60 protein-coding genes, 1 tRNA gene and 1 pseudogene (1 of these 62 only partly in view) are annotated in these 57,006 nt (G+C 47.3%); 18 read left to right on the plus strand and 44 right to left on the minus strand.

Features of this window, described 5'->3' with window-relative positions; translation table 11 throughout:
• Positions 1–350: 350 nt before the first annotated feature.
• Positions 351–605, plus strand: coding sequence for a type II toxin-antitoxin system Phd/YefM family antitoxin (locus ABLA85_RS04075; protein ID WP_187650731.1), 255 nt, complete (start codon positions 351–353; stop codon positions 603–605).
• Positions 605–1,030 (plus strand): type II toxin-antitoxin system VapC family toxin, encoded by a 426-nt coding sequence (locus tag ABLA85_RS04080; protein ID WP_367961883.1) that lies wholly within the window; start codon positions 605–607, stop codon positions 1,028–1,030. The genes ABLA85_RS04075 and ABLA85_RS04080 overlap by 1 nt, the downstream gene beginning before the upstream one ends.
• Before the next feature lie 30 nt (positions 1,031–1,060).
• Here the strand turns inward: ABLA85_RS04080 and ABLA85_RS04085 are convergent, their stop codons facing one another.
• The 31 genes and pseudogenes from ABLA85_RS04085 to ABLA85_RS04235 all read right to left on the minus strand — a co-directional run bounded on the left by ABLA85_RS04085 (position 1,061) and on the right by ABLA85_RS04235 (position 25,928).
• Positions 1,061–3,694 carry a host specificity protein J gene (locus ABLA85_RS04085; protein ID WP_367961618.1) on the minus strand — a complete coding sequence of 878 codons (2,634 nt, stop codon included), beginning with the start codon at positions 3,692–3,694 and terminating at the stop codon, positions 1,061–1,063.
• Between the two features lie 17 nt (positions 3,695–3,711).
• A complete protein-coding gene (locus ABLA85_RS04090; RefSeq protein ID WP_367961621.1) occupies positions 3,712–4,287 on the minus strand; it encodes a tail assembly protein in 576 nt (191 codons plus the stop codon).
• Positions 4,284–5,030 carry a C40 family peptidase gene (locus ABLA85_RS04095; protein WP_367961623.1) on the minus strand — a complete coding sequence of 249 codons (747 nt, stop codon included), beginning with the start codon at positions 5,028–5,030 and terminating at the stop codon, positions 4,284–4,286. Before ABLA85_RS04095 ends, ABLA85_RS04090 begins: the two co-directional genes overlap by 4 nt.
• 2 nt (positions 5,031–5,032) lie before the next feature.
• Entirely contained in the window at positions 5,033–5,770 is a 738-nt protein-coding gene (locus ABLA85_RS04100) for a phage minor tail protein L (RefSeq protein ID WP_367961624.1), read from the minus strand.
• Between the two features lie 11 nt (positions 5,771–5,781).
• Positions 5,782–6,114: a phage tail protein gene (locus ABLA85_RS04105; protein WP_367961885.1), complete on the minus strand. Its 333-nt coding sequence runs from the start codon at positions 6,112–6,114 to the stop codon at positions 5,782–5,784.
• Positions 6,114–9,455: a phage tail tape measure protein gene (locus tag ABLA85_RS04110; RefSeq protein WP_367961626.1), complete on the minus strand. Its 3,342-nt coding sequence runs from the start codon at positions 9,453–9,455 to the stop codon at positions 6,114–6,116. The genes ABLA85_RS04105 and ABLA85_RS04110 overlap by 1 nt, the downstream gene beginning before the upstream one ends.
• A gap of 227 nt (positions 9,456–9,682) precedes the next feature.
• A complete protein-coding gene (locus ABLA85_RS04115; protein ID WP_367961627.1) occupies positions 9,683–10,030 on the minus strand; it encodes a phage tail protein in 348 nt (115 codons plus the stop codon).
• On the minus strand, positions 10,027–10,491 hold the full coding sequence (locus ABLA85_RS04120; RefSeq protein ID WP_047685480.1) for a major tail shaft subunit: 465 nt from the start codon (positions 10,489–10,491) through the stop codon (positions 10,027–10,029). Before ABLA85_RS04120 ends, ABLA85_RS04115 begins: the two co-directional genes overlap by 4 nt.
• Positions 10,492–10,507: 16 nt before the next feature.
• Positions 10,508–10,912 carry an HK97-gp10 family putative phage morphogenesis protein gene (locus ABLA85_RS04125; RefSeq protein ID WP_367961629.1) on the minus strand — a complete coding sequence of 135 codons (405 nt, stop codon included), beginning with the start codon at positions 10,910–10,912 and terminating at the stop codon, positions 10,508–10,510.
• The gene (locus ABLA85_RS04130; RefSeq protein WP_367961631.1) at positions 10,909–11,298 is read right to left on the minus strand and encodes a hypothetical protein; all 390 of its coding nucleotides are present in this window, start codon (positions 11,296–11,298) and stop codon (positions 10,909–10,911) included. The genes ABLA85_RS04125 and ABLA85_RS04130 overlap by 4 nt, the downstream gene beginning before the upstream one ends.
• Positions 11,291–11,611 carry a phage head closure protein gene (locus ABLA85_RS04135; protein WP_367961633.1) on the minus strand — a complete coding sequence of 107 codons (321 nt, stop codon included), beginning with the start codon at positions 11,609–11,611 and terminating at the stop codon, positions 11,291–11,293. Before ABLA85_RS04135 ends, ABLA85_RS04130 begins: the two co-directional genes overlap by 8 nt.
• Positions 11,612–11,621: 10 nt before the next feature.
• Entirely contained in the window at positions 11,622–11,924 is a 303-nt protein-coding gene (locus tag ABLA85_RS04140) for a head-tail connector protein (RefSeq protein ID WP_367961635.1), read from the minus strand.
• A gap of 15 nt (positions 11,925–11,939) precedes the next feature.
• Positions 11,940–13,151, minus strand: coding sequence for a phage major capsid protein (locus ABLA85_RS04145; protein WP_367961637.1), 1,212 nt, complete (start codon positions 13,149–13,151; stop codon positions 11,940–11,942).
• 12 nt (positions 13,152–13,163) lie between these two features.
• Positions 13,164–13,814, minus strand: coding sequence for an HK97 family phage prohead protease (locus ABLA85_RS04150; protein ID WP_367961886.1), 651 nt, complete (start codon positions 13,812–13,814; stop codon positions 13,164–13,166).
• Positions 13,792–15,033: a phage portal protein gene (locus tag ABLA85_RS04155; RefSeq protein WP_367961640.1), complete on the minus strand. Its 1,242-nt coding sequence runs from the start codon at positions 15,031–15,033 to the stop codon at positions 13,792–13,794. Before ABLA85_RS04155 ends, ABLA85_RS04150 begins: the two co-directional genes overlap by 23 nt.
• Positions 15,033–15,209, minus strand: a complete 177-nt coding sequence (locus tag ABLA85_RS04160) for a hypothetical protein (protein ID WP_367961641.1) — start codon at positions 15,207–15,209, stop codon at positions 15,033–15,035. The genes ABLA85_RS04155 and ABLA85_RS04160 overlap by 1 nt, the downstream gene beginning before the upstream one ends.
• Positions 15,210–15,218: 9 nt before the next feature.
• The gene (locus tag ABLA85_RS04165; protein WP_367961643.1) at positions 15,219–16,949 is read right to left on the minus strand and encodes a terminase large subunit; all 1,731 of its coding nucleotides are present in this window, start codon (positions 16,947–16,949) and stop codon (positions 15,219–15,221) included.
• Complete coding sequence (locus ABLA85_RS04170; RefSeq protein ID WP_367961644.1) at positions 16,946–17,440, minus strand: phage terminase small subunit P27 family; 495 nt, start codon at positions 17,438–17,440, stop codon at positions 16,946–16,948. Before ABLA85_RS04170 ends, ABLA85_RS04165 begins: the two co-directional genes overlap by 4 nt.
• Before the next feature lie 183 nt (positions 17,441–17,623).
• Positions 17,624–17,980, minus strand: a complete 357-nt coding sequence (locus ABLA85_RS04175; RefSeq protein WP_367961645.1) for an HNH endonuclease — start codon at positions 17,978–17,980, stop codon at positions 17,624–17,626.
• A 38-nt stretch (positions 17,981–18,018) separates the two neighbouring features.
• The gene (locus tag ABLA85_RS04180; RefSeq protein WP_367961647.1) at positions 18,019–18,456 is read right to left on the minus strand and encodes a hypothetical protein; all 438 of its coding nucleotides are present in this window, start codon (positions 18,454–18,456) and stop codon (positions 18,019–18,021) included.
• Between the two features lie 84 nt (positions 18,457–18,540).
• Entirely contained in the window at positions 18,541–19,029 is a 489-nt protein-coding gene (locus tag ABLA85_RS04185) for a lysis protein (RefSeq protein WP_367961648.1), read from the minus strand.
• Entirely contained in the window at positions 19,026–19,460 is a 435-nt protein-coding gene (locus ABLA85_RS04190) for a lysozyme (RefSeq protein WP_367961650.1), read from the minus strand. Before ABLA85_RS04190 ends, ABLA85_RS04185 begins: the two co-directional genes overlap by 4 nt.
• Positions 19,444–19,782 (minus strand): phage holin, lambda family, encoded by a 339-nt coding sequence (locus ABLA85_RS04195; protein ID WP_367961651.1) that lies wholly within the window; start codon positions 19,780–19,782, stop codon positions 19,444–19,446. Before ABLA85_RS04195 ends, ABLA85_RS04190 begins: the two co-directional genes overlap by 17 nt.
• Before the next feature lie 259 nt (positions 19,783–20,041).
• Positions 20,042–20,824: an MW1434 family type I TA system toxin gene (locus ABLA85_RS04200; protein ID WP_367961653.1), complete on the minus strand. Its 783-nt coding sequence runs from the start codon at positions 20,822–20,824 to the stop codon at positions 20,042–20,044.
• 148 nt (positions 20,825–20,972) lie between these two features.
• Positions 20,973–21,997, minus strand: a pseudogene (locus ABLA85_RS04205) (site-specific DNA-methyltransferase).
• Between the two features lie 93 nt (positions 21,998–22,090).
• Positions 22,091–22,300: a hypothetical protein gene (locus tag ABLA85_RS04210; RefSeq protein WP_367961655.1), complete on the minus strand. Its 210-nt coding sequence runs from the start codon at positions 22,298–22,300 to the stop codon at positions 22,091–22,093.
• A gap of 183 nt (positions 22,301–22,483) precedes the next feature.
• Positions 22,484–22,894, minus strand: coding sequence for an antiterminator Q family protein (locus tag ABLA85_RS04215; RefSeq protein WP_367961657.1), 411 nt, complete (start codon positions 22,892–22,894; stop codon positions 22,484–22,486).
• Between the two features lie 15 nt (positions 22,895–22,909).
• A complete protein-coding gene (locus ABLA85_RS04220) occupies positions 22,910–24,271 on the minus strand; it encodes a replicative DNA helicase (protein WP_367961658.1) in 1,362 nt (453 codons plus the stop codon).
• A complete protein-coding gene (locus ABLA85_RS04225; RefSeq protein WP_367961660.1) occupies positions 24,268–24,852 on the minus strand; it encodes an ATP-binding protein in 585 nt (194 codons plus the stop codon). Before ABLA85_RS04225 ends, ABLA85_RS04220 begins: the two co-directional genes overlap by 4 nt.
• Before the next feature lie 15 nt (positions 24,853–24,867).
• On the minus strand, positions 24,868–25,650 hold the full coding sequence (locus ABLA85_RS04230; protein ID WP_367961662.1) for a helix-turn-helix domain-containing protein: 783 nt from the start codon (positions 25,648–25,650) through the stop codon (positions 24,868–24,870).
• Between the two features lie 41 nt (positions 25,651–25,691).
• Positions 25,692–25,928 carry a transcriptional regulator gene (locus ABLA85_RS04235; RefSeq protein ID WP_367961664.1) on the minus strand — a complete coding sequence of 79 codons (237 nt, stop codon included), beginning with the start codon at positions 25,926–25,928 and terminating at the stop codon, positions 25,692–25,694.
• Positions 25,929–26,073: 145 nt separating this feature from the next.
• On the opposite strand from ABLA85_RS04235, the gene ABLA85_RS04240 reads away from it, so the two are divergent.
• The 4 genes from ABLA85_RS04240 to ABLA85_RS04255 all read left to right on the plus strand — a co-directional run bounded on the left by ABLA85_RS04240 (position 26,074) and on the right by ABLA85_RS04255 (position 29,909).
• A complete protein-coding gene (locus tag ABLA85_RS04240; RefSeq protein ID WP_367961667.1) occupies positions 26,074–26,679 on the plus strand; it encodes a helix-turn-helix domain-containing protein in 606 nt (201 codons plus the stop codon).
• A gap of 287 nt (positions 26,680–26,966) precedes the next feature.
• Entirely contained in the window at positions 26,967–27,353 is a 387-nt protein-coding gene (locus ABLA85_RS04245; RefSeq protein WP_367961668.1) for a hypothetical protein, read from the plus strand.
• A 323-nt stretch (positions 27,354–27,676) separates the two neighbouring features.
• Positions 27,677–27,856, plus strand: coding sequence for an AlpA family phage regulatory protein (locus ABLA85_RS04250; protein ID WP_254850483.1), 180 nt, complete (start codon positions 27,677–27,679; stop codon positions 27,854–27,856).
• 514 nt (positions 27,857–28,370) lie between these two features.
• Complete coding sequence (locus ABLA85_RS04255) at positions 28,371–29,909, plus strand: HNH endonuclease (protein ID WP_367961671.1); 1,539 nt, start codon at positions 28,371–28,373, stop codon at positions 29,907–29,909.
• Between the two features lie 258 nt (positions 29,910–30,167).
• Here the strand turns inward: ABLA85_RS04255 and ABLA85_RS04260 are convergent, their stop codons facing one another.
• The 3 genes from ABLA85_RS04260 to ABLA85_RS04270 are packed head-to-tail and all read right to left on the minus strand — an operon-like array spanning position 30,168 to position 31,561.
• Positions 30,168–30,434 (minus strand): helix-turn-helix domain-containing protein, encoded by a 267-nt coding sequence (locus tag ABLA85_RS04260; protein WP_367961672.1) that lies wholly within the window; start codon positions 30,432–30,434, stop codon positions 30,168–30,170.
• A gap of 21 nt (positions 30,435–30,455) precedes the next feature.
• Positions 30,456–30,674, minus strand: a complete 219-nt coding sequence (locus ABLA85_RS04265; protein ID WP_367961674.1) for a hypothetical protein — start codon at positions 30,672–30,674, stop codon at positions 30,456–30,458.
• Positions 30,675–30,691: 17 nt separating this feature from the next.
• Complete coding sequence (locus ABLA85_RS04270) at positions 30,692–31,561, minus strand: integrase domain-containing protein (RefSeq protein ID WP_367961675.1); 870 nt, start codon at positions 31,559–31,561, stop codon at positions 30,692–30,694.
• A 238-nt stretch (positions 31,562–31,799) separates the two neighbouring features.
• Here ABLA85_RS04270 and ABLA85_RS04275 point away from each other — a divergent pair, with 238 nt between their 5' ends.
• A complete protein-coding gene (locus ABLA85_RS04275) occupies positions 31,800–32,036 on the plus strand; it encodes a hypothetical protein (protein WP_367961676.1) in 237 nt (78 codons plus the stop codon).
• Positions 32,037–32,625: 589 nt separating this feature from the next.
• On the opposite strand, the gene ABLA85_RS04280 is transcribed toward ABLA85_RS04275, so the two are convergent.
• The 7 genes from ABLA85_RS04280 to ABLA85_RS04310 form a co-directional block, all read right to left on the minus strand.
• Entirely contained in the window at positions 32,626–33,240 is a 615-nt protein-coding gene (locus ABLA85_RS04280) for a DUF1963 domain-containing protein (protein WP_367961677.1), read from the minus strand.
• Positions 33,241–33,252: 12 nt separating this feature from the next.
• Positions 33,253–37,563 (minus strand): RHS repeat-associated core domain-containing protein, encoded by a 4,311-nt coding sequence (locus ABLA85_RS04285; RefSeq protein WP_367961679.1) that lies wholly within the window; start codon positions 37,561–37,563, stop codon positions 33,253–33,255.
• A gap of 12 nt (positions 37,564–37,575) precedes the next feature.
• Positions 37,576–38,001 (minus strand): DcrB-related protein, encoded by a 426-nt coding sequence (locus tag ABLA85_RS04290; protein ID WP_367961681.1) that lies wholly within the window; start codon positions 37,999–38,001, stop codon positions 37,576–37,578.
• Positions 38,002–38,588: 587 nt separating this feature from the next.
• On the minus strand, positions 38,589–41,024 hold the full coding sequence (locus tag ABLA85_RS04295; protein ID WP_367961888.1) for a toprim domain-containing protein: 2,436 nt from the start codon (positions 41,022–41,024) through the stop codon (positions 38,589–38,591).
• A 107-nt stretch (positions 41,025–41,131) separates the two neighbouring features.
• Positions 41,132–41,338 carry a helix-turn-helix transcriptional regulator gene (locus ABLA85_RS04300; RefSeq protein ID WP_367961683.1) on the minus strand — a complete coding sequence of 69 codons (207 nt, stop codon included), beginning with the start codon at positions 41,336–41,338 and terminating at the stop codon, positions 41,132–41,134.
• Between the two features lie 216 nt (positions 41,339–41,554).
• Positions 41,555–42,769, minus strand: a complete 1,215-nt coding sequence (locus ABLA85_RS04305; RefSeq protein ID WP_367961685.1) for a tyrosine-type recombinase/integrase — start codon at positions 42,767–42,769, stop codon at positions 41,555–41,557.
• A gap of 163 nt (positions 42,770–42,932) precedes the next feature.
• Positions 42,933–43,009 (minus strand) — tRNA-Arg (locus ABLA85_RS04310).
• A gap of 181 nt (positions 43,010–43,190) precedes the next feature.
• On the opposite strand from ABLA85_RS04310, the gene folD reads away from it, so the two are divergent.
• From folD to sra, 3 genes are all read left to right on the plus strand, one after another.
• A complete protein-coding gene (gene folD / locus ABLA85_RS04315; RefSeq protein WP_047682571.1) occupies positions 43,191–44,066 on the plus strand; it encodes a bifunctional methylenetetrahydrofolate dehydrogenase/methenyltetrahydrofolate cyclohydrolase FolD in 876 nt (291 codons plus the stop codon).
• Positions 44,066–44,278 (plus strand): ribosome-associated protein YbcJ, encoded by a 213-nt coding sequence (ybcJ, locus tag ABLA85_RS04320; protein WP_367961688.1) that lies wholly within the window; start codon positions 44,066–44,068, stop codon positions 44,276–44,278. The genes folD and ybcJ overlap by 1 nt, the downstream gene beginning before the upstream one ends.
• A 246-nt stretch (positions 44,279–44,524) precedes the next feature.
• Positions 44,525–44,761, plus strand: coding sequence for a stationary-phase-induced ribosome-associated protein (gene sra, locus ABLA85_RS04325; protein WP_367961690.1), 237 nt, complete (start codon positions 44,525–44,527; stop codon positions 44,759–44,761).
• Between the two features lie 141 nt (positions 44,762–44,902).
• Here sra and cysS read toward each other — a convergent pair whose 3' ends face one another.
• A complete protein-coding gene (gene cysS / locus ABLA85_RS04330; RefSeq protein ID WP_367961692.1) occupies positions 44,903–46,285 on the minus strand; it encodes a cysteine--tRNA ligase in 1,383 nt (460 codons plus the stop codon).
• 282 nt (positions 46,286–46,567) lie between these two features.
• Here cysS and ppiB point away from each other — a divergent pair, with 282 nt between their 5' ends.
• The 7 genes from ppiB to ABLA85_RS04365 all read left to right on the plus strand — a co-directional run bounded on the left by ppiB (position 46,568) and on the right by ABLA85_RS04365 (position 53,211).
• Positions 46,568–47,062: a peptidylprolyl isomerase B gene (ppiB, locus tag ABLA85_RS04335; RefSeq protein ID WP_323863497.1), complete on the plus strand. Its 495-nt coding sequence runs from the start codon at positions 46,568–46,570 to the stop codon at positions 47,060–47,062.
• A gap of 41 nt (positions 47,063–47,103) precedes the next feature.
• The gene (lpxH, locus tag ABLA85_RS04340) at positions 47,104–47,826 is read left to right on the plus strand and encodes a UDP-2,3-diacylglucosamine diphosphatase (RefSeq protein WP_367961693.1); all 723 of its coding nucleotides are present in this window, start codon (positions 47,104–47,106) and stop codon (positions 47,824–47,826) included.
• Positions 47,827–48,033: 207 nt separating this feature from the next.
• Complete coding sequence (purE, locus tag ABLA85_RS04345) at positions 48,034–48,534, plus strand: 5-(carboxyamino)imidazole ribonucleotide mutase (protein ID WP_367961890.1); 501 nt, start codon at positions 48,034–48,036, stop codon at positions 48,532–48,534.
• Entirely contained in the window at positions 48,531–49,598 is a 1,068-nt protein-coding gene (gene purK / locus ABLA85_RS04350; RefSeq protein WP_367961694.1) for a 5-(carboxyamino)imidazole ribonucleotide synthase, read from the plus strand. Before purE ends, purK begins: the two co-directional genes overlap by 4 nt.
• Before the next feature lie 358 nt (positions 49,599–49,956).
• Positions 49,957–50,769 carry an outer membrane protein OmpK gene (locus ABLA85_RS04355; protein ID WP_367961695.1) on the plus strand — a complete coding sequence of 271 codons (813 nt, stop codon included), beginning with the start codon at positions 49,957–49,959 and terminating at the stop codon, positions 50,767–50,769.
• A 53-nt stretch (positions 50,770–50,822) separates the two neighbouring features.
• Complete coding sequence (locus tag ABLA85_RS04360) at positions 50,823–52,061, plus strand: CynX/NimT family MFS transporter (RefSeq protein WP_367961697.1); 1,239 nt, start codon at positions 50,823–50,825, stop codon at positions 52,059–52,061.
• 94 nt (positions 52,062–52,155) lie between these two features.
• Positions 52,156–53,211, plus strand: coding sequence for an LLM class flavin-dependent oxidoreductase (locus ABLA85_RS04365; RefSeq protein WP_367961700.1), 1,056 nt, complete (start codon positions 52,156–52,158; stop codon positions 53,209–53,211).
• Between the two features lie 95 nt (positions 53,212–53,306).
• Here the strand turns inward: ABLA85_RS04365 and ybbP are convergent, their stop codons facing one another.
• Positions 53,307–55,739 (minus strand): putative ABC transporter permease subunit YbbP, encoded by a 2,433-nt coding sequence (ybbP, locus tag ABLA85_RS04370; RefSeq protein WP_367961702.1) that lies wholly within the window; start codon positions 55,737–55,739, stop codon positions 53,307–53,309.
• A complete protein-coding gene (gene ybbA / locus ABLA85_RS04375; protein ID WP_367961703.1) occupies positions 55,736–56,422 on the minus strand; it encodes a putative ABC transporter ATP-binding protein YbbA in 687 nt (228 codons plus the stop codon). The genes ybbP and ybbA overlap by 4 nt, the downstream gene beginning before the upstream one ends.
• Between ybbA and tesA the strand changes: the two genes are divergently transcribed.
• Positions 56,393–57,006 carry the 5' portion of a multifunctional acyl-CoA thioesterase I/protease I/lysophospholipase L1 gene (gene tesA / locus ABLA85_RS04380; protein WP_367961706.1) on the plus strand. It continues 19 nt past the right edge of the window, so 614 of the gene's 633 nt are visible here — the first part of the coding sequence; its start codon is at positions 56,393–56,395; its stop codon lies beyond the right edge, outside the window. The two genes, ybbA and tesA, sit on opposite strands and share 30 nt — an antisense overlap.

A 57,006-nucleotide genomic window follows, 5' to 3' on the forward strand; every position in this document is an offset into this window, starting at 1 on the left:
AATTAAGGGACACAACCTAGTTTTTGTGGTTAGCGGTTTTATCGTGTTACTAGCACGTTAAAGCCGCGTCGAAATTTTCACCGCCACTCTATCCCCCACCCAAATAACATGCCACTGACAAAAATGGCCTTTGCAAAGCGGCTCGCAAAATAACGACAGCGAATGTATTCCATTGCTATTGATTATCGGCTTGGAATAACAGACGTATACCCAGTATCCAGAGAGAAATAAACCTAACAGGCATGTTACCCGCTGTCATTTAGAACAATGGAAAAGTGAACACAATTTGCACTATTATTCACCTTGTAGTAATGTACCTACTATAGCGAATTAAAGTAGGAGGTGCTGCCATGACCATCACAACCCTCTCCAGCCGGGAACTGAACCAGGACGTTACCCGCGCGAAGAAAGCAACCAAGAACGGCCCCGTATTCATCACCGATCGCGGCAAGCCGGCTCATGTGCTGTTGAGCATCGAGGAATACCGGCTGCTGACCAAGCAGCATCGCAACATTGCCGATGCACTGGCGATGCCGGGCGTTGCGGATATTGAGTTTGAGCCGCCACGCGTGACTATCGGTATCCGTCCGGCTGATTTTTCATGATGTACGTACTCGATACCAACGTGGTGTCCGAACTACGAAAAATTCGGGCTGGAAAGGCGGATCCAAATGTGGCGGCATGGGCTGAAAATGTCGATGCCGCCGACCTCTTTGTATCCGCCATCACCATCATGGAGTTAGAGCTTGGCATTTTATTGATTGAGCGTAAGGACGCCGCACAAGGGGTCATACTGCGGGCATGGCTGGAGCAACATGTTTTGCCGGAGTTCTCCGAACGAACCTTGCCCGTCGATACAGCCGTAGCACAACGCTGCGCCCGGTTGCACGTACCCGACAGATGCAGCGATCGTGATGCGCTGATTGCGGCGACGGCACTTGTGCATGGTATGACGGTCGTCACGCGTAACGTAGCTGATTTTCAGTCTACAGGGGTAACAATCCTCAATCCGTGGGAATCGAATCCATAATAATGAGAGTCGAAAACTGTCGTTATCGAGTTACTGTATGCGTCGCTTAAGCTCCTTCAGCATGTCATGCAGTTTCTCAATGGCCTGCGCGTTTTCCGCAATAGACTGCTTGTGACGCACGTCGGCTCGGGCCTGCTCATTGAGTTGCTCTTGTAAACGCCGCCCGGTTTCTGCGTCCAGAAAATGATCCTGACTGGCCTCCACTATCCAGCCGATATCATTGGACGCAGCACCGCTGACCAGTGGCGTCCACGCAGAAGCGTTACCCGATTTGTCCACCAGCCGTGCCCGAAAGTAGAGTTTCTCCCCCGCTGCCAGCCCCTGCAACGTGTAGGTGCGTTGCGGATAGGCAATATCGGCAAACTGCAGCGTATCGTCATCCTCGCCGCTTTTGTTGTAGCAAATTTCCGTTTTCAGCAGAATAACCGTCGGGTTGGCAAAGTCCCAGTCCAGCCGGAGACCAAAAAGCAGCGGCGTAGTTCGGAGGGACTGCGGCTCTAATGGCGGCATGTTGTACCTTTCCAGCAGAGTATCCCGGGTGCTCACCCAGATACTGGATATCGCGGCGGCATTCGCCGCCCTGACTCGCGCCTGATAACATCCGTCATCGACGTTCGGTATCTCAAGACGCCGGGCGGTCGTCTGGGGAGCCGTTATCCAGTTGCCATTGTCTTTGCGCCATTCGACGTCATAGGCCACGGCACTGTCGGCGGCATCCCATGTGATCTGTAATGTAGCGGTGATAATGCCCTGATTGATCGCCGTATCACTGTCGATACGGACATGCTTCGGTGCCGGCTGAACACGGGGCGGAAAGGTGCTAACGGGACGTTCGTCAATACGGGTGTTCCTGTCAATAAGTGCATACTTGTCTGGGTTATGCTCAACTGCCGTAATGTCAAACGAGACACCGTCTTCCCCCGCTTTGATCCCCATCACCCGGAAGGGGTGCTCCACGTTATAGCTGGATTCAATGGACCAGACGGCCCCCGCCTCCGGAAGATCGGAATAAGCATAGCCACCGCTACTCACGGAAACGTCCTGTCCATTGATCGCGGTAATGAGATCCTTTCCTGTTTTACCGGAAGGCAGGTTGACGACCAGCCAGTCCCCCGTTTTTGCCGATGGCACCCGATCCAACGTGAGCATATATCGCCTCGGCACAGCCTGAATACGCCCACTTCTCCCGGCTCCTGACAGCAGATTATCCGCTATGCCGATAAGGTAACCCGGCAGGGGAATACGCCCCTCCAGCCCGACAGTAAAAGTGACGGTTCGGTCATGTTCATTGGTGTGCAGCACCCATTTGCCACGCCGGATAGCTTCACTCTGACTCGTACAACCGATAGCCGTGATGTCGGCCTGCCGGATACCATAGCGGCGTATCAGGTGGTGTTCAAATACCGGTTCAATCGCATCCTGATAGCCGTTCTGCGGATCGGACCAACTCACCATGGCGGTGGAGTAATGGGTTTTCTCGCTGGCACTGGCATAGGTGAATTTGCCGTCACGCACATTGGCACCCGTAAAGAGATAATCCCTGTCACGGGGCATATCCGCCAGCACATTCATGCTGTTATTGGCCCAGAACGTCATCCCCCGGAAGATCCCCGCAATGTCACGCAACACCGCCCAGGCATCTTCCTGTGACTGGATATAGACATTGCAGGTGAATCGCGGCTCTCCACCGCCTTCACCATCCGGCACCGTCTGATCGCAATATTGTGCGATGCTATACAGATCCCATTTTGCCTGCGTCAGGTTCTCCGTTTTCACCCGAGTGCCAATACTGAACCGGTCATTGATCATCAGGTCATACAGCACCCAAGCCGGGTTGTCGCTCCATGCCCATTGGAAGGTGCCATCCCAGCTACCGTAATAACGGCGACGTGCCGGGTCATAATTGGCGGGCACACGGATGATGCGCATCTTGGGTTCACAGGTGATTTGCGGGATGTTGCGAAACTGTTTGGCATCAAACTGAACAAATAACAGGGCCGTTTCGGGATAACTCAATTTGGCGTCGATCACCTCGGTAATGGCTTCCACCACCATCGCATCGGCGATCCGGTTGCTGGTCTGTTTTGGCGTCAGCCGCCGAAGGCGCACCTGCCAGCCCGAATGAGCGGCAGGTAAATCCACCCGATGGGAACGTTCGTATTTCGTGGTGGTTTTGCCATCAACGGCGGTTTTCAGGATTTCCTTAAAAGCCCCGCCATCGGTGGCGAGGTCAATGGCATATTCAATGCGATAGCCCACCGTGTCGCCATTGTCTTTTTGCTGTTGCAACTGGGGCCACGATAACCGCAGGCGAACTGCTGATAACTGAATATTGGTGACCGTCGTCACCCACGTACTGACCAGTTCAGCACTGACGGTGCGGGCATTTTCGACCGCTGGCATACCGGGGATATACGCCTGATGGGGTGTGCCGGGACGAAATTCCCATTTGACCCCTTCAAAATTGGGCGTACCGTCAGCGCCGATAAGCGGCGTGTTATCCAGAAAAATACGCCGGCCATCCAGCTCGCCCGCAAATTCCCCTTCACCGAGGGCAAGGAGAATTTTGGTGTAGGAAGTCGATTGCAGGGAATCCGGTGCTTCCACCGGGGTACGCGGCTGCTGTCTGCCACCTTTGTTCCCTTGTATGGGCTGCTTTTCCATCTTTCATCCTCTGCCTGCTATTGTTGGTCTTCCGCATAGATACCCGCTGAAATAATGGCCCCGCCAATACGGCGTCGGCCATAACCGATGGGTACCGGATTGCCCTGTGCAACGGTATTCACCGGTCCCCCGAACGCATAGGACGGTTTGTTATCGGGATCTTCGCGCCGGGCCAGCCCGCCCGGCATCGGCGAGAGCATTTGCACCACGCCCCCCAGCATCATACCCACCCCGGACATCACCATTGGTGCACCAAACGGCGTCGCCCACAAAAATGCCCCGGCCACCACCATCACCGCGCCCAGAATGGTCTGGAAAACACCGGCATTTTTGCTGCCGATAATCATCGGGGCAATCCGGATAGCGTCCTGCCCGGAAAACCCCAGCTCTTCCCGGCTGAGATTGCGTTTTCCGTTAAATACGGCAAAAGTCAGTCCCTGTTCTTTGGCGGTCAGCAGGAAGCGTTCAAATCCTTTAATCAGCACGGATAATGCCCGGATGGCTTCCTGCGGAGTAGAAACCGCCAGTTGATGCACTCGCCCGAAGCGGGTACCGAGTACACCGTAAAGCCGCACGGTTCGTAATGTGTTCATGATGTGACTTCCCTCAACAAAAAATCCGCCGACGCGGATGAGTGACGTAAGGTGATGATGGTGCGTTCCTGCCAGTAGCCATGATAGGGCTCTCGCTTACTGAGCTGACCGTACAAATGGTGTAACATCAGGCCGTCACCCAGATAAATCCCGGCATGATTGGGTTCACTGGCCTGCACCTGCATAATGATCACATCCCCTGTTTGTAATTCCCCCCGACACGCAATAAATCCAGCTTCAGCATACTGTTTCATATACAGATTTTCGCCCCGATCCCACCAGCCATCCGTGCGTTCAAAATCCGGCAGTTCAAGCATTCGCTCCAGTTGGTACCAATCACGCACGATGGCATAACAATCCCAGATACCGTGCACGAACGGGCGACCGATTAAGGGCTTAATGCCTGCCAGGGGCATCAGAGTACGGCTATCGCCTTCCGGCCACGAAACAATCACCCACGGGAGTTGTGACAGGTCACACTGGGCGATATCGAGCTGGCTCGGTTGTGTCGTCGCGTCGGGGTGGCTATGAACAATGGCAACAATCGCCCCTTGGTCTTCGGCAGCCGCATAATCCGCTGGATGAATAAGGAACTGCACTGTAGGTGACGACGCGGTATTGCGACAGGGCACATAACGCTGCCGTCGGCCCTGTTGAATAACCAGCCCGCAACCTTCATTCGGATAAGCCGCTTGGGCGTGTGCCATGATGGCGCGGGTCGTGGTTTTTCGCAGTATTGTCATGGTTACCGCCTTAATAATGCCGAGCCGGGAAAGCCGCCAAACGGTAATTGTGCTGTATCACCAAAGCGTTTTTTACAGTCGCTCATTAATCCTCCACAGGCATCCAGGGCCGGATCATCGGTCGGTTTGCCCCGTTCAGTAAAATAACGGGGATCGGTATAGCCACACGGTGACTGGCGATACTGCCCACGGATGCACCATGTACACAGGCTGTGAATTTGCCGGGTCGGGATTTTAATCCCCTGTAAATCGGCGGGAGAAGAGAGCGAAAACTGGATAGTTTCGTTATCTTCCTGAGTTTTGCTGTCGATGTAGAAAACATCGATTTTTTCCTGCGTCGGGTCAGCTTGCGGGTTGCCATCCGGGAAATTACGGGCATCCAGATAATGGGCAAAAGTCAGGCGGATTGTGACCCGCGCCTGCACCATGTTTTGATACGCCAGACACAAGGCACTGAGCGTACCGTCCAGATTGGCCACATTAAGGGTCGGTGTGACCGCCCGGCCATCGCCGGTCACTTCCAGCCCTTCGATGCTGACGGGCCACGGTTTGTATTCGATACCCTGCCACCAGAGGGATTTCACCGGGACATGCCCGCTATGTTCCAGTTCGGCCTCGGAATACGGGATCGGGTGATGATGAAAGAACAAGATTGGCCCACCAAATGCCGAGCCATCGACAGTAAATAAGACAATTTTACTCCCCGGCTCAAGCCGCTGAAGTGTGGTATTGATAGTCATAATGAAATCGCTTACGGATGATAAATACGGGTGAAGGTCACGGAGAGGGTGAAATAAGCGCCATAGGCCTGAACAGTGAATTTTCCCGCCTGATACAGCCCCAGTTCCGATAACGGATTACGCCATTTAAATGAGCGCCAGCCCTGATGCTCACGCAGAAAAGCGATAATCGGCTGGATGTCAGACCGTACTCCGACAAAAGACAACGGCCAACTTTCGCGCTGCGTGTTGATCCCATCGCCTGACATTTGTTTATAGCCATCACCGAACTGGACAGCGCGTACAATCGGCTCAAACTCGCCACTCGCCCCCACTCTGGCCGGAAAATTAAAGGTTTTTATCATCATCGGCCTCCTTTAATCGCCGCACTGAGTTCCCCTCCCTGGCTGAGACTTTTATGCAGTAAAAATTTGAAACGCTGATCGACGTATTTCGCGATATCCTGCCCCGCAGATTCTGCACCACTCGAGGTTTTCGTGTCGTGAGTGCCCTCAGAGTGGATCACGATATGAACGGAGTTAAAGGTTTGGTTACCCGTACTGCCGGTGGCCTGAACGCCCAGCTTACCGTCAGTCCCCCGTTTTAAGGGTAAAATCGCTTCCGGTCCGGCTTCCCCCATCACCCCGCCCCCTTTGGCAAACGCAAACAGGGTCGGTTGGCTGACCACCTGCCCACTGTATTGGCTTAAATCTGCCGATTGATAAACACCTCCTTTGGCATTAGATAAGGGGATTGGGCTTTTCCAGACATCCGGCGTGATGGTGGTACCCGAACCAATTGAAGACATTCCACCACCGGCTGAGGACAATGCACTGGCGCCCATGTTACCCATCGCGCCACCGAAAAAACCGGAGATTGCTTTGGTGAGCAGTGCCTGTACTGCAATGCGAATTAAATCCTGAATGATGGATTGCGCCAATGATGCGGATAATTCCCGCATCGATTCCGAAAAGGATTTTGTCCCCGTCAACATGCCGGTTAAGGCGTTACCCGTACGTTGCTCAACCACATCCAGCAGGTTCATCTGCATTTTCTGGAAATCCCCCTGTGAGGCGTATAAATCCTTGGCGGCAGCCAATTGCGCCTCTTTGGCACGATGAGCCGCAGCGGTCATTAACTGTTCATGACGTTCTTTACTGATAAGCCCATTGCGGTAGTAACTGTCATAGAGCGCTTGTTGCTCAGTCAGCTGATTTTGCAGTTGCACAACCGGATCCACCTCGCCGGCCATCTCTAAACGCGGAGCCGAAATTTGTTTTGCCTGTTCCGCTAATGTGTCTTTCACCGACGTTTGATACAACATTTTACTGGCGCACAGGTATTCCTGTTCAGTCAATAACCGTTCGCTGTACAGCGCTTTCAGTTCTGCACTGGCGTCTTTTTCCTGCCGGCGCAATGCGGCAGCTGGGGAATATTTTTCTGCCAGTTCCAGCCGCTGTTTTTGGTGATTTTCAGCATTGAGGATGTTTAAGCGCTGAAGCTCACTGTCCGAAGCGATACCCGATTTGCCAACATCATGGATCTTACCCCGCATCTCTTTTTCGCTGAGCCGGATACGCTCCAGGCTGGTGGCATGGGTCTGCTCAATTTCCTTGCGTAACTGCTGGTAAAGGGTAAGTGATTGTTTGCCCTGTTTCTCCTCGTTCGTAAGATCCTGACCTGTCCATGGACTCTCCGTGCCGTAACCTGTGGGGTTTGGCGGCTCAGGCGGGGGCTGGTCAAAGAGACCGGCGGCCGAGGTTGCCTGTAGGTTTTTCTTTCTGGCGGTTTTCTTTTCTATTCCTTTGAGAATATCTTCTCGTCGACTGAGTAAGACCCGGCCTTGCTTTTCAACTTCTTTGGGGTCTTCATAAAGAAAACGTAAGAACCCTTTTTGGCGATTTTCTAAGTGCTTGATACGGGTTTGAGAATACCGTTCCAGTTGGCTATCAATCTGCCTGAGTTCTGCTTTCAGATGGTTGATATCATCGTCAGTCTTATCCAGCTCGACTTCCACCTTAATGCTGGAAAGCCGTTGCAGTTCAGCCACAGTTTCAACGGTTTCATCCTTTAAGTGCCTTAATCCCTCTCTGGCTTGGACGCTGGCGTTATATAACCCATACAGAGCAGAACCCGCCAGCATGGCTGTACCAAATGGCCCACCCATCATGGCAAGCGCGCCACGGGCAAATCCTCCAGCGGCAGATAATGCCCGATAGGAATAAGACAGCCGACGGTTAGCTGCTTCAAGTTGTCCTGTTGCCTGTGTTTGCAATTTAAGGGCTTCGGTTTCCTGCCGGATCAGGGTGCTTTTTTCTTTCGCATAATTGATGGAAAGGCCGTGCAAACGATTGGTTCTTTCCAGATATTGAATGTGCCTGCCCTGAACTTCTGTTGAACGCAGCGTGGCATTGGTCTGTTCAAGGGTGCGTTTGGCGGTTTCAGCCTGCTGTTTTGCCGCATCTCGAGCCGTTTTTTCGGTGGATCGCCATGCTGTCATATTTTCACGCAATCCCGCGGTCAGCTTGGTGGCGACCACCGGAATGAACGTATGCAATGCCACACTGGCCACCCAATTAAAATTCTCGGACAGCGCATTAATCGCCGTGGTTGCTCCCTGCACGCCAGTACGTAATGGACCATCGGCACTTTGCCCGATTTTCACCGCCATCCCTTCAAAGGCGCGGGTCAGTACATCCAAATCGGCACCAAGGTTATTCGCCCGGGCGCTGGCTTGCTCATAGGCGACCTGCGTCCCGGTCAGGGCTTGGGTCAGTGCTTCCAGTTTTTCCCGCCCGGTGACCAGATTCGACGCGGCACTGACATTCGCCCGACCGAACAGTTTGACTGCCTGTGCGGTAGACAGGTTCTGACGGGTCAGGTATCCCAAGGCTGACGACAAACCCACCACCGATGGTTTCAGTTTTTTATCGGTGGAACGCTCCAATGCCAGTATCACATTACGGATCGCAATGCCTGCTTCGCCGCCTTTGATGCCGCGCTCCGCCAGTATCTGGATCGCCGCGCCCAGTTCTTCAAAACTGATCCCGGCTTGTGCGGCGACCGTCCCGCCATTTTTAATGGCCTGAGCCGTCTCGTTAATTTCGGAAGCACCGTATTTCGCGCCGGCTGCCAGTACATTAATAAAGCGATCGGCTTGTGCGGCACTGGCACCGAACTGGTTGAGTGATAACGCCAGTGCACGGGTGGCCTCCGGCAAATCAATCCCGGATGCCTGCGCCAGTATGACCGCTTTCTCAGTGGCTTGGGTGAGTTGCTCGGTGCTTTTGAGCAACTCCGGTTTGGCCGAGGCCATCAGTTTCAGCGCCTGTGCAATGCCGGTCGCCCCGAACTCAGTGGTACGCCCCAGCCGTTGGGCGTTTTCATCCAGTTTCTTGAGTTGTTCGCCCGTTGCGCCGGTAATGGCGGACAGGTCAGACAGCGCCTGCCCGTATTTGCGGGTATGAGCCATCACGGTATTCAGTGAAAAACCCGTGCCTGCCAGTAACGCCAGTTGTCCGGAAACCGATTTGATGTGTGACGCCAGTGAACTGTACGCCTTTTTGGCCTTTTTCGTGTCCGATACAGTTTTATCGGTGAAGCGTTCAGACTCCCGCCCGGCATAGCGGTAAGCGTCCCTCATCTGGGATTTGAACGACGTCGCATTGACCAGCAAGCCCACCGTCAGGGTAGATAAATTCGCCATAACTTAACCTAATAATTTCATCACCGCATCACACTGCGCCTGCACCGTATCACGGGGAACGGAGACTGGGTCAGTAGAGAGATTGTCCGGCTGTTTACGGTTTTTCAATCGGTAATAGGCCTGCCACTCGTTGAGTGTCGAGGCCGGTAAAGACAGGATGCGATAAGGGTCAATTTCTCCGAGTTGCTCCGCCAGTGTAAAAGCAAAGTGCAGCCACGGCGAGCGGGTTAGTTTTTTTCGGCCTCCTCCAGCGTACCAATGGAATGGCGCTTCACGGTCTGGATCGCGTCAATCAGGGTGGCGTTATCATGGATAGCCATCAATTCATCTGCCGTGGGCAGCTCATTCGCCGGGATCGGTTTACCTTTGTCATCCACCAGACAATCCAACACCATCTGGATATTCAGGCGGGAGGCTTCACGCCCATCTCCCGCTTCACTGAATTTTTCGGCTTTTTCTTCCACATCTAAGAGTTCCAGCGCGGTCATTCGGCGCAGATTAACGTTAATGCCAAACAGTTCAACCGCTTTAATCTGCGGGCGCGGGGTGAGTAAAGCCGCTTTCAATGCGTTCATTGGGTAACTCCTGTTTTCTTGTCCGCGATACCCCAGACAAGGTTGTTTTGTTTGCCTTTGACGGTGATTTGAATCACTTCACTCGCCGGCGCGTTAATGTCGTTCATTTCCCAGCCGGACAGCGCCAGTATCATCGTGGCGGTACGTTGATTCGGCAGAGCAAGATAAAACTGCACCGTTTCGTGCTGTTCCGCCGCATTCAGGAAAGAGACAAAATCTGCGTTCGTCGGGTCATCGATAAAGCCGAGGGATTTTTCCGGGCCTTCCGGCATATCAGAGATAAACTGTTTATTCGTATCCACCAAGGTGGTGCAATCAACAAAACTGCCCGTCAGTCCCGTGGCCCCCAGTGCTTTGCAATTGATGAGGGGTTTCATCTGCGCCACGCTGTCGCCGGGTTTGCCGAACTTGACCAAGGTCCCTGCCGGCAAGACGGCATATTCCGGTGAGGAGGTTGCCATAAAATTAACTCCTGTCTTATTGGCTGTAATCGGCCAGTGCATCACGAATTTCCTGTGTGAGCACCTTGATAACAGCGGTTTTGTTGTAATCCAGCGCCGGACGGATAAACGGTCTCGCTACCTGTTTGACCGTCCCCATTTCCTGCGCCAGGGCTTTTATTCGGTGGGCTTTCGCCGGGCCAACCGTGATCATCACGCCGCCCGAATATTTCGTCGATTTTGTCGTGCGAATGTGAATATTGTCCCGCAAATGCGCGGTGTGACTGTGCTTGTCGTAACCGGCATGGGCCTGCATATCTTCCTGTACAATCTGCATCGCCTTTTTACCGGCTTTTCGCATGATGTCGGTCTGAAGAGCGGTATCCAGTGCCTGCAATTGACGCCCCAGCGCGGCCCATCCCGTTGTGTGTGCCGTGATCATGCCGGCTTCTCCGTGTAAGTGATGATAAAGTCCCGTGTGATACGGTAACGCTTGCGATTTTCGGTCAACTCTTCTACTTCCTGCTGCAACATCCCGCGTGAAACGGTTTGCACCGGATAACGGCCGAGCAGGCCATGCTGCACGGCTTCCCACGCAGAACGGATTTTCGCTTCCAGTCGCAGCGCTTGGGTGTAATCGTTCAGCACCATAATGCTGATTTGGAAACGGGCTTCAATTAATGGCGAGGCCACCAGCCCGACAATCAAGCGGGGATCGCTGATACGCTGGTAGGTCACGCCCTCTAATACCGTTGACGGCAAGATCAGCGGGTAAACCGGCAGGCCTGTTAACCGTTCTAAATCAGCTTTCAATTCAAGTTCAATCATGACGTACATCTGCCTCTGTGGTTATTATCGTGCGGTCAGCACGATTACGGTCAACAGCACGCACCGTGAACCGCCTTTCCTGATGTTCAATCAGCCAGCCCGGTTGGATATCACTCCGGGGTCTGACGGTAAATTGCTGTACCTCGATCACCTGCTGTTGCCCGGCAGTACGGATCTTTCGGTTGGATACCGCTTCGGCTTTTGCCCAGACAGTGACGACATCACTGTGGCTGAACGTTTCTGAACCCAGTTCGTCCCGATGGATAACCGGGCGAAATAACCGGATGCGATGACGCAGTTCTCCTGCTTTCATCGGTATTCCCCTATAACGGAATAAAACGATAGGGCTCTAGCAAAACCTGAAAGCCCAGCGGCAATGACTGGGCCTCCCGGTTGTCGTACCAGAACCCCACCGTCAGCATAATCGCCAGTGTCACATCGTCGGTGACGAGCAGGCCGTCAGGATCATCCTCCGGCACTGAATCCTCATACAGATGGCGATTCAGGTAACTTTCTGCTCGTTTGATGGCGGCGCGGGAATAGGTGTTTAATAAATCATCTTCGCTATGGTTATCACTGTCGAGTCGGCACTGCTGCCGGAGCAGCTCAAGGGGAGGAAAAGGCATAGGAACTCCTGATAATTAGGCCTTACCTTCTGCGGCTTTCAACAGTTTCACCGCGTTGCTGTCCACCAGCAGAGAACCGACCCGTTTGGTGGTGTAGAAGTGAATAAACGGCTTGTGCGTGTACGGGTCACGTAACATGCGCACCCCGAGACGATCCAAAATGGTATAGCAGCGTTTGAAGTTACCGAACGCTACCGGCACCGCACCGGCGCCCAAATCCGCAAACTGTTCGTTTTCCGCAATACCGTAGCCCAGCAGTGCAGAGGGTTGCCCCAGTTGCAGACCCGGCTGCCACAGGTAATTGCCCTGACTGTCTTTTAAGGTGCGTACCTGAAACAGCAGGTTGTTATTCATCATGAACTTCGCGCCGGTGCGGTACGGTTTACGCAGGGTATAGATCAGCTGCATAATTTCATCGGCGGTGACCTCGGTCGGCTTTTTCAGCAACAGATGCTGTAGTGTGCCCCATTTACGGGCTTTGTCTTCCTGTCCATCACTGCCGTAGGCCAGTAAGCCTTTCGGTTTGTTTTTGCCGTCTCCGTGGGTAAAGGCGCTTTCTTCCTGCCCGGCAAATTCCTGTGTCAGTTCCGACGAGATAAAGGCGTCCACATTGAAAAAGGCATCATCCAGCATGGTCTGGGTCGCGGCAGGGTTGCCGTAGATTTCACCCCAGGTCGGTTCGATGGGGGCCAGCTTCGGCGTTTGAGTTCCCGGACGTTCATCGGTTTCGCCTACCCAGCCACTATTAACGCCCCCCTGATTGATCAATCGTTTAAAGTTCGGGTTGCCAACCGAGATCACATGACACTCGGCACGCATCACCACCTCCTCTTTCAGGGCAGTGATGATATTGCGATCCAACTCCTCCGGCACGGCATAGCCGCCATCCGGATCGACCGTGGTCTGCATCGCTTTTTGCTCCAACTCTGCCAGCCCGTCTTCCTTACCCTTGCGGATAAACTGGGAAAATGCCGCTTTATGCTCACTGACAGCCGGTGAACTGCTGCCACCCGCCGGGCGTTTCAGCGCCGTCAGCTCGGCTTCCAGCGCGGATTTCAGACTGTCCAGCTCAGACAATTTGCCGTTCAGGGTATCCACCTGCTCGGACAACTTACCTTTCTGAGCCTCGATGGCCTCAATACGCTGATCGTTCTTCTGTCTGAACTCGTCGAAACGCTGCTGAATTTCCTGCGCAACCTGTTGTACGTCTTTCACTTCAATCGGCATAAAACACTCCGGTTAGTTAAAATGTAATGATTTCAGGGCAGCCAATGCCGACACAGTTTCGGCGTCACGCACAGACAAGGCTCCGTAGCCCTCTGCCATAAACGCGTTGGCCTGAGTATGGGAGAGTCCAACATCGCGCAGAACCCGTTCAATACGGCAGGGATTAGGGATAGCCCCCCGGGCAAAGGCCGATTTGACGTTGCTCACCCGGGCATCCTCGTTGGCGGGAAAGGTCACCAGACTGACTTCCCATAAATCGAGCTCTTTCAGTAAAAAAGCCTGTTTTGTCCGGTCATATTCCCCGTCTTTCAGGGTGTAGCCGATGGACAGGCCGGAGAGTGAACCCGCTTTCATATGGGCATGCGCCCGTTTTGCCAGCGGATCAGCCTCAATCAGCAATCGCCCTTTGAGATACAGCCCGGTCTCGTCTTCTTTCATGTCGGTATAAATCCCGATGGGTTCATCCATGCGGTGCTGCCAGAGCAACGCAGGCAGGCCGCCTTTTTCACCCCAGTGTTTCAGCGTCTTGGCAAACGCACCGGGTAACACAATGTCGTCGGCACTGTCTTTGAGTCCGAACACCGAGCCATAGCCCTCAAACTCGCCGGCATCGCTGACCGACTTGATTTTCAGGGGCATATCAAGCCGTTGTTTGGTGATCATCGGCATGAGGTTTTTCCTCCGTTTGGGATTGTTTGGTCGCATTCTCCGGGTTGGTCGTCATATTCATCGGCGTCAGATAAATATCACCGCCCTCGCGAGGATTCAGTTCTTCCAGCTCCCGGCATTCATTCGGCGCATAAATGCCCCAGTTAATACCGGTGGCGTAGGCTTCAAAGCGGGATTTCATATCGCCACGCAACAGAGCACCAGTATTGAATTTGGCGTAGAATCGCCCCTGTTTAGCAGTGTTGACCAGCCCGGCATTGATACGCTGTTCAATGCGGGTGAGGTAAGGCACCAGCGAGTAATTAATAAACCCGATCCCCAGATTCTCGATGTTGTTAAAGGTGGCACGGTCGGTGTTCTGCACCATATGCAACGGCACCCGGAAGATGCGGCAGATTTCCTCCAGCTGAAATTTGCGGGTTTCCAGAAACTGCGCATCTTCGGCAGACAGACTGATTTGATGCCATTTCAGCCCCATTTCTAAAATCATCGGCTTATGGGCGTTGACCAGTCCCTGATGGCGCGCTTCAAAATCCGTTTTCAGACGTTGATAGGCCTCGTCTTTCAATGCCTGATCCGTTTGCAGGACACCACTGGTGACAGCGCCGTTACCGAACAACCGGGAACCGTGCTCTTCGGTGGCCAGCCCCAGCCCAATCGCTTGCCGCGCATAGGTGATCGGGCTTAATCCAGTCAGACCATCCAGTGTAAAAATGCGCACATGCCAGAGTTCATCCTGCGTCAGCCTCCGGTTCTCGCCGTTCGGGAACGTTACCTGATAGTCCGGCTGCCAGTCCTTGTTCAGTTTGGCGACCACACAGCCCGGATCGAGGGGTAACAATTCCACCACGTCCCCGAGCACTTTCACTTTGTAGGCATAGAAATTCCCGCGCAGACACAGGCAGGCAATCAGCAGCTCCCAGAACTCCTGCGGCGTCATATAGTTGTTGGGTTTCACCGATAGCAACTTATACAATCGTTCACGGGTTGCCCGTTGATTGCCGCGCTCCAGTTGCTCATACAACGCACAGGGCAACATGCCGACCGATTCCGCCAACACCCGCACACAACTGAACACCGCAGTGAGCTGCATCGCAAGTTGTGGGCTGACCCGCCGCCCGCTGCAGGTGTCATAGGACAGTCCAATCAGTTCACTTAAATCACGGGACGTCAGGGATCCGGTGGATTTACGAAATAATCCGGGAAAAAACATCAGGCCTCCTTATCCGATGTCTGACTCAACATACGTGAGACCCAATACGACCAGCCAAGACACAGGCTGCCCGCCACCATAAACCCGGCAGCCGGTAACAGCAGCCCGGCGCCGTAAGACAGCAGAGTACCACCTGCCAGCCCAACCAGCAGGGCAGTCATCATTAGTAATTTCATAAAAAAATCTCAGAGTGAACGAACACCGTGGAAGATCAAGTGATCGGAGAGGCTGGGAGCTTCGTGCAAAATCGCCCGCCCCATCGCCATAATCAGTGCGACTGCGCCGTCAATTTTGCTGTCTTTATGCTCTTTAATCGGGCGCACAATGTCATCATTGCCACCCATCGTTTTCCCCACCACATTGCCGATACACCAGGACATAATGAGGTTACCGTCATGATGAAAACGCCCGGATTGGATCGCCGCTTCCAGCTCTTTCATCGGATCGCTCATATGGGTGAAATTCTGGCTAATGATGATCGGGTTAATCCCCTCATCCGCCAGTGCATGCGATAAACCAGTGGCGCCAAAGGGGTCAATCGGGGCTTCATTAACCGGGTTCAGGTGACAGGCCAGTTTGGCCTCTTCAAGAATGTAGCGGTAATCAACCTCTGCCCCCTCAGTCACGATCAGCAGATCCATTTCTACCCATTTCTGGAAACGCTCAGCACTGCGGCGATTTTCGTTCTGCTCCACGCTGTAAACCGTGTCATACGGCACCCAAAAACGTGGGGCAATACTGTAGAAATGCCGTTTGCCGTCAATCTCACGGACAAAGAGCCGCGCCATGCTGTTCATGTCCAGCTTGCGGGCCAGGTCAAAGGCCAGAAAACAGGGCTGACCCTCGAACTGCGCCAGCGTCAGTGAGGTGTCTTCGCACTGTTTCCAGTTCACCATATTGAAATACGCCTCCCGCGCCGACACCCAGATATTGAGGTGCTTGGTCTTGAATACGCTGGCTAAACGTGGATTATTCAAGGCGCGTTGTTGCTGGCTCAACAGGAAATCGGCATAGACTGAGACACCCATATTGGGGTTGGCTTTGCGTAACACTGCCGGTGAGGTCCAGTCATCGCCTTCGTCCACGGTATAGACTACGCCGAACAACTCTTCGTTAGGTACATTGCCGGACAGCATATCAATCACTTCGCGCCGCTTGTCATAACACGGCCCTTCAATGTTGTAACCTGCCGTGGTGATCGCCCACATCAACGGCTGACGTCGTGCGCCCATTCCTGTCAGCATCGTGGTATACAAATCGTCGCTATCATGCTCATGGTATTCATCCACAATCGCACAACTGGGTGACTGACCGTCTCCGGGATTGCCGATCAGCGGCTCAAACCGGGCACCATCTGCCGGGCGATTCATATTGGCAGCATTCACTTCAATGCCGAACGCCTCGGTCAACAGCGGCGTGCGCTTGCACATCAATCGCGCAGGTCGAAACACTTCCCACGCCTGCTTCTCCGTGGTCGCGCCGGAATAGACTTCCGCACCGAATTCGTCATCGCAGGTAAAACAATAGAGAGCCACCCCGGCAGAAATCGCAGACTTGCCATTTTTACGGGGAATTTCGGTATACACTTCCCGAAAGCGGCGTAACCGACTGCCTTTATGCACCCAGCCAAAGGCCGAGCAGACAATAAATAACTGCCACGGCTCCAGTGTGATCGGCATCCGTTTAAAGGCCCATTCACCTTTGGTGTGCGGCAATAGTTGAATAAATTTCGCCGCCTGCTCCGCTAGATCCTTATCAAACCGGTATTTGAACAGCTTGCTCTTTTCCTGAGCCAGATTATCCAGATGTCGCTGACAGGCTTCCCTGACATAACGACCAGCTTCAATTTTATTGCGCACCACATCACGAGCGTACTGATTCGCCGCATTGACATTCAGGTAGGATTTGCGGCTCATGATGCAATCATCCTCATAAACGGATTGTCCGTTTTGGCCTGACCCGCGGCCCCAATCAGGCGTTGACGGCTGCTCGGATCGAGTCCCAACATTGAGCCGGTGGTATCCATTTCAGACTGTTGCTCTTTTTTGGCGGTCAGCTCCGGATTTTTAATCGGGCCGCCGGTTGCACCGGTCACGGTATTGCCCTGCCGGGCGATATTGATCACCGCATTGCGCCAGAACTGATACGCCACACACCAGCGTTCCAGCACCGCGAGGTCGGTCACGCACAGTAACCCTTGAGCGCATAACTCCTTGCTGGTCAGTGCCCACATCACCTCTGCCAGCGGCATTTCACATTCGGTAAACCAGTCCGGCGGTGAAACGCTGGTCAATGGAGTAAAAGCCGGTTCATCCCGATTCAGCTTGCGCTTGCCCGGATTACCAGCCAGTGCTTTGCGTGCCGTCGGCTTGGGGCGACGACCGGATTTACCCGCCGTTCCCGCCATACGCAGCACCTCCCGTAGTCAGAAAAACCGTCCAAAATAGCGAACAAAATCACCCGATTTAAATTTCATTTTTCGCGGGTATAAAAAAAGACCCAAGGCGGCGGTCCTTAAGGGCGAGAGTGGCAGGGATTTGATCCGCCCCTCCCCTGTAACGATGACATCTGCAATGGTGACAATTGAAAATTAATATCTTCGCAATCGCTCCACCGCGGTTTTCTGCCGATGGCAGGCATCACACAACAATTGCAGGTTACTTAACGCATTGGTGCCACCGTGGGCTTTCGGTTGGATATGGTCAACGGTAGTACCCGTAACGCCTCGCCCCTGACGTAAGCAGTGCTGGCACAGAGAGTTATCCCGTTGTTTAACTCGTGTCTTTGGCTTATCCCATTGACTGCCATAGCCGCGTTGGTGTCGGCTCTTGCCCTGCTGGTGATACTGCCAGCCCATGTGCAGGTGGTCAGGACAGTAGCCGCTGCGATCGGTGGTGGTCTTGGGGCAACCTGACTTGCGACAGGCACGGGGGATGCGGGGTGGCATGTCCTGACCTCCATAAAGCAAAAACCACCCGAAGGTGGTTAGTTTCCTAATTTTAAGATATTACCCATTAATTCTGTAGTAACCTTTATCTGATTTTCCACTGAGGTAGATTCATCCATATAACTTTCATGATTGAACTTAAAACATTGAGTATATTCATTGTACTTGTTGACTACGTTACTTGCTTTTTTTCTAAGTAACAAAGCTGTTTTTAATGATAAAAACTGCGGTATTAGAAGATCATAATTTTCTTTTAATTGTGTCCACGTGCTATCATTTTCTTCTTTATCTTTGATATCTTCTAAGTTCATAAGATATTTAGACAATGTTGTAATTATCTGAGTCTTTTCACTTTCTATAATCTGCTTTTTCCAAATAGATGCATTGTACAAAGCAACCATTGTGGCGAAAAAAGTTGCTAATCCAGCAAACCACGTTCCGATCATTGCCCAAAAACTAATACAATTTGCATCCATAAATCACCTCATCATTAAGTTATTGTGAGGGCTATTATCCTTAATAAAAATTTCATATTTCAATAAGTTCTACGTTATTAATTTTTACTCACCCAAAATAGAATGTATTGTTTTTCCATTGTTTCCTCTGCATTCAATTTTGATATAGTCTTGCAAATATTTCGTCTGCCGCTCGTTCTCAGACATCATTCGGAGGAGATCGTAATAATCTTGTTGAGCTGATTCGGTAAGTTGTGGGGAGCCTGCATCGACCACGCTGTCGGAGGCAGTGGTTTCTGACACGGGACAGGTGGCTTGGATGCACAGCTTGCGACGGCCAGCGGCAACATCAGCCCGAAGAGTGTCGATTTCAGTCTTGGCATGAGCGAGTTCCTGAGTGTGTTTACTATCCAGCTCATGCAGCATTTCAATATGCGTATTCTGGTAGCTAATGGTGTCAGTCAGTTGCTGGATTTCAGTTATCTGGTCACTGTTGATGCCGAGCTGTTTCTTATAGCCAGAGCGGTATAAGAAGGCTACGACTGAAGCGATAATCAATGCAATAACAACGCCAGAGGTGAAATTGAGCTTCATGATAAAAACATCTGGCGTTCAGATGTCCTGCGATTATCCAGCCCACGCATAACCTTGCCTGCCGCTTTATTCCATCGGGAAAACTCTGCCGCTGCGCCGGTGTAATCACCTTGATTGAGTTTCTTCAATAGCGTAGAACCCGAAAAGTTACCGCTGCCACAATTGAAGATAAACGAACATAAGGCATCGAACTGGCTTTGATTCAGCGGAACTTTAACCCATTGTCTTAATATGGTGTAAACAGGTTGGAGATCATCATGCAGGAATATTTCAGCTTGCTGTTCTGTAATCACATCTCCCTTTTTAATCCCTTTTGTATGACCGTAACCAATGGTCCACGGCCTGCCACCGGTTGCCGAGTCAGGATAGGCTTTTAGTTTCAGGCCTTCATACTGTTTGATGCACTCAAAACCTTTATTGCTGATTTCCATCAGAAGAGGCTCCTGCTCTTTTCTTTGCCACCTTACGTAACAATTGACCGATAAAGTCCGTACCCAGATAACCAATCACCACACTGCCGATGTAGGCTAAGTCAGGATTCAAGCCAAACAGATTTAATACATCACGAATGAACCAGGCGAACATGGCACACATAAAGGCATCAATAGACACCTTTAACCAGCCGCTGCCGTTATAGCGACCTCGGAGAAATGCCATTGTCCCGGCGAGGGTGGCGCCAATGCCTTGTTCTTTTATTGAGATAAGCCAGTCACCGAGGTGTGCCCAAATATCAGGATTTTCTTTCATCTTCATATTCCATCCGATTAGAGCAATGGCTTCTGTGGGGTGAGATAGTCGCCCCTGTGAGTGAGTTAATAGGATGCCGACCGCAATAGCAGATACGGTGGTACTGGAAGTGATTGCGGCGGCAAAATTGGTGGGATCTCTCGGAATAGAACCGAATCCTAATGCTCTTCTGGCATTCGCGCAAACCCTCTACGCTAAAGTTCCAGATATAGAAAAGGCCACACAAAAAAGTAGTGCAACCTTGAAATTAGAACTTAGATTAGTGTCAACCCCATTTACAACAGAAGCGGATTTGACTTTTATGTTTCATAATAGCCCCTAATTTTGCCGCTTCAGAACCAAAATATGATGCAACATAGACATATTTACCACCTGACTCCCCCTCTAATGAGGAGGCATCTTTAGCCCTACCAAGATTGTAAGATATATTATCGACTGTTATAACAAGAACTTTGCTAAATAACTTTGCAACTTTTTGGACACTTTCTTCATTTGGGTAAGACGATATATTCCAGAATACTTGGTTTTCGAAGGCGGAAGAATTATACTCAATCCAATATAGAAGGGAAAATTCTGCAATATCTGTCTTATTTTGTACGATACTCAAATCACCAAGAGAGCTATCGTATTTTCCTGAAGAATAACCCCAATATTGAACATTAGAATTCTTATCTGCCCCTGATGTGAGATCAAAAACTAGCATGCTATCTTCTGATGAACACAGTGACTCTAATAACCGCCAATCACAAGCCAACAAATCCTCTTGAGTTGGTGTCCAACGTGACCAATAGCCATTTTTATCACTCTTTTCAATATAAGCATCCCCATCATCTGTATTACCAACCTCTGATTTATGAGCAAGACGCATATGTTCTATAGGAGCATTCCAACCACTGCGATGCACCTGTTTTCCTAAATAGACTAGACTTAGCGCCCATGCGGAAGTACCAGCTGGCACGGTTATGTTATTGTCGCCAATATTATATTGGTTAGGATCGAATGGGCACTTAAGGGCAGCATTATTCTCTGGCTTATTAACTTTAGACATAAAAACCTCACTTAATTATTTATTAATAAAGGTAATTTCATCCTGCGGTTAACGCACCTGAAACCTTACTTGGGCCAAATTTTCATCTCAATCGGATTACGACTATAGCAAGGCTTATAATTTGAAAGATGATAAGTGATTTATTGAGCTATAAATTCAAGCCTATTATTTCCTGCTTCGTTTGCTGAAACCGAGTTTCTTCCAGCTCCACCCCCAATACACGACGATTGAGTTTCAACGCCGCTTTCAGGGTTGCCCCGGAGCCCATAAAGAAATCCGCCCTTCCCGGCTGCTGGACTGGATAATATGCGCCATTAAATCAGCCGGTTTTTCACACGGGTGTTTGCCCGGATAATATTGTACCGGCGCAAACTGCCAGACATCGGTATAAGGCACATCGGCGGTGACGGTGAATGAGCGACGCATTAAACCGTATTCCTGCCGCAATTCATCATACTGACGCGACAGGGTGAAATGCGAGTCCGCCAGATCAGAATACGGCGTATTCAGCTCGCCCCGCTGGTGCTTTTCTTTAGCGATACGGTCAAACAGCGCCTGTAACTTTTGGTAGTCGGTTTCATTGGACAACTGCCACTGGCTGTCGCTGAACCAGTGACTGGCCATCTGCTTTCCGGTGGCTTTGTGTATGTCTTTTGCCGTGATGCCTAACGTTTTTCGGGCATCACGAAAATAATCCACCAGCGGTTTAAATACCGACTGTTTGAGGTCCCGGCAATGTTTGAAATAGCCGTCGCCTTTCGGGTGATAAGGTCCCTGATAGTGTTCAGCAAAAATAATGCGTTCCGTGGCCGGAAAATACATCCGCAGGCTTGCTTTATGTTGCCTGCGCCACGGGCCAGACGGTTTTGCCCAGATAATGTGGTTCAGCACATTAAACCGTTCCCGCACCAGCAGCTCGGTATCAGATGCCAGACGCGAACCACAAAACATGTACAGGCTGCCGTTCGGTTTCAGGACCCGCCAGAACTCAGCCAGCAGTGCATCCAGCCACGCAAGATAAGCCGTCACGTCCTCCCACTGGTTATCCCAGTCACACGCTTTTACCCGAAAATACGGCGGGTCGGTGGCAATCAGGTCGATGCAGTTATCCGGCAGGGTTTTGATAAATTTCAGGGAATCGTCGTTGACTAAGGTGACAGGGCGTAAATCCATTCGCTTTTTTTCCTCTCGACGCTGGCAGCTTTCGGGAAAACCACAACACGAAAAGCCGGCATTCACCGGCTGCGCTTTCACATACTAGGAACATCACCCCATCAGGAAGGAACGTTTGAAAAACGTGTCATCGTCCCGGCTTTCCATTAAACCCGCCAGACGAAATTGTGTTAACAGTAATTGGCAACGAGGTTCAGGCAACCCCATTAATTTCGCCACTTCAGAAACAGAAAACCACGTATGCAAAGGTACAGCGTCTAAAACACAGGCGGCGGTTATCGTCATATCTTCCTGTTTTAGCATGATAATTTTAACCTCATGGTCAGTTTTTGTGCATAAGCACACATGTAACTCTGACCCAACACAACAGCAAGTCTTATGTTTCTTTCCGGCGTAAAAAAACCTTGCACGGGGCAAGGTTTAAAATGTCTGGCGTTAATAATGCCTTGTGACTTTGCTATCACGTTTATCACAATAGCAGCGTTTTTACGATCGTAAAGATTTATTTTTATATGCCGCCACTAACGGGATGTCTTTATCCATATCCAGTGGGATATCCAACATCATTAACATCCCTGCAATCACGCCTTCGGCTTTTTGTAACCGTTTTCCAATATACGTATCAGAACAGTGATAATCATGAGCCAATTGCATAAACGTTTTACCGAAAACGTAATAATCAAACAGCAGGTCATGGGCCTCACTATACTGCTGGTTCAGTTTTGCCATGCAACTTGAGATAATCAGAGCGTCATCATCACAACACTGTACCCGAGACTTCACTTTGTTCGGAATGAGTCCTTTGAAACCTGCCGCAAGGGCGGACCAGTAAACCCCGTCGCGGTTATCTGCCACCCATGCGCCCCAGCGTTCCATCACGAATTGAATATCACGCATTCGCCCACTCCTCGGTTAAAGTGCCCGGTTGGCATAGCGGCGTTGTTTTTGTCTGGAGTGTTGCGGCTTGCGGCAAATTTCGGCTGCCGCACTCTGATCGGTCGGCAGGTAATGGCCGTGCCGGAATACCTGATAAACCGTGCCGATCTGCCCGTGGCGGTTCTTCTCCAGAATAATTTCCGCATACTCTTTGGCAGGGCTATTCGGGTGATACACTTCATCCCGATAAGTAAAAATAATGCGATCTGCATCCTGCTCCAACGAGCCGGAATCACGTAAGTCAGCGCCCACCGGGCGACGCTGATGCAAGGGCCGCTTATCCACGTCTCTGGATAACTGGCTCAAGGCCGTGACCGGGGTATGCAGTCGTTTCGCCAGCCCTTTCAGCGTCTTCGAGATTTCTGCGATGGCTAAGTCGTGACGGTCAGCCCGGGGTTTGCTAATCAATCCAAGATAGTCTACGAAAATGCCCTTTAAGTTCGGGTGGCGGCGCTTATGGGTTTCACTGATGGCACAGATTTGGTCGACACTCAAGTCGCTGGCATCCAGCACATGAATATCCCGGTCGATAAGTGAACCGAGTGCCTGGCCAATGCGCCCCCAGTCTTCGTCATACAGCTCACCCTTTCTGAGGTGAGACACCGGCATCGCCGCCGATCCCGCCACCAGACGTTCGGCAATTTGTTGGGCCGCCATTTCCATGGAAAACAACAAAGCCCCGCCCCCGTCACGGGTCATCCCCTCAATCATGCACAGGGCCAGTTCTGTTTTTCCCATCCCCGGACGTCCGCCCAGCAAAATCAGGTCCGTCGGGTTAAATCCCCCCGTCAGTTCGTCCAGCGGTTCAATCCCGGTCAGGATCATGCCCGCATTGCCCTGATGACGCGCTTCCAGTGTTTCAACATAACGATCCAGCAATGTGCCGATGACAACAGGCTGTAAGCTACCGTCACGCGGGGATAATTCATTAAACCGGGACGCAAACGCCGCGATCAGTGCTTCCGCTTGCGTGTGATTGCCACAGGCCTGAATCGCTTTCTGGTAACAGTTAATCAGATCAGTGACCTGACGTACCCGCCAGTAACGCATAACCTTTTCTGCATAGCCTTTTAAATTGGCCTGCCAAACTGGGGTCTTGGCCAGTTCCAGCAGGTTAGCCAGAACACCCCGTTCTTCGCCCATCGCATCTGCAATGAAAAAGGGATCAATCATGGCATTGCTCAGGGCCAGCCTTTTGATTTCCCCGTACACCCGGCGCAGATGAACCGAGCTGAACGCCTCATCCGGCAATGTCGCCAAGACATCGTAGGCATCGGGGGTCGCTCCCCCCGACAACAAACCACTGATAACGGCCATTTCCAAATCATATTGGTTCATGCGATCTCCCTTCGGTAGCTTTCCCAGTCAAAGGCCAGTACCGTGCCGCCCTGAAGCACTCTGTCCAGCGTCCGGTCACCCAAAAACTGCCCCAGCGCCGTAACAGGCAAGTTACTGATTAGAATAGTGGGCAGCAGATCTTCATAGCGATTATTCAGCACCTCAAACAAAATATGGCGTTCAGACTCGGTGCCGTACTGCACCCCGATTTCGTCAATCACCAGCAAATCCAGTTCGCTGTAAAATTTCAGCGTGTCAAACTCGCTCATTTCACCCTCGCTGTTCCATGAGCGACGAAACGCCCGGATGATACGTGATGCAGTGGTGATAAAAACCGCTTCATCACCCCCGGCGGCAATCTCACGGCAAATGGCCACGGCAAGGTGAGTTTTGCCGGTTCCCTGACGTCCGCACAGGATCATACCTTCCCCGGCCTGCTTGCGGTCCTCCCACGTCCGAGCATAGCCCTGACAGGTTTTCAAGTTATTTTCAGCTATCAGGCTCTGCGGCTTGTAGGTCGCAAAGCTGGCCTGCGCAAAGCGGGGAACGATTTTTAATATTCCGGGATCTTGTGTTTCCATCACGTTTTCTGCTCCTTAAATATTTTTTGTCCAGTTCGCACCGTGAGCTTCATAGCGCTTGTGTTCAAATCCAGTATGGGTGTTGGTTTGCTGCCGTTGACCGAATTTGGGTCTGTCAGGAAAGAGTCCCTGCCAACTGTTGGCAATCGAGGTACAAATCACTTCATCAGGGTTAGTACATGCAGCCAGTTGTCTGGCCTGCTGTCGGCAACTGGTTTCCGTCAGGGGTTTCCTGATTTCCTGCCGGAACGTCACCCAGTCTGCCCATGTTTCCGTACTCACGTTTTCCGGTTTGGCGGTGAGTGGGTCGAATTTTGATTTTTGTGTTTTTTTCACCTGCCCAGCCCCTAAGGGTTTTATAGGTTCTTTGACTGATTCCTTGACTGGTTCAAAAGCGTGACTGATTCTGGTGCCATCTGACGGCATAGGGGGTCTGCCATTTGATGGCACAGGGGTGCCAGCAGGTAACACAGGGCTGCCAGCGGGTGGCACAGGGGGCATGTTTTTTGGCGACACAGGGCCAACCGATAAATTCAAGTAATAAACATTCGAGGCATTCCCTTTTCCGTTGTGATTACCGAGCCGGTTTTCCTTGGTCAGCAAGCCCAGCTTAATCAGGGCAGCAATGTGATTTCGCACCGCACTTTTACTGCACTCACAATGATCCGCAATATGCTGATACGACGGCCAGCATTCCCCTTTATCATTCGCATTATCGGCCAGCTTAATCAGCACCAGTTTCCGCAGGGGATTGCCCACCCGGATACTCATTGCCTGCACCATCAGACTCATACTCATGTCGTTTCTCCCTGTTACCCTACGCTAAACACGCGGCCTGTTTACTCACCGACCCTGATATCAGGGGGCGGAAAGACTTTAGGCAAATCCGGACGCAGTTCATGGGCCTGAACCACCCCGTTTGAAAAAATCACGATCTCAGGCACCAGTGACACCGAAACCCGTTTTTTGCCATACAGCCACCCGCTAATCAGCGATTGCGCACACCCCAGTGCCTGAGCCAGTTTGGTCTGGCTGCCGGCAATCTCTATCACTTTCTCTATCACGCTGTTTTTCATTTTTTCCCCGTTCCCATACGTTTGCCATCATAATATCACTAACGATCACATTAAATCACTATCAGTGTGTTTGTAAAGTTATCACTTTAGGGATAGAATGAGCAACCCATCATTCAGAATACCCAGATAAACTCATGAGGCACTTATGACGCTTGCTGACAGATTAAAAGAAGCCATGGCAGATAAAGGACTGACCCAATCTTCGCTGGCAAAAAAAGCCGGCATGGCACAATCCATGATATGGAAATTACTCTCCGGGACGGCGACGAAAACCGGTCGGATCATTGACTTAGCCCAGGCGTTGGGCGTACGCCCGGAATGGCTCAGTGATGGCAGTGGTAATAAACTTCATGATGAAGATGACATGGCCGGGCAGTACAACCGCTATGTGTCGGTCAAAATTTATGAGCAGGAACACGCCACCCGCGACACTTTCATGGTACCGGCCCTGTCTGAGCAAAAGGCCGCATTTGACACCTGCCGGGCTTACCGCATCCCCCAAAATACCGGTTGCGCTGATGTCCCGGCGGGCGCCTTAATCGTGGTCGATACTCAGGGAGAGAGGGGCAATGATGATTTAGTCTATGCCCGCATCGGTGAACAGCATTCTGTTTATCGTTATAAGCTGGGCGGTGGCGTGGGATATTTGTCGGTTGACGATACCCGTGTTCCTCTGATCCCAGTTTCGCCTGACATCGATATCGTCGGGGTGATTGTCTGTTTATTTCGTGGCATGAAACGAAAACAATAACCGCCTCTCGGCTTCATTCAACGCGCAAATTCCGCCGATTTCTTACACCAAGACACTGTTTTTTCTCATGCAGAGTCTTGGATGCTCACCGCCCCTGTCATTATCACACTAAAAAAATCATTCAGCTCACACCAAATAAAAAATATTTAATATCAATTACATAATGGAATTATTTAATTTATATCACTCAGGGTATGGATTTAAGGGGTTTTCGGTGATAACGTTAGGGGCATCAAAGTGATAGGAGTCATCACTGCAAAATAATAAAAGCGTTAACATGAGGATTTATGCTTACCTTTATTTCTGCCATCATCGAAGAACCGACAACAACACCCAAAAGTACCCACCACATTAAAGGTATTATTGCCCCTATTGTGCCAGCCACCGCTCCGTATTCAGAGCACTTCTATCTTCCCTTTTTGGCAGAAAAGAATAATGACAGGGAAATAAATCATGAAGAGGAATTTAAACATTATCTCTTGGCGATGTACCACGTCAGACAAAAACATACCGAACCGATCCCTTGCTATCATTTAGAACCGGTTGACGGTCACGGCTATGGGCTTTATCAGCGAAAAGGAAGCTATATGTATTTAATGGATATATTGCCTTTTACTTCTTGCCAGAAGAAAGACACATCGGCAATAAGGCATTGTTATACCCTCGTTGAATAAAACAAGAAGAAGAAAATTCTATTTTATATCATGATAAAAATTTCATTACAGCGCCTGTACTGGGGAATATTTCACTCTGAATTCAGAATGATTACTCATAAGGAAAGAATATGAAAGAGATTCATAATATGAACATTCAAAATAAATTAATTCAAATACAGTTGTAAGAAAAATAGATATTGGAAACAAGTAAAACACTGATCACTTCACATATCAGTAAGTAATGATGTCCAGAATGTTGCCTGAAACATAATGAAATTAGGCAAACCGGATAAGACATGCAAGAGAATTTTGATAAGTGGCTATCAAAGGGAGGAGGAGTGGTGACAACAAGGTACATCAAACGTGAAGAGATGCAACGGCTAACCGGAAAAAGTAAAACGACCCTTTGGAGAATGTACGCAAAAAGAAATGAGTTTCCTAAGCCGGACAGAACAGCGGGGGGAACATTTTTGGGATGGTCTGAAGAAGTCTATGAGGCTTGGGTAAAAGAGAAGAAGTAACGATAACTTGACCCGTTACCTGACCCGTTGTTATGGCGGGTTTTTAATTTTTTATCGTAATTTATTGATTTTATGGTCCCTACAGGATTCGATAAAATAATTTAATTTACTGTTTTTAAATGATTTTATTATGTTAAATTTTCCACCATACCCCCTATAATACCCCCATATTATTTTTCCTCTGTTTGCCTAATTTTTGTTTGATTGACACTGTTGAAAACAGGTCTTTTGTTGCAAAAATATCATCAATAAAATAAATATCCCTGAAAATGCAATCACTACTCTAGGATGACCTAAAAGGCCCATCAACTAATAAATAATTTTGCTATTTACATAGAAATTTGTGTAAAACCGAATTCTTTAAAACTGAAAATTTGATATATTCCTATTTTAATCAGTTACCTATAAGCATTTTCATTTACTAAGAAAGATCCTACTGTAGTAACTGATTGCGCTTAATAGATGAGTCAAAAATTTTATATTTATTTAACAAACAGTTAGAATGGAGTGTGCAATGCCGAATGTAAATTTAGATGCATTAATTCCTCGTGAAGATTTCGAAATAATTGAAGATAATACGAGAGTTTCATCATTTAACCAAAATGTAAGCGTAAAAGACTTAGAAACTGGTGAATTTTTCTACGCAGGACTAAAAAAACCAGATTTTCAGCGCGAAACTTCAGACTGGAGTGATGATCAACTATGTGAATTTATACAAAGTTTTATCGATGGTGATTTAATTCCAGCTGTGATCCTATGGAATTCAGGTTCTTTTAATTTTGTTATTGATGGTGCGCACAGATTAGGGGCATTAATTGCTTGGATAAATGATGATTATGGTGATGGATATATATCTCAAAAATTTTTTAATAATGAAATTGATGATGAACAAAAAGATATAGCAAATAAAACGCGTGAAAAAATAAAAAATACGGTTAAACCCTATAGTGACTATAAAAAAGCCATTAGAGATGGAAAAAAAGAATCTGATATTTTTGATAAAGCATTAAGTTTAGGTCGTACATCCATACAACTACAATGGGTTACTGGTGGCGCTGAAAAAGCAGAACAGTCTTTTTTTAAGATAAATCAAAAAGCATCTAAAATTAATGATACCGAAATTGAATTATTACAATCACGTGGAAAAGCATTTGCAATAGCATCTAGAGCAATTATAAGAGCTGGTACTGGGCATCAGTATTGGTCAAAATTTAATTCTGATACAATAAATGAGATTGAAAATACAGCGAAAGAAATCCATAATTTGATATTCCTTCCAAAAGTTACAGGTCCTGTGCGAACTTTAGATTTACCATTAATAAAAAAACATAACTCACCACAAACAAATAGTTTTATATTTGACTTGGTAAAAAAGTGTAATGGCATTAAAGGGAAGACAAAAAACATTCATGATGATCAAGATGGAAAAACAACCATTAAATACCTTAAAACAGTTTTAAAGTTTCTCAGAAGAATAAACTCTTCTCATGCATCATCTCTAGGATTACATCCATTAGTATATTTTTATAATAAAAGAGGGAACCATATTTATTCTGCAATATTAGCCTGGATTGATATTATATCAGATATAGAATCTTCACCTAAAAATCTAAACGCATTTTTAATTGTTCGCCCCTCGTTCGAAAAGTTTTTAATTAATTACAAACATTTCATTGCAGCAGTAAATGCTAAATATGGCAGTGGCATGAAAAGTCACAACCATATTTATAAAATAAAATCATTAATCTTAAACTCACTTAAGAAAAAAGAACCAGAGTCTAACATTGTGGAATTAATTTTATCTGAATATTCATTTTTATCAGAGACAGAAACTCCCAAAATAACTTCAACTGGATTTTCAAATGATGTCAAGTCACAAATATATATTAAGGAAAGTTTACCAAAGGCATCTGTTTGCTCATTTTGCCAAGGATTTATTCATCAAAATTCTATTTCATTCGATCATATAGTTAGAAAACGTGACGGTGGAAAAGGGGCTAGTAGCAATGGGACTTTAATGCATCCATATTGTAATACCTCAGCCAAAAATTAATTTAATAGATTATTCATGGCGGGCTAAAACCCGCTTTATTTTTCATAAATAAATAGTCGAACATTGATAATTTCTCATATCATATAATAATACACTTTGATAATTTAAATATAATATTGAAAAATGAAGCATAAAAATACACAAAATAATACAGCGTACCTATAATGGCTGAAATTAAAATTTAATAAATAGCCATGAATACAAAATTAATAAATGAAAATATTATTTTTTAACATGGCTTCTTTAATTTCCATCCAGTTATTTAACAGAAACTTTACGAACCTTACGTTCAATAAGTTGACCACGTTTATCAAAGTAACGACTAGGCCAGATTTCCGAAGGATGGATTTCAAGATAATCCGCAATAATCCATTCACCTTTAGGCCACGGACGACTGAGAGTATTTGCTAGTGTAGATGAACTGAGTCCTGCTTCACGGGAGAGAGCTGCTAAGGTTGTACCGCGTTTACGCAATGCAGCAATTATATCGGCTTGATGCCAGTCATTTCTAATATTGTTATTCATTCCTGTTACCCTTTCCATTAATTAATATTGATGGTGGCGATTCAGACAGGGTTCGCGGACCGGGTAACTATGACCGGCAAGGCCGAAGCCTTCCCTGCCTGAACCACCATTGAAAGGGTGATAACAGACGCACTGGTAGAAACTTCCTACCAGTGTATAGTTACACAAGGCCGCGACGCCTTGACCATTGGATTTTGCCAATGGCGGGAATACTTTAACGGATTGTTTTATTGGACTCAATAACGGAACGACTAAGTTTAACGACTATAAACCCGTTCCACATACCGCCCACGCCCATCTCCATGCCCCAAATCCATTGAAACCAGTGCCCGTGCTTCCTGATGGCTAAAGCCATTCTGCTGGTAAAACGCCAGAGCATCCTGTGTCCATGCATACCGCAAACTATGGGGTGAATGGCAGCCGGTTAAACCAATCTTTGTGGTATGTACCCGCCAGTAATTCATGGCTTGCTTGAGATCCGGTTTATCAATCAATCTGCCACTACGTTGCTCTGCGATAGTAATTGCTTGTTCGACGGCTTCTTTTACCGCTGCAACATTCAATACACGGGTTTGTCTTGGTCTTCCACCTTTTGTGCCGAAAACAACCTGAAGTTTCGGTTCTGGCTGTTCTAGCTGTTTGCGCCAGCTTTTCAGTGAAGCACTGCATTGCACGGCTTCCTGAGAACGTAGCCCCAGTAAGCGGGCTAGTTTCAGCGTGACGGCAAATCCGGCATCGCGTTCAAGGGCTTTCTGATAAATCATCTGAAATTTATCATCAGGGATCGCCTGTTTTGTTCCGGTACGGCTGGTACCGCTTAATCCCAGAGCCTGATTACTCAAGCGAGGCGAAGTTTCCAGTTTCTCACGACCAGCCATGCGGAAGATATTACGCAATGCGGACATTTCATTTTGCACGGTTCGCCTGGTAATGCCTTGAGATAAACGGGCATTAACGTATTGTTCCACATGTTTAGTTTTCAAATGAGCAAGACTTTTCACCTGAATATTCAGGCTCAATAACAACGCGCCCAGACGCCCTGCGATCCGAATACGATCATGGCAGGTTTTGTGACTACCACCGCCTTGCCGGGCAAAAAACTTTAATTCTTTCATCAAACGACTCATCCATTTTTCTCCACTGATATCTGACAATCTACGTTCTCTGGCGCGCGACAATGCGGGCAAAACGAAAACATCAGCTTTGCCCTTGACGAATATCTGTGCGCCAGAGTGAACGCAGGTTGAGGTATTGCGGGGTATCGGTTGAGTACGCGGTACTGCCGCCTGCGTGTACAGGTCATCCCCACCGGCAAAAAGCCAGCCTCGATATCGTCAAGTTCTCCTTTTTCAATCTAAAAATGCAGTGTCAGATTCACTGAGTGGTGAAGCAGGCGTGAGCCTGTCAGGGTTCGGTTGTTCTTTGGCTGCGGCGTCACTTTCAGCGGTAAACCTGCCAAAAGTGACGCCTTGGGTTCCGCGAATGGTCAACAAAAGTGATGCAAGAGTTGAAATACTCGTAGGCACAGCAAAAGGCCGCAAGGTTCAGTGTCAAACGGTTGAAATGAGTCAATGGTTTGGTTATGGAAAGTCTATCCGCTGAATATTTCAAACAGAAATAGTAAGCAATATAAATGTGATGTGTGAAAGTAAGTCTATGCTTAATTACGTGAACCAACCAACGTTCAGTACACTTTGGTGACAATATAAAACACCTTTTGGGTGTATTTTTCAGTTTAAGAAACCTTCACTGCCAGACGAGGGTTTAGGTATCTGACAATATCTGCTTCCAAAGGTGGGCAGATGTACCGCAATCTTGCTCTCCCTTTCAGGCTACAGGAGTTTTTTTGCCATTACAGCTATGTAACCATCTGTGATGGTGAATAGTCTGTTCAGATTAGCGATTTTTCTGAGTTGTGGCAAGAGGAACATCTGAACTATGAACAGACGATGGCATTGACGCAACTGTTCAAAAGGCTGAATTGGTCAGATATTCGGGCGTGTGCAGTGAATAATGAAGAAGAGTGGCAGAGGTAATAGGGCAGCTTCTGTCAGCGTTGACGTGGCACAGGTATTCCACAGTAAAAAAACAATCAAGCTAGGAAGTATGTGTGATCTTCCGGCTTGATTGTTTTATAGGTACTGAGTGAATTATTTTCACTCATTTGTTCCAGATGATTATTTCAAAAAAATCATGCTGTTTGTACAAAAAAGATACCTTCTATTTCATTATCTTTATTTTTGATGAACAAGTAACCAATAGCATCAGATAAACCCAATGCATCTTGAAATGGTTCAGGGAAATCTGCTGAGTATATCTGACATACAAAATGATAATCTTCCCCAATATCACCAATATCGTCTAAACCATTTGGAGTTTTTTTTGAAAAAAGCGAAATCATTGGATATTCATCATCTTCCATTTCCATATCTAAAAGACTAACACTTCTTTCTGGTATAAATTTATCGTTGTTTTCCAAGGTATCTTTAGTCAAAGAATATGAAACAAACGTAAATCCAGACTTAATGAGGTTAAGCTCTTGTTCATCACCAAAATAAGTAATGTTATCAAGAAAGTAGTCAACATCAGAATAAGTTGAAAACACAGATAAATATCCTGATGTTGGCAACATTCCTTCAGGTATTTTAGGAGATAACTTTTCACAATCTATAGAAAAAAGATGAAGTAATTTTTCGCCATCTGGATTTACAGGCCACTGTGAAACATATCCTCTTTTTCCACCAAGAATAAAACCGGAGTCATTATTCGAGGTTTCCTCTACAACAATTCGTGTAAGACTATACATGCAACATTTCTCCTATTTATTACAAGTGCCAGCATTTTTAGCCTTGTTTGCTAATCCTTTTAAGAATTTTCTAGCTTGATTTCTCAACTGTTTTACTCTGCTAGCAGGAACACCAGATTTTCTTAACCCACCAGAGGTTATATCTAGTTCTCTCTTCGGTGTTGATGCAAAATCATTTTTCCCAAGGCCTTGACTCGCCCTAATTTGATTCTCATGCCAATGAGCACTACCAATACCGCGTGTATCTTTTTGTGGGCCACGAGTATGGTGATCTAAATCTAAAGCAATAGATGGATTTCCTGATAATCGACCGTTACCTGCTAGTCCCTGTTGACGTAAATATTCATGTCTCAACAATTCATGTGCTTGCAATTTATCACCAACATGGGTTGGTCCATTCAAATCACCATATGTTCCCAACTCAAACAACTTCGCAAGTCCAAGAGGATCGATCCAAGACAACGGGTTCGGCGCATATTGATAAAGGTTAATCCCGCCCTGCACCCCTATTGGATCGGGCATTATAAATCTTCCAATTTCAGGTGCATAATACCGATAAGTATTAAAGTGCAGCCCCGTCTCTTTGTCAAAATATTGCCCGGCGAAACGCAGATTTTGGTCAAAGTTTTTCGGTGAGCGCTCCGGTTCGCTAAAGAATGCGGCGGTGATACTGTTAACAGCACCGAAGGCGTCATATTTGCCTGACCATGCAATCTTGCCCGCTTCATCCGTCACTTCCAGTGGCGCTCCATTGATATCGGTGTGATACCAGAAATAATCACGCACTGTTCCTTTCGCCACAATGCAGGCTAACGGCGTATAGCTGTCATGGGATTCATAACAATAAGTCTGGATTTTGCCCGTATTGATATTGCGTTCCTGCAACAATTTCAGGCCGTGCCAAACAAAATCCGTCTGCGCCTGCTGCGGTGTACCTGTCGGCCGAGTGGTGATGACTTTGCGAATACGTCGGCCAAGGGCATCATAATGATAGAGGGCTTGCATACTGCACCCTTCAGCGCTGATCAGGCGGTTATCCCCATCATAACGGTAAGTTTGTTTATCGCCAGAACGGGTTCCCCGCGTGATGACATTGCCGTGTGCGTCATATTCATAACGCCACTGATTCCACTGTATCAATCTGTCACCTTGTGGCGTCAGAAGCTGAGGCGTTTTCGCCTCTTGTTCCATCATGGATTGCGGGCGTTCGAGCAGGTTATCGGCACGGTCATACCACAGCATTTCTTCAAAGCTATCCACACTGGTGACTTTTTTCAGCCGGCTTTCCGAGTCATACAGATATTCCACCCAGCCACGGTAGTGATCTTCCATCAGGCACAGATCATCCTGTTGGTCATAATGCCATGCCCGCCACGGTTTGCCCTGCCCGATGGAGGCTGATTTATCCCTGCCACTGTATTGGCTGATGCGGCGCCCTAGTGGGTCATAGTCACGAAACTGGAACAGGTTGCCTTGTGTGCGGCTGGTTTCACGGTGCAGGTTATCGCGCTCAAATTCGGTGATCATCTGCTGGTTATGGCGAATGGCGCTGAGATGGCCTGAGCCGTAATAAAGCCAGTGCAGGCTATCCCCCTGTGGCAGAGTCAGTTCTGTCAGGTTATCCATTTCATCATAGCTGAACTGGAGTACTTCTTCGCCGTTCTGCTCCCGAACCACCCGCCCTAACGCATCGTAGGCAAAACTGACCGTATTCGGCAGCAAGCCAAGCTGTTTTCCGGCAGCATTAGGTTCACGATGCGCTTCCAGCAACCGCCCCATGTTATCCCATTGATATTGGTAGCTATCCGTTCGTGTTTCCCGTTGAGTCAGGTTGCCCGCAGGATCGTAATGCAAGTGAACCGAATGAACAGGTTGCTGGAATACCCGGTCACCCATGCGTTTTTCCACACTCAACAAACCGGCGGCGTTGTATTCGTATCGGATCAAGGTATCGTCAGGACGGATTTCTTCAATCAGACGCCCTTCGGCATCGCGGTTCAGCAAATAACGCCCACCGTTGGCGTTCTCAATCTGGAGCAGATGCCCTTCGGAGCTGTATTGATAATGTACCTGTCGTTGCAGGCGGTCGGTTGTGCAAACGATTTGCCCCAGCGGGTTGTATTCCCAGGCACGAGGGGAATTTTCATTACGCTGGTGATAAATCAACTGGTCAGCACTGTCCCAGGCCATGTGTTCTGTCGAACCGTCAGGATAGGTGACGAGCACTAACTGACCGTTTTCATCATAGCTATAGCGGACGGATTCCATCAGTGCATTGGTAAAACGGCTCAACCGATTTTCATCGTCATATTGCCAGCTACTGCTCTGGCCGGAACAATCGGTATGGCGGATCAACTGCCCCTGACCGTTCCACATAAAACGGCTTTCTCCACCTATGGCATCGATGCGCTGATAAGGCCGCAGGGTATTTGGGCTGTAGTGATAACGGGTCGTTTGTTTGAGTGGTGAAGTCTCACTGACCAGACGCCCGAATTCATCATAATCCAGCACGGTTTCTGTACCATCCGGCCAGAAAATAAAGGTCAGTCTGTCAGTGTCATTCTGGTATTGCCATTGGGTCTTATCACCGTTGCCATCGGTCAGGCTCAGGAGACGTCCCAGCTTATCCCATTCACTCAGACGGGTATGACCTTCGGCGTCTTTGTACCCGTTTGGCAGGCCGAATTCATCCCATAAAATATGGTGTTCAGTGCCGTTACGGTCAACACAGTGAATAATTTGATGTTCATCGTTAAGCGTCCAGACGGTGCGGGAACCATCATGCCAGTGCGCGGTACGGGTCAGGTTTTTATCATCATAATCCAGCCGATAACCGGCACCCTCACTGGTTTTTTGGCTGATCACCCGCCACAATCCGTCTTCTGTCTGTTCCCATCCATAGTCGCAGCGCAGGCCGCGTTTATCCTGATGCCAGGCCATGATGCCGTGCTCTGTCCAGCCAAATTGACGCTGGAAGTGATCACTACGGTGATTGACGCCCGTCAGCCGGGTGTTTTCATCGTAATGATAGCGGCAAAGACGAATGCGCTGGCCGTTATACAGTTCGCGCCAGACTGTGGTTAAGCGGAAAACGGTGTTGCCGTCAATTTCCATAAGGCCATAATCACAGTGCAGGTTTAATCCACCGTTGCCGGTGATATTCACCATCTGTTGCTGGTCGTTATAATGGAATCGCTGTTCGTTGCCGATATTATCGCGAATATGGCTTAATCGACTGGTGCCAGCATGATCAAAATCTGTATAGTGATAAACCAGCTCCCCCGTATCACGGATTTCCCACTCACCGTCTTCGGTGTGTATCAGCCAGCTTTGTGCCTCCGGGCAGAAACAGCGATGGCCTTCCGGTACATCCGAAAACGGAACGATATCACCGGATAAATCACGCCAGAGTATGCCCTCTTCCACACGGGTTAACCGGCTTTCCCAGAACAAATTCCAGCCCTGCCCCAGCACGCTGTCATACTGATAGCGGCTCAGATAACTGCGTTGCCAGTAGAGCGGGAACTCAGCTTCAAAAATAAAATCCAGTTCATCGTCATCGTTCAGGAATTTCTGGCCGGCAATGACTTCAACGGGTCTTGACATGATACCGACAAGCGAGGCACCAATGGCTAATTTACCCAATCGGCAAAGGGTTTTGCCAATTTTGGCAGCATTCGGAATTTTACTGAACAGCGTTGGCAATGCCCCTGAGACCTTGTATGCCGCCCCGCCAAAACTGGTCAACCCGGCTAAAAACATTGTGGCGTCTGAGATGTTATAAGCCGATTGGGGAATTTCCGGCGTGATTTTAGCTTCGGTTCGCGTTCCGCCGCCAATGATGACATTGGAAGAGCCTGTCATGACTGCTGCGTCACAGGTGGTTTTATCTCCCACCCGTGAGGCGGGTAAACCATTAATAAAAACGGAGTCAGAGCCTTGCGCCATCTGGCGAACGCCGTCTTCCTTACTGCATACGACGGTACTCTGTTTTGCGATAGCCGCCGGTTTACCATTGATAAAAACATTGGCGGAACCACGGGTAATGGTTCCGCTGGGACTTCGTGATGAAGCCCCCGCCGAAACACAGCCATCACGCGCCATATTACCCAGCTTTCCTGCCAGCATCCCTACTGCAATGGCAGCACCGATCAATAAAACACCGACGCCAATACAGGAGGCAGCCAAGCCGACGGCAAAAAGCGCGCCTGCTGCAATACTTCCTGCGGCTGAAATCAATGAACCAATGATCGTACCTGCAACTAATCCGGCCATTGCACTGGAATGGCCTATCGTATCCCCCAGCCTTGCCGCTTCTGGCATGATGTCCTCTCCCTAGAACTGGAAACTGTTCAGGCAGTCATTCAGCCACTGCCGTTGGGTTTCCGTAAATGCCTGCGGTGATGACATCGTGAAAATCAACACCTTGCTCTCATCCCGCAAAAAGACGGCCTGATATTGATAGACTTGCTGGCCTTTTTTCGGGCGGTAACGGGAAAGCAGTAAAGCGCCCTGCAACAGGTTGTCACCTAATTGAGCGTCTTGCTCTTCAAGTAATTGCCAGTCACGCAGGCTTTTTTTCAGTAACCCCTTCTGGCGGGTAAGATAGCGGGTGAGATCTTCCCCTTCATGCAATTGATCGCGGCTAATATTCAACGCAGGGGCATCCGGGGCTATAATGATATTAACGGTCTGCTCCTGATAACCATCCGGTAGGGTGATGCTGCCTTCTGTGAACTGACAACGTGGGCGTGTATCCATTTTCCTTGCCTCATTAATGACAGGTTTGTTTTTAGCATGTTAATGAAACAGGATATAACGGGGCAGCTTAGGGATTCTAGGGTAAATAACATAAGATGAAGGAAATTGTGATTAATCTCTCTTCTTAAATAAAATCAATTGATTACCTTGCTTAAATTTCACGTAACACAACAGATTCAAATCATACTGACGCGCTGCGCTTGTCTTCTCTGATTTATCTGGCTAATACATTAACCAGATAAATCAGAGATCCTAAAAAACACTATGCCAACCAAGAAAGCCATTTTTATCTAAGCCACCCTATTAAAGAATTAGGGATAAAACTGTTCACCTATTCACCTTTAAATATTTTTATTTAAATTCATATTATTAGGTGGTGATAACTTGAAATCAGACTCATCACCACTCTTCACCAACGGTTCACCTTCAAATTAGGAAAAGGTGAATAGTGATGAAGACTTGTGAACAGTTTAAAAATAACCATTCTCCCTATAATAAATTGATATATCTAATTTAAATTATAGAGTGAACAGTGATGAACACTTTTTTATATTTCTTTGAAGAATGATTGTAATAAGAAAAAATTATTATTCTGGTTGGTCATTCCTTGCCAGTTTTGGCATCCACTCAATAGCAGTATCAATATTCAGGTTCAGATTGCTACGAATGCCGTATTTGCTTTTCTTGCGCAGGTAATGCTGTCTGTACTCAGCCAGTGCGCCCGGCATATCCATGCCAAAGCGGGTTACAGAAACGGGTTTATTCAGGTTGTTGCCTTTCATATAAGCAAGGTAGGCGTGATAAAGGTATTTGCGAGGATTGAACGGCATAATTTCCGCATTACCGATTAACAATCCGTCAGCTTCATCAGATGCAATCAAGTGACCGCAGAAATCGACCAGTGGATCGGTGCCACGTTTGATATCGAGTGCTTCTGCGGATTTTTGTTGTTCTGCCAGTAAACGTCTTGCGGCTTGTGGATCTGCGAATCGATGCAGCAGATGCCGGATAATCACAGGTAATTCTGCTGCTATTTTTTCTCCTAATAAAGTATCTCGTTCATGCTCCGGCACGACTTCGGAAAAGTTGAAAATCACCCGACGCCGCGACACTCCACCACTGCGATCACTGAAACTCATAGCGTTATTGTTCACAGCCAGCACCACCGCTGGAATACGGGTTGAATAGGGCTGTTTGTGCTTCGGATCGATGGCAACTTCATCCCCGCCTGTAATGGCCTTGATGCCGGAGCCATCGCCCACATAGCGAGTCTGATCTGGCAGGATAATCAACGAATACCCGACAATCAGCGCCCGTTCCCGTGGGTTTTCCAGTGCCGCCATACTGGCAGAAACGGTATTGCCTTTACCTGCCAGCATTGAACAGATTTCAGCAAAGATGCTTTTGCCACTGCCTCCGGCACCGGTGACTTCCAGAAAAAACTGCCAATCGTAACGATTAGCTAACACCATAAACAGGGCTGCCAGTACGCGATCAAACTTGTTCTCACAATTGGCTGTTGCCCGGTTAAGCCAGTGCCAGAATTGCGGCGCATGGTCTTTCAGGGTTTCCCCCGAAACAGGGGAATTGAATTCAACATCATTAGCAAGCAGTAGCCAGTCATTTTTACGGTGAGGCCGGAACTGGCAGGCTTTCAGGTCAAACACGCCGTTACTGAATCCGATTAAGTGGCGCTTTGGCGGCTGCATCATGGGAAGCTGCAATTTCAGGGCATCAACAGCAGAACTGATGCCATGCGGTGAGTATGGCAGTTTCTCTTCCATAAATGCAGAGACCATTTCCCGTTTTAAATCACGGTCACTGACCGGACGCCAAACAATACCGTCATAGTGATGAACGGCTTCCGAAGCGCCATCCAATGCCAAATCACCGTCATAACGCGCCAGCAATACTTCCCCGCGCTGGCTGGCTCCCATCTGGCATAATGTCAGTTTTGAAGGTTCACTATCATTGGGCTGAATGGCTGATTTTTTCTTAATTGGTACTAATTGATAGAGTCCCTGAGAAAAAGCCAGCTTTGCCATTTCCACACCATGTTGTTGGCGGTAATCGTCCCAATCAGCTTTGTACCCAGTCGGTGGTAACGAAACCCAACCATTAACCGCAAGGGCTGCTTTTTCTGCTGAGATCTTACCGATATTCACTTTCGGTTTGTCATTCTTATCCAGTTCATCGGGATGATGCCAGTCGTTATCTGCTGCAATAATAATTTTTGTGTCCGACCAGCGTTCCCGAACGGCTTCTGCAACAGAATACAAATTACCTGCATCCAGCGCCGCCAGAACAGTACCTTTATAGAGCCGGTTAACCGTCAGTGCCGTAGCGTAACCTTCGGTAATGATCACCATATCGGGGTGATCTTCCAACTCTGAGACGGAAATAAACGCACCTTTTTTCTGGCTACCGGACAGTAATTTTTTCTCCCCATTGGGTTTGATAATCTGCGCGCCTGTTACTTTTTTATCCAGTGTTGCCATGGGCAACAAAGTCGAATTATTGAGCAATAGCCGCTGATTAGGGAAATCCAGCCCTTTTGCAGCCAGATAAGGAGATTGTCCGGCAACAGTTTGGGCCATTAGTGATGCCACTTTTTCGGCAATTAACTGCGTAGCTTGAATGGTTTCTCTGGCTAGTTTGGATTCTGGCAAAGGCAATGCCAACGCACCTGCAACAACGTTTGCTGCATCAGTGATGGAAATCCCTTTGGTTCTAGCCACTAAATCCAGCCCATCACCATAGTTTGGATCATCACACTGGCGGCAGTGCCAGTTGCCGTGATGGTGATCGTCGATAAAGTGAAAACGGTCAGTGCCACCGCAGATAGGGCAAGCACCATGTTTACCTTTTGCAGGAATATCAATGCCACAGGCAGGCAATAAGTTTTCCCAATGATACATAGCGGATCTTTTCACGGTCTGGATCAGGTCGAGTGGTTTTTGGCTATCAATGATATCTGAAGATGTAAATTTAGGGTGAGTTTGGGTATGCTGTATATCAGCCATCATCGTTACTCCGTATAACGGTTGTTGGTCAGACGCCTCAGATGTGTGTCAGCACTCTGGGGCGTTGCTTTTTATATTACGTTTCTTATGTCATGTTCTTTTCTGTGTTATGCCGCACGTGATTCAGCGATCCGCTGGGAAATCCAGTTATCAATTTCTGATTCAACAAAGGCGATTGAGCGAGAACCAAGTTTGACTTGTTTCGGAAATTCTCCGGCACTAATTAGTTTGTAGATCCACGCTTTGCTATAACCCGTTCTGCGTTGAACTTCCGGCAAACGAATAAGGTTTTCCTTCGACGCTGTCATTGTCATATTTTTTCTCCTGTTACCGAGTCCTTGAGCGCTCATCGTGGACGTTGTTTGATGACAGGCGGATTATTTAAAAAGCAAGATTAAATGAACAGCGTTAATTGTTTTTCCGATTTGTTGAATTTATTTTTTTAGGAACTTCTACCTTTTCATCGATATTCTGTATAAAAAGCATACTTTGCTGGCACTGCCAACAAAGAATGAAAAATCACCGCTTCTTTACGCCCTTTTGCCAAATTTTCCGATCAGGACATTTTTGCCTCGTTCCAGCATCTCCATATGATCCGCATACCATTGCAGCATTTCCCGTCGACCATCCAGATATTGCGCGTGGTTGTAAGTGCCCCGGATACTGTTCTTGTCAACATGAGCAAGCTGAGTTTCAATCCAGGCTGTGTTATAACCCTGCTCATGCAGGATTGTACTCATGGTATGGCGAAAACCGTGGCCTGTTGCCCTGCCATCATAACCAATACGCTTAATAACCTGATTAATGGCAGCCTCACTCATCGGCTTACCTGCATCATTACGACCGGGGAAAACGTACTTCCCGCGCCCTGTAATCTCGTGCAGCTTGATAAGAATAGCTTTGACCTGATTTGATAGCGGGACGATGTGCGGGCGGCGCATTTTCATTCTCTCGGCGGGAATTTGCCAGAGATCGTTATCGAAATCGAATTCCGTCCATTCCGATTCTCTCAGCTCGATGGTACGCACTCCGGTCAGCATCAGCATACGTGTTGCTGATTGAGTGACCAGACTTCCACTATAACCACTCAGGGCGATCAGAAAGTCACTCATTTGGTCGGCTAAAAGGTGTGGGAAGTGTTTTTGCTTGGGGGCTTTAAGTGCGCTGGCAAGGTCAGTGACGGGATTGAACTCTGCACGGCCGGTAATCACGGCGTAAGTGAAAATTTGCCGACAAGCCTGTCTGGTTTTCTTCAGTTTATCTAAAACGCCGCGTTGCTCCATTTTTCGCAGTACGGACAGCATTTCAGCAGGTTTAATCTCAGTAACAGCACGTTTACCAATATACGGGAAGATGTCTTTTTTCAGGTATTCCAGAATGTCTTCGGCATAGCCTTTTGACCAGTTAGGGCATTTATAATCGTGCCATTCAATAGCGATGGATTCAAAACTATTGCTGACCGCAAACATCTTTGCAGCCTTTTCAGCTCTCTTTTCCTCTATCGGGTCATTACCATCCGATAACATCCGTCGTGCTTCATTTCTCTTGGTTCTTGCTTCGGCAAGGGAGATTTCAGGATATACCCCCAATGCGAGCAATTTTTCTTTACCTGCGATCCGATACTTCAACCGCCAATAGCGGGCGCCATTCGGGTTAACCAATAGATAGAGTCCGCCGCCATCGGCAAGTTTATAGGGTTTTTCTTTCGGCTTTGCTGTGTCTACCTGTCGGGCTGTTAGCTTCATGGGGGTATCTCATTTCATTGAACCTGAACATACCCCTAAATATACCCCTATAAGATCGTAGATTTCAACATACCTTACTAGACGACAGGAGAACGAAGAAAGGCCAATACTGCGGTTTTGCTGGGATTTTGTAGACTTCGGAAGACGTTAAGATATGAATGGATGGTACGCCCTACAGGATTCGAACCTGTGACCTACGGCTTAGAAGGCCGTTGCTCTATCCAGCTGAGCTAAGGGCGCATTAGATGTGAAATAAGGAGCACAGTTAATGCAGAGGGGGATTATACGGGCATAATGGCTTGAGTCAATGACCTTTTAGCTTATATGCTCATTTTATGATTAATTATTAATAACTGACAGGCGGTTCATGTTCTGACAAAATAGCTCCTGTTCCTATACTCGATGATGGAATCTTAACTATATGTCAGCAAAAATTATTGATGGGAAAACGATTGCGCAGACAATCAGAAATGAAGTAGCAGAAAAAGTCAGGCAGCGGGTTGCTGCTGGAAAACGTGCCCCCGGGCTTGCCGTCGTTTTAGTAGGAGAAAATCCCGCCTCCCAGATTTATGTCGCGAGCAAACGTCGCGCTTGTGAAGAAGTTGGTTTTACTTCCCGCTCTTATGACTTACCAGACACCACCAGCGAAGCCGAATTACTCACCCTGATAGATAATCTGAACAAAGATCCAGAAATCGACGGTATCTTAGTTCAACTTCCCCTCCCCGCCGGTATTGATAATGTCAAGGTACTGGAACGTATTCATCCCGATAAAGATGTCGATGGGTTTCACCCTTACAATATCGGCCGATTATGTCAACGTGCACCAAAGCTGCGCCCTTGTACTCCACGAGGCATTGTGACGTTACTGGAGCGCTGTAATATTAATACCTATGGACTGAATGCCGTTATCATTGGTGCTTCCAATATTGTCGGGCGTCCAATGAGCCTTGAATTACTGTTAGCAGGCTGTACCACAACAGTAACGCATCGTTTTACTAAGAACCTGCGTCAGCATGTTGAACAGGCCGATTTATTAGTTGTGGCTGTTGGTAAACCCAACTTCATTCCTGGTGAATGGATTAAACCCGGCGCAATTGTGATTGATGTCGGCATCAACCGTCTGGAAAATGGTAAAGTCATTGGAGATGTCGATTTCGATAAGGCATCTGAATGCGCAAGTTGGATTTCTCCTGTGCCAGGTGGTGTTGGCCCAATGACAGTTGCGACATTAATTCAAAATACCTTGCAAGCATGTGAGGAATACCATGATGTAGATACAACTGAAGGATACTGATGGAAATTTTTTATTTAGATAGTCACCCTTATGTAGAACTGTGTGATCTACTGAAGTTTCAAGGGTGGTGTGAAAGTGGTGGTGGTGCAAAGACTGTGATTGCAGAGGGTTTAGTAGAAGTGGATTCTCAGGTGGAAACCCGCAAACGCTGCAAAATCGTCGCCGGGAAAGTTGTTACTTTTAACGGTGAATCTGTGCGCGTTGAAGGGTAACTCAGTAGCATTGAGTCTCCGATAATATCCTTCAGAAAAACTGTACCTTATATTCTCTACGTATTTAAGGTGCAGTTTTTTTTATTTATAAACAGATTTCATTTTCTTAATACAAATTTATCTGGTTTTCTCTACAAAATATGTGACATTAACGATATCTTAATAAACAATCATACCAACAATATTTTGGTTTTCTAATAAGTTGCTATACTGAGAGACTCACTTACAACTGAAAAGGAGTTAATTATGTTTAGTAATAGAGCTGCAAGAAGGTTGTTGGGTATGCCTCATAAGTTAAGTAAATCTAAACGAAGAGTGACTATTTCTCTTCTGAATCTCGATTCCAGTGATAGTCAACATCAAATACCAGAACATCTGAGTCATTCTTCTTTTATTTCTATAAAACGAGATACTTCTTCAGGAAAAGTCACTTATCACTCGGGAAGTGCTTTTTATCCTAAGTATTTAAATACGAATCAATAAAATAGTCTGTTTTATTTATCAAATAAGTTTGACCATAAAAAACAATATCACTATAAACATTACATAATATATTACAGTAATAAAACAAACCGCCCACTTCAATGGGGCGGTTTTGCCATATTTACGGCTCAGGAAAATTCTTTATTTACGGCGCCATGTTGTGCCCTGTGGGCCATCTTCCAGTTCGATACCCATTGCATTAAGCTGGTCACGTGCGGCATCAGCCAAAGCCCACTCTTTGTTTTTACGAGCATCGTTACGCTGTTTAATCAGTGCTTCGATTTGAGCAACGTTATCATCCGCATGAGCACCACTTTGCAGGAACTGTTCAGGATCTTGCTCCAGAAGTCCCAGAATACCCGCCAGTTTACGTAGCTCAGACGCCAGACCATTCGCCGCAGCCATATCATCTGCTTTCAGGCGGTTGATCTCGCGAGCCATGTCAAACATCACGGAATAGGCTTCCGGCGTGTTGAAGTCATCATTCATCGCTTCCACAAAACGGGATTCAAAGGCTTCACCACCAGCAGGCTGAGCAGATTTATCTGTACCACGCAAAGAAGTATACAGACGCTCAAGTGCAGTACGAGCCTGTTTCAGATTCTCTTCTGTATAGTTCAACTGACTGCGATAGTGACCAGACATCAGGAAATAACGCACAGTTTCAGCATCGTAATATTCCAGCACATCACGAATAGTAAAGAAGTTGTTCAGAGATTTGGACATCTTCTCTTTATCCACCATTACCATGCCAGAATGCATCCAATAGTTCACGTAAGGGCCTTCATGAGCACAGGTAGATTGTGCAATCTCATTTTCATGATGCGGGAACATTAAATCTGAACCACCGCCATGAATATCAAAATGATGCCCCAACTGTTTGGCATTCATGGCAGAACATTCAATGTGCCAGCCCGGACGGCCTTCACCCCATGGAGATTCCCAGCTCGGTTCACCCGGTTTGGACATTTTCCACAACACAAAATCCATTGGATTACGTTTTACATCAGCAACTTCAACACGCGCTCCCGCCTGCAATTGCTCCAGATCCTGACGAGAAAGTAGCCCATAATCAGGATTGGTATCAATGGAGAACATCACGTCACCATTATCTGCAACGTAAGCATGACCGCGTTTAATTAACTGCTCAGTGAGTTCAATAATTTCAGGGATATGCCGAGTTGCACGTGGCTCTGAATCTGGACGCAGGATATTCAGTGCATCAAAATCGCTGTGCATCTCATTCAACATACGTGTAGTCAGCGATTCACAGCTTTCATTATTTTCAATAGCGCGCTTGATAATTTTGTCATCTATATCCGTAATATTACGAACATAGGTCAATTCATAGCCTAAATAACGCAGATAACGGGAAATGACGTCAAAAGCAACAAAGGTTCTGCCGTGACCAATATGACACAGATCATAAATGGTGATGCCACACACGTACATGCCCACTTTCCCTTTATAGATCGGCTTAAATTCTTCTTTTTGGCGACTGAGAGTATTGAAAATTTTTAGCATCGGTGGGTTTTCCGTAAAAATTGATATACGTGTAATAAAAAACAAAAGCGAACAAATCCGCTGATTATAGGCTTCCTTATCAGTTATATAAATAAACTATAATATGAAAAGCCAAGTCGGCTATTTCACCCTGATATGGTGAGCTTTGCAAGCATTGCTATCCGCCTTATTCACATGAGATTGCAGAGTACTGACTCAAGATCACAGATATGGTATAAAAGCCCTTGTTCCGAACACTCTAGAATATTAGGGTCAATCAAAATTATTATTAGGATTTCTATTATGGTGACTTTTCATACCAATTTCGGCGATATTGTCATTAATACTTTCGCTGAAAAAGCGCCTGTAACTGTTGAAAATTTCTTGAATTACTGCCGTGAAGGCTTCTACGACAACACTATTTTTCACCGCGTCATCAATGGCTTCATGATTCAAGGTGGTGGTTTTGAACCTGGTATGAAGCAAAAAACGACTCAATCCCCTATCCAGAACGAAGCCAATAATGGCCTGAAGAATAGTCGTGGTACTATCGCAATGGCACGTACCAATGATCCACATTCCGCAACGGCTCAATTTTTCATCAACGTTGTTGATAATGATTTCCTGAATTTTCGCTCAGAACGCCCGGATGGCTGGGGTTACTGTGTATTTGCTGAAGTTGTGGAAGGTATGGATGTGGTTGATAAAATCAAAGGTGTTTCCACTGGCCGCAGCGGTATGCACCAAGATGTACCACATGAAGATGTGATCATTGAACGTGTTACTGTCAGCGAATAATTATTTATACGATATCCAGTTAGAGAATAGTTAATCGTTACATGAGTACACTGTTTATTGCGGATTTGCATCTCAGTGCGCAGGAACCGGCAATCACTGCCGGTTTTCTACGTTTTTTACGTGAAGATGCCATTCATGCTGAAAGTCTGTATATCCTCGGTGATTTTTTTGATTACTGGATTGGCGATGATGATCCCAATCCTCTGCATACGGAAATAGCCCAGGCACTTAATACACTGAGACAAAAAGGGGTTTCGTGCTATTTTCTTCATGGTAACCGTGATTTTTTGTTAAGTTCCCGGTTTGCCAAAGAGAGTGGCCTGATTTTGCTGCCGCAAGAAAAGATATTGGAATTATACGGTAAACGTATTCTGATCTTACACGGCGATACGCTCTGCACCGATGATGCAGGTTATCAACAATATCGTAAACGAGTACATACCCCGTGGATCCAGCGGCTGTTTTTACTTCTTCCCTTGTTTATCCGGCTAAAAATTGCAGCCAAAATGCGGGCTGGAAGTCAATATGCTAATAGACAGAAATCCGAATCAATCATGGATGTCAACCAACAGACTGTTGTTGAACACTTTAACAAATATCAGGTTGATTGGATGATCCACGGGCATACTCATCGTCCAGCGATCCATGATATCCAAATCGACGATAAAACCGTACATCGTGGTGTATTAGGGGCCTGGCACAATCAAGGTTCAATGTTTAAAGTGACAGAGGCATCTATTGAACTGATATTTTTCCCTTTTTGAATTCTCTGATCTTTTTCTAGAAAAATCGGTAAATCAAGCAACGCAAACGTTTTCCTTGTGCAATTCGCATGATATGATCCGCCGCCTTACAATATTATTTTGATCTTGGTTCTGGTGGACATCCAATACAGGAGCATCTGATTTATGACGGCAAGCCCTGATCCCCAAAAAGCTATTTCCACAACAACGGTTACCTTTACAGCAAATATGCCACATCATGCCAAAATTGCTATTGTCATGGGGTCAAAGAGTGACTGGGCAACAATGCAACATGCAGCCGATGTTTTAACTTCCCTTGATATTCCTTTCCATGTTGAAATTGTTTCGGCGCACCGAACACCCGATAAACTTTTCCATTTTGCCGAACAGGCGAAAACAAACGGTTTCGATGTAATTATTGCTGGTGCAGGTGGCGCAGCTCATCTGCCGGGAATGCTGGCAGCTAAGACCTTAGTTCCTGTATTGGGTGTCCCTGTGCAGAGTGCTGCACTGAGTGGTGTTGATAGTCTCTATTCCATCGTTCAAATGCCAAAAGGTATACCAGTTGGTACGCTAGCTATCGGCAAAGCGGGGGCAGCAAATGCAGCATTGTTGGCGGCTCAGGTATTAGCATTACATGATGGTGCCCTGTTCCAACGTCTGTCAGATTGGCGTCAGGCACAAACTCAGGATGTTTTGGAGAATCCAGATCCTCGGGAGGAAGCATGAAGCCTGTTTGTGTATTGGGTAATGGCCAATTGGGTAGAATGCTGCGTCAGGCAGGTGAACCATTAGGAATAGCAGTCTATCCGATTGGGCTGAATGCTGAACCAGAATCTGTTCCCTATCAGAGCAGTATCATTACCGCTGAAATTGAACGTTGGCCTGAGACGGACTTAACCCGTGAACTCGCTCATCACAATGCTTTTATTAACCGTGATATTTTTCCTCAACTGGCTGATCGCCTGCCCCAAAAGCAACTCCTGGATAATCTTGGGTTAGCAACGGCTCCGTGGAAGTTATTAGCTGATACCAGCCAATGGCCGCAGTTGTTTAACGAGTTAGGTGATTTCATTATCGTTAAACGCCGTACAGGAGGTTATGATGGCCGGGGTCAATGGCGTATCCGACCAGGTGATGAAGCTGTATTGCCGCCCGAAATTTACGGTGAATGTATTGTGGAGCAAGGTATTCCATTTTCAGGGGAAGTTTCACTGGTTGGTGCCCGTAACGCTCAGGGTAAATCGGTATTTTATCCACTGACCCATAATCTACATCAGGAAGGTATCTTACGTACAAGTGTTGCCTTGCCAAATGCACATCATCAATTACAACAACAAGCAGAAAAAATGCTGTGCATCATCATGGATCATCTGAATTATATTGGTGTTATGGCGATGGAATGTTTTATTATCGGTGATAATTTATTGATTAATGAGCTGGCACCACGGGTACACAATAGCGGTCACTGGACACAGAATGGCGCTTCCATCAGTCAGTTTGAACTTCACCTGCGAGCGATTTTGGATTTACCTATGCCTCAACCGGAAATATTGGCTCCTTCAGTGATGGTCAATCTGATCGGTACAGAAATAAACCCTGAATGGCTCAGCTTACCGCTCGTCCGTTTACATTGGTATGATAAGGAAGTTCGCTCAGTGCGTAAGGTAGGGCATCTGAATCTGGTTCATTCTGACAGGGATATATTAAGAACTGCACTACAAACATTAAGCTCGTTATTGCCTGAAGAGTACCAAACTGGCCTGAAATGGGCACAAGATAAATTAAACTGAAAAACCGTAGGAAGTGATAATTTTAAATTAATTACCACTTCCTATGTCAACTGCAACAAGCTATTTCTTCAATAATGTTCTGGATAATGTATCTACAATCGTTCTCGTGGTTTGGTCGATTTCATAATTGAGGAAATCTCCTACAATAGGTATCTTTCTCACCAAAGTAAATATGGTGAAACATTCCCCTCAAAGTTATCCTGTTTTTCAATTAATTGAATATACAGAGAAAATTTATTACACCATTCATCACATTCAAATGCTGGTTTTAACTCTGGCATTTTGCTAATGATGACATTAAGTTAAAGGATAAAGAGGAATTCGCCTAATCCCCCATAAAATAACGAGGAGAAATTAAGTGCCATTTCTAAGGAAGCAGGGAATAAACAATACATTCAAGTCAGTGGCAGCAACAAGTAGCGGTTTATCTGTCATCTCCTTATGTTTTCTTTTCTCATCATCTGTGCAAGCCAGTGATTTTGTCAATTTTCAATCAATCGATACCAGCCTTTACTTCCAACTTGAAAATAAAGTTGCCCCTGATAAAACCCTCTCTCCTATCGTCGAAGCCTTCGGTGATTACAAAATCGGTGATATGTATGTCTACAGTATTTGGCAAAATTCACTGCAAAATGATTACAAAGGCGATAAAAGCACCTATTACTATAAATTTGTGCCCAGGCTCAGTGCCAGCAAAATTACAGGATATGATTTTTCCTATGGCCCATTGAAAGATGTGCTGTTTGCTCAGTGGATTGCCAAAACCAAAAACGTAAAATATGACTATTTTCCCGGTATCAGCCTTGATTGGCAGGTAGATGGGTTCAGTTGGTTACGTACCATTTTTTATTTTGAAAACAATGCCAAAGGGAGCTGGAACGATCAACGCATCCACATCGACTATGCTATTCCTTTCAGTAATCGGCTGGGAGATTTCCGCATTGTAGGAACGTTCGACTACACACTGGGGCGGCGCGATAATCCAGAGATGATTGATTTCAAACCAGAGTTACATTATGACTTGGGGAAAAAGTTGGGGTATCAACCCGGTCATCTGTGGACAGGTATTGTCGTGAATCCCGTCAAAAATAAGTACAAAATAAAAGATACGCCTTACTTTCACACAAACCAATTTAGTTATGGAATGTTTATTCGATACAGCTTTTTTTAATAAGCACTTAGAATAGTGCCGTTTTTAATGGTTTATTCCTTAATGGGGTCACAATGTCCATTCAACACGACAAATTTGGGCGTACTTATCAGTGGATTTTGCTGATACTTCTAGGCATGGTCTATTTTCTGTCCACAGCAACCACCTTTACGTCATTGGGTGTTGTCCTGCCCAGCATGATAAACGAGCTGGACTGGAGTTGGACTGATGCCGGTTTAGGTTTCACTCTGCTTGGCCTGACGTGCGGGCTATCCAGTTTCCTGCCAACGGTGTGCATTCGCAAAATTGGCGTTCGCTTCACGCTATTTATTGGCCTACTGATTTTTCTGTCTGGTTTCTACAGCCTTTATCACACGCATACTATTTCATCGTATTTTATCGGAACGGCTTTAATTGGGGTCGGGTTTACCTTTCTGGCAACTGTGCCCGGCACCTACGTTATTTCACGATTATATGAAAAACAGTCCCTTGCTTTCGGTTTTTATTTTACGATTGGAGGATTAGGCGGTGTGATTGGCCCGTGGATCTATTTTCTGGCGACTCGTGTCTGGGGAACGTGGCGAATGCACTGGATGATCTCTGCCGTCGTTCTGGCTGTTTTTGTTATTCTGACCATTCTTACTCTTCAGGAAGGAGAGCGGGAAATCGCCCATGCTAAGGCAGTCAATCAAAAGCACAACAGCGAAAATCCCCCCAGTATCTATCGTACCAAGCAGTTCTGGACAGCCCGACAAGCACTGCGCACCTGGCAATTTTATGTCATTGCCGCAACTTATACGGCGTTTCTTTGGTGTGGTATTACGGTGAATAGCTTTGCCGTCGCCCACATTATCGAAAATGGTTTCAGTGAAACAATTGCCGCAGGATTACTGAGTTCTATGGCTTTCATCAATGCCTTTTCAAGGTTGGCCAGTGGTGCCATGGGGGAGTGGCTTGATCCGAAAAAACTGCTGATTGGCAGTCTGGCTATCATTATTCTCGGCTTAGTCGCCTTGAGTATCGCCTCTTCATGGCTATTTCTGATTACCTTCACGCTGTTTGTCGGCATGGGTTATGGTATGACTTTCCTCGCTTCCAGTGTTCTGCTCGCCAATTATTTTGGCCGTAAGCCTTATCTGGAACTATTCTCGATCATGAATCTGATTTCTACTCTGGCATGTCTGGCCCCTTTCTTTGCCGGTGCCATAAAAGATTATTCCGGTAGTTTTACATGGGCTTTTCTCATCATTGCTATCCCTGTATTCGTCGTGTTAGTTGTAACACTGATGATGAACCCCCCGGCCAAAAAATGAGAGACGATTTAGCCGAAAATGAGAAGCTCACTGACGAAATGCGCTAAATAATGATTACTATACCCTGAAACAGCACACAAATAAGGAAATAGTGATGTCAAAGAAAGAGTTCGGTGTATTTCTGCCTATCGCCAAAGGTGGGTGGATTATTTCTAAAAACACGCCGCCATTGGATGCATCTTATAAACAAAATCGTGAAGCGGCTATTCTTGCCGATCAAATCGGCCTTGATTTCATTATGTCCATGGGTAAATGGCGCGGTTTTGGTGGCGAAACTGATCATTGGGGCTGTTCACTCGAATCTGTCACCATGATGGCTGGTATTGCTGAAGTCACTCATCACGCCAAGTTGATCGCTACGGTTCATGCTGGTCTGCACAATCCGGCGGTGACTGCCAAAATGATCGCGACGTTGGATCATATCAGTCAAGGGCGCGCCGGGCTGAATATTGTCTCTGGCTCATTCCGCGATGAATTTGAGCAGATGGGGGAATGGGACAGTAAACTGGATCACGATCAACGTTATGCGATGACAGAGGAATGGACACTGTTGATAAAACGGCTTTGGCGTGAAAAACAAGTTGATTATCAAGGAACGTATTTCAATCTGAAACAGTGTGTCTCTGAACCCAAACCTCTTTCACGCCCTCGCCCTTATTTAGTTTGTGCCGGACAGTCCGAGCGCGGTCTGCGTTTCAGTGTACGCCATACCGATGTCTGCTTCATTGGCGGTAAAGATGAAGCAGAGACTCGCAGGATCAGCTTAACCGCCAAACGCATTGCCTCAGAATACAACACTACAACTAAGACATTTTGCATGTGTACCATCATTTGTGCTGAAAGTGATGCTTATGCCGAAACCCTTGCTCAATTCTATCGTCAGGGTTTAGATGTAGAGGCGGTCAGAAATATGATGCACAGTTTTGGTGTCGATGTGGATGGCAAAAGTAATGCGATGGTAGAAAGATCTCAAAATGCTTTCATGACTCATACCGCTATAGGAACAGCAGATACTTGCTATAAGCAACTATCGGATTTACTGCGTACTTGTGAATTGGATGGAGTAATGTTGATATTTCCTGATTATATTGAGGGGTTGAAAATACTCGGCGATCAAATCCTGCCGAAATTAAAGGCTGAATTTGGCTAATGTTACCTTGAAAAAAACCTACGGTTATAAACATGGGAAGCCTTGATTCCAGAGCTTCCCATGCACAACTAAAGCGCTATCTATTCTGATAAACGTTATTCTGGCAAACGTCGGTATTGCCCTTGTTTGCGCAATAGCCGGACACCTAGCCAACCACCACACAATGAAAGCAACAGGCTGCTGATCATCGGCAACAAAAGCCACATCAGCCACTGCGGTTGCCATGGAAAATCAAAAACTTTCGTCTGCAATAACCAAAGTGCAATTTCGGCGCCAAATGCCGCAGCCAAACCTGCCATAAAACCAAGCAAGGCAAATTCGCTCCACAATGTATGACGCAACAGTTTCTTACTGGCTCCCAATGTGCGATAAACTACCAGTTCAAGCTGTCGTTGGTTCATGCCAACCTGAATCTGTGCCAGTAAAAGTAATCCACCACAGGCCATCACCAACACAACCATAATTTCCAACGCCCGACTGACCTGCTGCAAGATACCTTGTATCTGCTTAATCATAGAGCCAATATCCAGCATACTGATTGTTGGAAAGTGGCGATTCAGTTCCGTTAATAATCTTCCATTCCCCTCATAATGGAAACTGGTCAACCATGTTTGTGGTTGGTGCTCCAATGTTTCTTTAGCAAAAATAAAGAAAAAGTTCGGATGCAGGCTTTCCCAATCCACTTTGCGAATGCTGCTGACTGTCACCGCAAAAGTTCGGGTATCCCCGGTAAAAGTCAATTTATCTCCAACCTTAATCTGTAACCGCTCTGCAACGCCTTGTTCCATTGAAACTTCGTTGGGTTTCGGCGGCCAACTTCCTTCTATAAGGGTATTAAACGGCGGTAATTCTTTTTTCCATGTTAAATTGAGTTCACGACGTACTGTTGTACTTTTGGGGTGCTTTTCATCAGCCCATTTAATTGCCGGCTGTCCATTAATTTCTGTTAAACGTGCCAACACCACAGGATAGTATTCCGTTGGCTTCATTTTATAATTTGCCAATAAATCATTTACCTGAGCAATTTGCGGCTGAGTCATGTTAATCAGAAAATAATTCGGGCTATCTGGTGGTAACTGCTGCTGCCATCGCCCCAGTAAATCTCCTCTCACCACGACAAGCAGTGCCAACAACATGAAGGAAAGTGAAAATGATGCTAATTGTGTCATCGTCTGGAATGGGCGGCACAACAGTCGGCTGACCGCCAGACGCAGGCTCAATTGGCGGAAGGTGGTCTGGCGTAGTAGCCACAAACCACTCCAGCCCAATATGCCTAATAACAATGCAACAATTGGTATCCCTGCCAGCAATGACCATAACAGTGGCTCAATTCCTGCCAATAATACTAATCCACCAGTAATCAGTAGTGCGACCGCAGGCAGATAATAACGTAATGGCCAGATAGACGCGGTGACATCGCTGCGTAATACTCTTGATGGCTGAGTTGCCATTAGTTGGCGATAGGGCCGAATGCCTACCAGCAAAGCAATACCAAACAGCACTCCGATCGCCCACACCCACGGCCACATCCCTGCATCCGGTAACATCTTAGGTAGCATAGCGGCCAGTACCCGAATCAATAGCGATTCAAAAACCAACCCCAGAATAGAGCCGACAATCGTAGCTGCAAGCAATATCACCAACCACTGCCCAATGATCCACTGACGCAACGCCCAACGCCCTGCTCCCAGTGTTTTCAGGATCGCAATCAGATTGTGTCGGCTACGGCAATAGTGAGTCATGGAAACGGCGACCGCCGCCACAGCCAGCAATAATGTCAGTAATGCCGACAATAACAAGAATTGCTGTGCACGTTCGATGGATTGTGCTAACGCGCCATTGTCCTGTTTTAATGTCAGCCAACGCTGATCCGCTTTTAATTGTGGATCGATCAGTTGCTGGAATGATTGAACTGCCTCTGGCGAACCAGCAAACATATAACGGTAAGTCAAACGGCTTCCCGGCTGAATTGCGCCTGTCGCTCTGGCATCATCAATATTGATTAAAATACGGGGAGAAAGTTGGAATGGATTAAAACCACTATCCGGTTCTTGTAACAGTTCGCCACTGATTTTCAATGTGGTATCACCAACTTCCAGGCTATCCCCAACTTTAATATTCAATAGTGTCAGCAAACGGGGAGCGACCAAGACAGAACCTTTTTCTGGCTTTAATCCCTTTGGATGAGTTTCCAGTTCACCATACAACGGGTAATGCTCATCGGTTGCTTTAACCTGAGCCAGTTGCGGGGTATCTCCTGCATAAGTCATGGTTGAAAATGAGAGTTGACGGCTTAATGTCAGTCCTTTTTCCTGAGCCAGCTTTAGCCAGGAGCCATCAACAGGATACGATGCACGTAATACCAGATCGCCTGCCAGAAAATCGCGGCTCTGATAATGGACACTCTGATCAATACGATCACCAATACGCCCCAATGCCAATACACATGCTACCGCTAATGTTAGAGACAACCAAACAATCAATAGCGATGGTGTACGCCATTCACGCCAAAACCAGCGCCAGATCATGCTTCCTCCCGTAATTTTCCATCTACCAGACGTAAACGGCGCTGGCAACGTGCAGCAAGCTGGTTATCATGTGTCACCAGAATCAGTGTCGTAGCATAATCGTGGTTAAGCGAAAAAAGCAGATCTGCGATACGGTCACCGGTTTGACGATCGAGATTGCCTGTCGGTTCATCCGCAAACAGGATTTTTGGACGAGTGCTGAATGCTCTGGCCAATGCCACCCGTTGCTGTTCTCCGCCCGAAAGTTGGGCCGGCATATGTTTTAGCCGTTTTCCCAACCCTAACTGTTCGAGTAATTCGATAGCCTGCTGGCGACTATAGCTTTCGGATTCTCCCCGCAAAAGTGCCGGAAGCTGAACGTTTTCTAACGCATTCAGAGTAGGGATCAACATAAACGATTGGAAAACAAAACCCACATTTTCTGCCCGTAATTGTGCCCGTTGTTCTTCGTCCATACGGCTGATATTCTGTCCTAGCAAATGCACTTCCCCTGAACTGCCATCATCCAAACCAGCAATAATGCCTAGCAAGGTGGATTTTCCTGAGCCTGATTCACCAATTAATGCAATTGTCTGTGCCGGCTCGACAAGTAGCTCAACACCTTGCAATATATTAATTACCTGTTCCCCTTGGCCAACATGTTTAATGAGATTATGAACTTCAAGAATACTTTCTACAGCCATGTACTTTTCCTTTTCTTGTTAGTGCTATGCAGTGCCAGAGCGGTGGCGGCTGATACTCTACTTATATTGGGAGATAGTCTCAGTGCTGGCTATCGCCTGCCCATTGAGCAGTCATGGCCCACCCTAATGGCAAAAAAATGGCAGCAATCCGGTAATAAAATAACCATCATTAATGGCAGTATCAGTAATAATACCGCAGCACAGGGGCTTGAACGTCTGCCTGAGTTACTGAAACAACACAATCCTAAATGGGTTCTGATCGAACTCGGAGCGAACGATGGTTTACGTGGTTTTCCGGCCCAACAAATAGAACAAGATCTGCAAAAAATCATTACCTTGGTAAAGCAAGCCAACGCTAAGCCATTATTGATGCAAATCTATATTCCGCCGAATTATGGAAAACGCTACACCGAATCTTTTGCCAAAATTTACCCTTCTTTATCAAAACACAATCAAATCCCTTTATTGCCATTTTTTATGGAGCACGTTGCTATCAAGCCAGAATGGATGCAAGATGATGGCCTGCATCCCAATCAAATCGCACAACCTTTTATTGCTGATTGGATGTCCAATAAACTGTCAGC

The sequence above is a fragment of the Xenorhabdus sp. SGI246 genome (assembly GCF_040838225.1).
Lineage (GTDB): Bacteria > Pseudomonadota > Gammaproteobacteria > Enterobacterales > Enterobacteriaceae > Xenorhabdus > Xenorhabdus indica.

Excerpts from the sequence above, each read along its gene's own strand:
- ABLA85_RS04285 (WP_367961679.1), bottom strand. The coding sequence starts at position 37,563 with ATGCCAGAAGCGGCAAGGCTGGGGGATACGATAGGCCATTCCAGTGCA.
- ABLA85_RS04170 (WP_367961644.1), bottom strand. The coding sequence starts at position 17,440 with ATGGCGGGAACGGCGGGTAAATCCGGTCGTCGCCCCAAGCCGACGGCA.
- ABLA85_RS04175 (WP_367961645.1), bottom strand. The coding sequence starts at position 17,980 with ATGCCACCCCGCATCCCCCGTGCCTGTCGCAAGTCAGGTTGCCCCAAG.
- ABLA85_RS04155 (WP_367961640.1), bottom strand. The coding sequence starts at position 15,033 with ATGTTTTTTCCCGGATTATTTCGTAAATCCACCGGATCCCTGACGTCC.
- ABLA85_RS04290 (WP_367961681.1), bottom strand. The coding sequence starts at position 38,001 with ATGGATACACGCCCACGTTGTCAGTTCACAGAAGGCAGCATCACCCTA.
- ABLA85_RS04220 (WP_367961658.1), bottom strand. The coding sequence starts at position 24,271 with ATGAACCAATATGATTTGGAAATGGCCGTTATCAGTGGTTTGTTGTCG.
- ABLA85_RS04160 (WP_367961641.1), bottom strand. The coding sequence starts at position 15,209 with ATGAAATTACTAATGATGACTGCCCTGCTGGTTGGGCTGGCAGGTGGT.
- ABLA85_RS04260 (WP_367961672.1), bottom strand. The coding sequence starts at position 30,434 with ATGAATAACAATATTAGAAATGACTGGCATCAAGCCGATATAATTGCT.
- ABLA85_RS04230 (WP_367961662.1), bottom strand. The coding sequence starts at position 25,650 with ATGAGTATGAGTCTGATGGTGCAGGCAATGAGTATCCGGGTGGGCAAT.
- ABLA85_RS04145 (WP_367961637.1), bottom strand. The coding sequence starts at position 13,151 with ATGCCGATTGAAGTGAAAGACGTACAACAGGTTGCGCAGGAAATTCAG.
- ABLA85_RS04280 (WP_367961677.1), bottom strand. The coding sequence starts at position 33,240 with ATGTATAGTCTTACACGAATTGTTGTAGAGGAAACCTCGAATAATGAC.
- ABLA85_RS04235 (WP_367961664.1), bottom strand. The coding sequence starts at position 25,928 with ATGAAAAACAGCGTGATAGAGAAAGTGATAGAGATTGCCGGCAGCCAG.
- ybbP (WP_367961702.1), bottom strand. The coding sequence starts at position 55,739 with ATGATCTGGCGCTGGTTTTGGCGTGAATGGCGTACACCATCGCTATTG.
- ABLA85_RS04210 (WP_367961655.1), bottom strand. The coding sequence starts at position 22,300 with ATGCTAAAACAGGAAGATATGACGATAACCGCCGCCTGTGTTTTAGAC.
- ABLA85_RS04225 (WP_367961660.1), bottom strand. The coding sequence starts at position 24,852 with ATGGAAACACAAGATCCCGGAATATTAAAAATCGTTCCCCGCTTTGCG.
- ppiB (WP_323863497.1), top strand. The coding sequence starts at position 46,568 with ATGGTGACTTTTCATACCAATTTCGGCGATATTGTCATTAATACTTTC.
- ABLA85_RS04135 (WP_367961633.1), bottom strand. The coding sequence starts at position 11,611 with ATGAAAGCAGGAGAACTGCGTCATCGCATCCGGTTATTTCGCCCGGTT.
- ybbA (WP_367961703.1), bottom strand. The coding sequence starts at position 56,422 with ATGGCTGTAGAAAGTATTCTTGAAGTTCATAATCTCATTAAACATGTT.
- ABLA85_RS04190 (WP_367961650.1), bottom strand. The coding sequence starts at position 19,460 with ATGGAAATCAGCAATAAAGGTTTTGAGTGCATCAAACAGTATGAAGGC.
- ABLA85_RS04150 (WP_367961886.1), bottom strand. The coding sequence starts at position 13,814 with ATGATCACCAAACAACGGCTTGATATGCCCCTGAAAATCAAGTCGGTC.
- ABLA85_RS04120 (WP_047685480.1), bottom strand. The coding sequence starts at position 10,491 with ATGGCAACCTCCTCACCGGAATATGCCGTCTTGCCGGCAGGGACCTTG.
- ABLA85_RS04200 (WP_367961653.1), bottom strand. The coding sequence starts at position 20,824 with ATGTCTAAAGTTAATAAGCCAGAGAATAATGCTGCCCTTAAGTGCCCA.
- ABLA85_RS04100 (WP_367961624.1), bottom strand. The coding sequence starts at position 5,770 with ATGACTATCAATACCACACTTCAGCGGCTTGAGCCGGGGAGTAAAATT.
- ABLA85_RS04185 (WP_367961648.1), bottom strand. The coding sequence starts at position 19,029 with ATGAAGCTCAATTTCACCTCTGGCGTTGTTATTGCATTGATTATCGCT.
- lpxH (WP_367961693.1), top strand. The coding sequence starts at position 47,104 with ATGAGTACACTGTTTATTGCGGATTTGCATCTCAGTGCGCAGGAACCG.
- ABLA85_RS04215 (WP_367961657.1), bottom strand. The coding sequence starts at position 22,894 with ATGCGTGATATTCAATTCGTGATGGAACGCTGGGGCGCATGGGTGGCA.
- ABLA85_RS04075 (WP_187650731.1), top strand. The coding sequence starts at position 351 with ATGACCATCACAACCCTCTCCAGCCGGGAACTGAACCAGGACGTTACC.
- ABLA85_RS04240 (WP_367961667.1), top strand. The coding sequence starts at position 26,074 with ATGACGCTTGCTGACAGATTAAAAGAAGCCATGGCAGATAAAGGACTG.
- ABLA85_RS04095 (WP_367961623.1), bottom strand. The coding sequence starts at position 5,030 with ATGACAATACTGCGAAAAACCACGACCCGCGCCATCATGGCACACGCC.
- ABLA85_RS04180 (WP_367961647.1), bottom strand. The coding sequence starts at position 18,456 with ATGGATGCAAATTGTATTAGTTTTTGGGCAATGATCGGAACGTGGTTT.
- ABLA85_RS04165 (WP_367961643.1), bottom strand. The coding sequence starts at position 16,949 with ATGAGCCGCAAATCCTACCTGAATGTCAATGCGGCGAATCAGTACGCT.
- purE (WP_367961890.1), top strand. The coding sequence starts at position 48,034 with ATGCCACATCATGCCAAAATTGCTATTGTCATGGGGTCAAAGAGTGAC.
- ABLA85_RS04360 (WP_367961697.1), top strand. The coding sequence starts at position 50,823 with ATGTCCATTCAACACGACAAATTTGGGCGTACTTATCAGTGGATTTTG.
- ABLA85_RS04195 (WP_367961651.1), bottom strand. The coding sequence starts at position 19,782 with ATGAAGATGAAAGAAAATCCTGATATTTGGGCACACCTCGGTGACTGG.
- purK (WP_367961694.1), top strand. The coding sequence starts at position 48,531 with ATGAAGCCTGTTTGTGTATTGGGTAATGGCCAATTGGGTAGAATGCTG.
- ABLA85_RS04090 (WP_367961621.1), bottom strand. The coding sequence starts at position 4,287 with ATGAACACATTACGAACCGTGCGGCTTTACGGTGTACTCGGTACCCGC.
- ABLA85_RS04245 (WP_367961668.1), top strand. The coding sequence starts at position 26,967 with ATGCTTACCTTTATTTCTGCCATCATCGAAGAACCGACAACAACACCC.
- ABLA85_RS04365 (WP_367961700.1), top strand. The coding sequence starts at position 52,156 with ATGTCAAAGAAAGAGTTCGGTGTATTTCTGCCTATCGCCAAAGGTGGG.
- folD (WP_047682571.1), top strand. The coding sequence starts at position 43,191 with ATGTCAGCAAAAATTATTGATGGGAAAACGATTGCGCAGACAATCAGA.
- ABLA85_RS04130 (WP_367961631.1), bottom strand. The coding sequence starts at position 11,298 with ATGATTGAACTTGAATTGAAAGCTGATTTAGAACGGTTAACAGGCCTG.
- ABLA85_RS04300 (WP_367961683.1), bottom strand. The coding sequence starts at position 41,338 with ATGACAATGACAGCGTCGAAGGAAAACCTTATTCGTTTGCCGGAAGTT.
- ybcJ (WP_367961688.1), top strand. The coding sequence starts at position 44,066 with ATGGAAATTTTTTATTTAGATAGTCACCCTTATGTAGAACTGTGTGAT.
- ABLA85_RS04255 (WP_367961671.1), top strand. The coding sequence starts at position 28,371 with ATGCCGAATGTAAATTTAGATGCATTAATTCCTCGTGAAGATTTCGAA.
- ABLA85_RS04105 (WP_367961885.1), bottom strand. The coding sequence starts at position 6,114 with ATGATAAAAACCTTTAATTTTCCGGCCAGAGTGGGGGCGAGTGGCGAG.
- sra (WP_367961690.1), top strand. The coding sequence starts at position 44,525 with ATGTTTAGTAATAGAGCTGCAAGAAGGTTGTTGGGTATGCCTCATAAG.
- ABLA85_RS04140 (WP_367961635.1), bottom strand. The coding sequence starts at position 11,924 with ATGCCTTTTCCTCCCCTTGAGCTGCTCCGGCAGCAGTGCCGACTCGAC.
- ABLA85_RS04125 (WP_367961629.1), bottom strand. The coding sequence starts at position 10,912 with ATGATCACGGCACACACAACGGGATGGGCCGCGCTGGGGCGTCAATTG.
- ABLA85_RS04295 (WP_367961888.1), bottom strand. The coding sequence starts at position 41,024 with ATGGCTGATATACAGCATACCCAAACTCACCCTAAATTTACATCTTCA.
- ABLA85_RS04110 (WP_367961626.1), bottom strand. The coding sequence starts at position 9,455 with ATGGCGAATTTATCTACCCTGACGGTGGGCTTGCTGGTCAATGCGACG.
- ABLA85_RS04305 (WP_367961685.1), bottom strand. The coding sequence starts at position 42,769 with ATGAAGCTAACAGCCCGACAGGTAGACACAGCAAAGCCGAAAGAAAAA.
- ABLA85_RS04270 (WP_367961675.1), bottom strand. The coding sequence starts at position 31,561 with ATGAGTCGTTTGATGAAAGAATTAAAGTTTTTTGCCCGGCAAGGCGGT.
- ABLA85_RS04080 (WP_367961883.1), top strand. The coding sequence starts at position 605 with ATGTACGTACTCGATACCAACGTGGTGTCCGAACTACGAAAAATTCGG.
- ABLA85_RS04085 (WP_367961618.1), bottom strand. The coding sequence starts at position 3,694 with ATGGAAAAGCAGCCCATACAAGGGAACAAAGGTGGCAGACAGCAGCCG.
- cysS (WP_367961692.1), bottom strand. The coding sequence starts at position 46,285 with ATGCTAAAAATTTTCAATACTCTCAGTCGCCAAAAAGAAGAATTTAAG.
- ABLA85_RS04115 (WP_367961627.1), bottom strand. The coding sequence starts at position 10,030 with ATGAACGCATTGAAAGCGGCTTTACTCACCCCGCGCCCGCAGATTAAA.